This window comes from Desulfatibacillum alkenivorans DSM 16219, assembly GCF_900142135.1.
Classification (GTDB): Bacteria; Desulfobacterota; Desulfobacteria; order Desulfobacterales; family Desulfatibacillaceae; genus Desulfatibacillum; species Desulfatibacillum alkenivorans.
Genome location: NZ_FQZU01000020.1, coordinates 1 through 57,671 on the forward strand (window position 1 = coordinate 1; position 57,671 = coordinate 57,671).

The 57,671-nt window shown below is 55.8% G+C and carries 47 protein-coding genes (1 of these 47 running past the window's edge); 26 read left to right on the forward strand and 21 right to left on the reverse strand.

Translation table 11 applies throughout. The annotated features are described in order from the left end of the window. From BUE18_RS15575 to BUE18_RS15625, 9 genes are all read left to right on the forward strand, one after another. A partial coding sequence (locus BUE18_RS15575) for an ISAs1 family transposase (RefSeq protein ID WP_139264767.1) occupies positions 1-262 on the forward strand: 262 nt, incomplete at its 5' end. Positions 263-551: 289 nt separating this feature from the next. Then, entirely contained in the window at positions 552-3,581 is a 3,030-nt protein-coding gene (locus BUE18_RS15585) for an FAD-dependent oxidoreductase (RefSeq protein WP_170868380.1), read from the forward strand. Positions 3,582-3,642: 61 nt separating this feature from the next. Next, the gene (locus BUE18_RS28320; protein WP_015949771.1) at positions 3,643-4,074 is read left to right on the forward strand and encodes a hydrogenase iron-sulfur subunit; all 432 of its coding nucleotides are present in this window, start codon (positions 3,643-3,645) and stop codon (positions 4,072-4,074) included. 1 nt (position 4,075) lies between these two features. Further along, positions 4,076-5,023 (forward strand): 4Fe-4S dicluster domain-containing protein, encoded by a 948-nt coding sequence (locus BUE18_RS15600; protein ID WP_073477131.1) that lies wholly within the window; start codon positions 4,076-4,078, stop codon positions 5,021-5,023. Between the two features lie 23 nt (positions 5,024-5,046). Then, on the forward strand, positions 5,047-6,102 hold the full coding sequence (locus tag BUE18_RS15605; protein ID WP_073477133.1) for a 4Fe-4S dicluster domain-containing protein: 1,056 nt from the start codon (positions 5,047-5,049) through the stop codon (positions 6,100-6,102). 13 nt (positions 6,103-6,115) lie between these two features. Further along, positions 6,116-6,961, forward strand: coding sequence for an FAD/NAD(P)-binding protein (locus tag BUE18_RS15610; protein WP_073477134.1), 846 nt, complete (start codon positions 6,116-6,118; stop codon positions 6,959-6,961). Between the two features lie 26 nt (positions 6,962-6,987). Further along, the gene (locus BUE18_RS15615; protein WP_073477211.1) at positions 6,988-8,049 is read left to right on the forward strand and encodes an FAD:protein FMN transferase; all 1,062 of its coding nucleotides are present in this window, start codon (positions 6,988-6,990) and stop codon (positions 8,047-8,049) included. A 1,270-nt stretch (positions 8,050-9,319) separates the two neighbouring features. Next, on the forward strand, positions 9,320-10,201 hold the full coding sequence (locus tag BUE18_RS15620; protein WP_073477135.1) for a MaoC family dehydratase: 882 nt from the start codon (positions 9,320-9,322) through the stop codon (positions 10,199-10,201). A gap of 16 nt (positions 10,202-10,217) precedes the next feature. Further along, a complete protein-coding gene (locus BUE18_RS15625) occupies positions 10,218-11,921 on the forward strand; it encodes a class I adenylate-forming enzyme family protein (RefSeq protein ID WP_073477136.1) in 1,704 nt (567 codons plus the stop codon). Between the two features lie 53 nt (positions 11,922-11,974). On the opposite strand, the gene BUE18_RS15630 is transcribed toward BUE18_RS15625, so the two are convergent. Beyond that, entirely contained in the window at positions 11,975-13,963 is a 1,989-nt protein-coding gene (locus BUE18_RS15630; protein ID WP_073477137.1) for a choice-of-anchor Q domain-containing protein, read from the reverse strand. A gap of 289 nt (positions 13,964-14,252) precedes the next feature. Here BUE18_RS15630 and BUE18_RS15635 point away from each other — a divergent pair, with 289 nt between their 5' ends. Together BUE18_RS15635 and BUE18_RS15640 are read left to right on the forward strand one after the other, a co-directional pair. Beyond that, positions 14,253-15,203 (forward strand): MBL fold metallo-hydrolase, encoded by a 951-nt coding sequence (locus BUE18_RS15635; RefSeq protein ID WP_073477138.1) that lies wholly within the window; start codon positions 14,253-14,255, stop codon positions 15,201-15,203. 108 nt (positions 15,204-15,311) lie between these two features. Beyond that, the gene (locus BUE18_RS15640; RefSeq protein WP_073477139.1) at positions 15,312-15,848 is read left to right on the forward strand and encodes a hypothetical protein; all 537 of its coding nucleotides are present in this window, start codon (positions 15,312-15,314) and stop codon (positions 15,846-15,848) included. 82 nt (positions 15,849-15,930) lie between these two features. Here BUE18_RS15640 and BUE18_RS15645 read toward each other — a convergent pair whose 3' ends face one another. Next, on the reverse strand, positions 15,931-18,585 hold the full coding sequence (locus BUE18_RS15645; RefSeq protein ID WP_073477140.1) for a chemotaxis protein CheW: 2,655 nt from the start codon (positions 18,583-18,585) through the stop codon (positions 15,931-15,933). 374 nt (positions 18,586-18,959) lie between these two features. Continuing rightward, positions 18,960-19,754, reverse strand: a complete 795-nt coding sequence (gene murI / locus BUE18_RS15650; RefSeq protein WP_073477141.1) for a glutamate racemase — start codon at positions 19,752-19,754, stop codon at positions 18,960-18,962. Between the two features lie 137 nt (positions 19,755-19,891). On the opposite strand from murI, the gene BUE18_RS15655 reads away from it, so the two are divergent. Both BUE18_RS15655 and BUE18_RS15660 read left to right on the forward strand, forming a co-directional pair. Further along, positions 19,892-20,167, forward strand: a complete 276-nt coding sequence (locus BUE18_RS15655) for a hypothetical protein (protein WP_073477142.1) — start codon at positions 19,892-19,894, stop codon at positions 20,165-20,167. Then, positions 20,158-20,637: a protein-tyrosine phosphatase family protein gene (locus BUE18_RS15660; RefSeq protein WP_073477143.1), complete on the forward strand. Its 480-nt coding sequence runs from the start codon at positions 20,158-20,160 to the stop codon at positions 20,635-20,637. The genes BUE18_RS15655 and BUE18_RS15660 overlap by 10 nt, the downstream gene beginning before the upstream one ends. A gap of 5 nt (positions 20,638-20,642) precedes the next feature. Here BUE18_RS15660 and BUE18_RS15665 read toward each other — a convergent pair whose 3' ends face one another. The 4 genes from BUE18_RS15665 to BUE18_RS15680 all read right to left on the reverse strand — a co-directional run bounded on the left by BUE18_RS15665 (position 20,643) and on the right by BUE18_RS15680 (position 23,551). Beyond that, on the reverse strand, positions 20,643-21,230 hold the full coding sequence (locus BUE18_RS15665) for a TetR/AcrR family transcriptional regulator (RefSeq protein WP_073477144.1): 588 nt from the start codon (positions 21,228-21,230) through the stop codon (positions 20,643-20,645). Between the two features lie 84 nt (positions 21,231-21,314). After that, entirely contained in the window at positions 21,315-22,052 is a 738-nt protein-coding gene (locus tag BUE18_RS15670; RefSeq protein WP_073477145.1) for a hypothetical protein, read from the reverse strand. Between the two features lie 135 nt (positions 22,053-22,187). Beyond that, positions 22,188-22,817 (reverse strand): hypothetical protein, encoded by a 630-nt coding sequence (locus BUE18_RS15675; RefSeq protein WP_073477146.1) that lies wholly within the window; start codon positions 22,815-22,817, stop codon positions 22,188-22,190. A gap of 71 nt (positions 22,818-22,888) precedes the next feature. Continuing rightward, positions 22,889-23,551 (reverse strand): XTP/dITP diphosphatase, encoded by a 663-nt coding sequence (locus BUE18_RS15680; RefSeq protein ID WP_073477147.1) that lies wholly within the window; start codon positions 23,549-23,551, stop codon positions 22,889-22,891. Positions 23,552-23,886: 335 nt separating this feature from the next. On the opposite strand from BUE18_RS15680, the gene iorA reads away from it, so the two are divergent. The 6 genes from iorA to BUE18_RS15710 all read left to right on the forward strand — a co-directional run bounded on the left by iorA (position 23,887) and on the right by BUE18_RS15710 (position 30,379). After that, positions 23,887-25,740 carry an indolepyruvate ferredoxin oxidoreductase subunit alpha gene (gene iorA / locus BUE18_RS15685; RefSeq protein ID WP_073477148.1) on the forward strand — a complete coding sequence of 618 codons (1,854 nt, stop codon included), beginning with the start codon at positions 23,887-23,889 and terminating at the stop codon, positions 25,738-25,740. Positions 25,741-25,799: 59 nt separating this feature from the next. Further along, on the forward strand, positions 25,800-26,387 hold the full coding sequence (locus BUE18_RS15690; protein WP_073477149.1) for an indolepyruvate oxidoreductase subunit beta: 588 nt from the start codon (positions 25,800-25,802) through the stop codon (positions 26,385-26,387). Positions 26,388-26,415: 28 nt separating this feature from the next. Further along, complete coding sequence (locus BUE18_RS15695) at positions 26,416-27,216, forward strand: TatD family hydrolase (RefSeq protein ID WP_073477150.1); 801 nt, start codon at positions 26,416-26,418, stop codon at positions 27,214-27,216. Continuing rightward, complete coding sequence (locus BUE18_RS15700; protein WP_073477151.1) at positions 27,216-27,800, forward strand: HD domain-containing protein; 585 nt, start codon at positions 27,216-27,218, stop codon at positions 27,798-27,800. Before BUE18_RS15695 ends, BUE18_RS15700 begins: the two co-directional genes overlap by 1 nt. A gap of 107 nt (positions 27,801-27,907) precedes the next feature. Then, positions 27,908-28,588, forward strand: coding sequence for a LysM peptidoglycan-binding domain-containing protein (locus tag BUE18_RS15705; protein ID WP_211482817.1), 681 nt, complete (start codon positions 27,908-27,910; stop codon positions 28,586-28,588). A 225-nt stretch (positions 28,589-28,813) separates the two neighbouring features. Next, positions 28,814-30,379 (forward strand): bifunctional GNAT family N-acetyltransferase/carbon-nitrogen hydrolase family protein, encoded by a 1,566-nt coding sequence (locus BUE18_RS15710; protein ID WP_073477153.1) that lies wholly within the window; start codon positions 28,814-28,816, stop codon positions 30,377-30,379. Between the two features lie 25 nt (positions 30,380-30,404). On the opposite strand, the gene BUE18_RS15715 is transcribed toward BUE18_RS15710, so the two are convergent. Continuing rightward, positions 30,405-31,880: a Fic family protein gene (locus tag BUE18_RS15715; protein WP_073477154.1), complete on the reverse strand. Its 1,476-nt coding sequence runs from the start codon at positions 31,878-31,880 to the stop codon at positions 30,405-30,407. Positions 31,881-31,938: 58 nt separating this feature from the next. After that, positions 31,939-32,580, reverse strand: coding sequence for a YkgJ family cysteine cluster protein (locus BUE18_RS15720; protein WP_073477155.1), 642 nt, complete (start codon positions 32,578-32,580; stop codon positions 31,939-31,941). Positions 32,581-33,024: 444 nt separating this feature from the next. Between BUE18_RS15720 and BUE18_RS15725 the strand changes: the two genes are divergently transcribed. The 3 genes from BUE18_RS15725 to BUE18_RS15735 all read left to right on the forward strand — a co-directional run bounded on the left by BUE18_RS15725 (position 33,025) and on the right by BUE18_RS15735 (position 38,260). Beyond that, positions 33,025-33,504, forward strand: coding sequence for a Fur family transcriptional regulator (locus BUE18_RS15725; protein WP_073477156.1), 480 nt, complete (start codon positions 33,025-33,027; stop codon positions 33,502-33,504). After that, entirely contained in the window at positions 33,501-35,711 is a 2,211-nt protein-coding gene (gene katG / locus BUE18_RS15730; protein WP_073477157.1) for a catalase/peroxidase HPI, read from the forward strand. The genes BUE18_RS15725 and katG overlap by 4 nt, the downstream gene beginning before the upstream one ends. A 488-nt stretch (positions 35,712-36,199) precedes the next feature. Then, complete coding sequence (locus BUE18_RS15735; protein WP_073477158.1) at positions 36,200-38,260, forward strand: vWA domain-containing protein; 2,061 nt, start codon at positions 36,200-36,202, stop codon at positions 38,258-38,260. A gap of 77 nt (positions 38,261-38,337) precedes the next feature. On the opposite strand, the gene BUE18_RS15740 is transcribed toward BUE18_RS15735, so the two are convergent. From BUE18_RS15740 to BUE18_RS15760, 5 genes are all read right to left on the reverse strand, one after another. Continuing rightward, on the reverse strand, positions 38,338-39,114 hold the full coding sequence (locus BUE18_RS15740) for a RhlG family 3-oxoacyl-ACP reductase (RefSeq protein WP_073477159.1): 777 nt from the start codon (positions 39,112-39,114) through the stop codon (positions 38,338-38,340). A 333-nt stretch (positions 39,115-39,447) separates the two neighbouring features. Further along, positions 39,448-41,376 carry a SpoIIE family protein phosphatase gene (locus tag BUE18_RS15745; protein ID WP_073477160.1) on the reverse strand — a complete coding sequence of 643 codons (1,929 nt, stop codon included), beginning with the start codon at positions 41,374-41,376 and terminating at the stop codon, positions 39,448-39,450. Then, positions 41,357-42,340, reverse strand: coding sequence for an ABC transporter substrate-binding protein (locus BUE18_RS15750; protein ID WP_073477161.1), 984 nt, complete (start codon positions 42,338-42,340; stop codon positions 41,357-41,359). Before BUE18_RS15750 ends, BUE18_RS15745 begins: the two co-directional genes overlap by 20 nt. Positions 42,341-42,350: 10 nt before the next feature. Next, positions 42,351-43,385 (reverse strand): rubredoxin-like domain-containing protein, encoded by a 1,035-nt coding sequence (locus BUE18_RS28640; protein ID WP_280173703.1) that lies wholly within the window; start codon positions 43,383-43,385, stop codon positions 42,351-42,353. A gap of 40 nt (positions 43,386-43,425) precedes the next feature. After that, complete coding sequence (locus BUE18_RS15760) at positions 43,426-44,376, reverse strand: NAD(P)H-dependent flavin oxidoreductase (RefSeq protein WP_073477162.1); 951 nt, start codon at positions 44,374-44,376, stop codon at positions 43,426-43,428. Between the two features lie 476 nt (positions 44,377-44,852). Here BUE18_RS15760 and BUE18_RS15765 point away from each other — a divergent pair, with 476 nt between their 5' ends. Beyond that, positions 44,853-46,166, forward strand: a complete 1,314-nt coding sequence (locus tag BUE18_RS15765; RefSeq protein ID WP_073477163.1) for an RCC1 domain-containing protein — start codon at positions 44,853-44,855, stop codon at positions 46,164-46,166. Here the strand turns inward: BUE18_RS15765 and BUE18_RS15770 are convergent. Together BUE18_RS15770 and BUE18_RS15775 are read right to left on the reverse strand one after the other, a co-directional pair. Further along, positions 46,163-47,278 carry an aminotransferase class I/II-fold pyridoxal phosphate-dependent enzyme gene (locus tag BUE18_RS15770; RefSeq protein ID WP_073477164.1) on the reverse strand — a complete coding sequence of 372 codons (1,116 nt, stop codon included), beginning with the start codon at positions 47,276-47,278 and terminating at the stop codon, positions 46,163-46,165. The two genes, BUE18_RS15765 and BUE18_RS15770, sit on opposite strands and share 4 nt — an antisense overlap. Positions 47,279-47,300: 22 nt before the next feature. Further along, positions 47,301-48,146 carry a DMT family transporter gene (locus BUE18_RS15775; protein ID WP_073477165.1) on the reverse strand — a complete coding sequence of 282 codons (846 nt, stop codon included), beginning with the start codon at positions 48,144-48,146 and terminating at the stop codon, positions 47,301-47,303. Positions 48,147-48,287: 141 nt separating this feature from the next. Between BUE18_RS15775 and BUE18_RS15780 the strand changes: the two genes are divergently transcribed. Next, positions 48,288-49,184: a LysR family transcriptional regulator ArgP gene (locus tag BUE18_RS15780; RefSeq protein WP_073477166.1), complete on the forward strand. Its 897-nt coding sequence runs from the start codon at positions 48,288-48,290 to the stop codon at positions 49,182-49,184. Between the two features lie 249 nt (positions 49,185-49,433). Here the strand turns inward: BUE18_RS15780 and BUE18_RS15785 are convergent, their stop codons facing one another. Both BUE18_RS15785 and BUE18_RS15790 read right to left on the reverse strand, forming a co-directional pair. Next, positions 49,434-50,267: an SDR family NAD(P)-dependent oxidoreductase gene (locus BUE18_RS15785; RefSeq protein ID WP_073477167.1), complete on the reverse strand. Its 834-nt coding sequence runs from the start codon at positions 50,265-50,267 to the stop codon at positions 49,434-49,436. Between the two features lie 3 nt (positions 50,268-50,270). Beyond that, entirely contained in the window at positions 50,271-51,938 is a 1,668-nt protein-coding gene (locus BUE18_RS15790) for a thiamine pyrophosphate-binding protein (RefSeq protein WP_073477168.1), read from the reverse strand. Between the two features lie 96 nt (positions 51,939-52,034). On the opposite strand from BUE18_RS15790, the gene BUE18_RS27980 reads away from it, so the two are divergent. Further along, positions 52,035-52,178, forward strand: a complete 144-nt coding sequence (locus BUE18_RS27980) for a hypothetical protein (RefSeq protein WP_170868381.1) — start codon at positions 52,035-52,037, stop codon at positions 52,176-52,178. A 92-nt stretch (positions 52,179-52,270) separates the two neighbouring features. Next, complete coding sequence (locus BUE18_RS15795) at positions 52,271-52,879, forward strand: TetR/AcrR family transcriptional regulator (RefSeq protein ID WP_073477169.1); 609 nt, start codon at positions 52,271-52,273, stop codon at positions 52,877-52,879. Here BUE18_RS15795 and BUE18_RS15800 read toward each other — a convergent pair. From BUE18_RS15800 to BUE18_RS15810, 3 genes are all read right to left on the reverse strand, one after another. Then, positions 52,876-55,983: a PAS domain S-box protein gene (locus BUE18_RS15800; RefSeq protein WP_244549333.1), complete on the reverse strand. Its 3,108-nt coding sequence runs from the start codon at positions 55,981-55,983 to the stop codon at positions 52,876-52,878. The two genes, BUE18_RS15795 and BUE18_RS15800, sit on opposite strands and share 4 nt — an antisense overlap. Positions 55,984-56,005: 22 nt before the next feature. Continuing rightward, positions 56,006-57,166, reverse strand: a complete 1,161-nt coding sequence (locus BUE18_RS15805) for an ABC transporter substrate-binding protein (RefSeq protein WP_170868382.1) — start codon at positions 57,164-57,166, stop codon at positions 56,006-56,008. Positions 57,167-57,305: 139 nt separating this feature from the next. After that, a protein-coding gene (locus tag BUE18_RS15810; protein ID WP_073477172.1) for an ABC transporter substrate-binding protein crosses the window boundary here: on the reverse strand, positions 57,306-57,671 show its end. It continues 894 nt past the right edge of the window; only the last 366 of its 1,260 coding nucleotides appear in the window; the start codon falls outside the window, past its right edge; the stop codon is at positions 57,306-57,308.

A 57,671-nucleotide genomic window follows, 5' to 3' on the forward strand; every position in this document is an offset into this window, starting at 1 on the left:
GGGGTGTGACGCCAAGAAATTTGGGGAGGCCGTTCGCAATCATTGGGGCATAGAAAATTCGGTCCATTGGGTCCTGGACATTGCATTCCGGGAGGATGAAAGCCGGATCAGGGCTGGGCACGCCCCTGAAAACTTGGCGGCGCTAAGACATATCGCCCTGAATTTGCTGAAAAAAGACAAATCCTTTAAAGGAAGTATAAAAACCAAGAGGCTGAATGCGGCAATGGACGTTGAGTATTTACAAGAGGTTGTGTTTTCGTAAAATTCACTGAACACGAAACGCCACACGCGGATTCTTTACTTGCGTTGGCCCTGATTTTCGTTGACAATCGTATTGCTAATCTGTAACTTTTCCTACGTTTTGCAAGAAATCCTGGAGACGATTTTTAATCAATGCAAAACATTGAGTGTTTACAAGCGGTTGGCGGCATGAGGGAGGGGCCTGCGAACGATTCGGCGCCCCCGGTTCCGGGCCGGGCGTCAGGCTGCGTGTTTTCCGTCTTCCATATGAACATACCTTTTAATAGATCATCTTTAAGGAGAGAGTATCCATGCCTAAAGACGTCATTGGTTCAGTAATGGTAGTGGGCGGGGGTATAGCCGGCATGCAGTCGGCCCTCGACCTTGCCGAGTCCGGGTATTACGTGTACCTGGTGGAGAAAGGGCCGTCCATCGGCGGTGTGATGGCTCAGTTGGATAAGACCTTTCCCACGAACGATTGCGCGATGTGAATTATCTCGCCCAAACTGGTCGAGGTCGGCCGGCATCTGAACATCGAATTGTTGACAAAAACCGAAATTGAAAGCATTTCCGGCGAGGTTGGAAATTTTTCCGTCAACCTCACCAAGCAGCCGCGGTATGTGGATCAGGATCTTTGCGTGGGTTGCGGCGCATGCGCTGAAAAATGCCCCAAAAAGATTCCTGACGACTACAATACGGGGCTATCCAAACGTAAGGCCATTTACGTGGAATACGCCCAGGCGGTGCCTCTAAAATACGCCATTGACGACAGATACTGCATCAAACTCCAAAAGGATAAATGCGGAAACTGCGAAAAGGTGTGTCCTGCAGGGGCCATTCGTTATGACCAAAAGCCTGAGCAGGTAACCCTGGAAGTTGGTTCCGTGGTTCTGGCCCCCGGCTTCAAGCCCTTTGATCCCCAGGGCCTGGACTCTTACAAGTACTCCGAGTACAAGAATGTGGTCACTTCCCTGGAATTCGAGCGCATTCTTTCGGCCTCCGGCCCCACGCACGGCCATGTGACCAGGCCTTCCGACGGGGAAGAGCCCACCAAAATCGCGTGGCTCCAGTGCATCGGCTCCCGCGACATGAACAAGTGCGACAACCCATACTGCTCCGCCGTGTGCTGCATGTACGCCATCAAGGAGGCGGTCATCGCCAAGGAGCACCAGGGGGACAGCCTGGAAGCCTCGATCTTTTTCATGGACATGAGAACCCATGGAAAGGATTTTGAAACCTTCTACGACAACGCCCGCAACAAGGCGGGAGTCCGTTTTGTGAGAAGCCGGGTTCATACCATCACGGAGGATCCTGAAACCAAGGATCTGGAAATGCGGTATGTGACGGAGGACGGCAAGATCGAAGTGGAAAAATTCCACATGGTCGTCCTTTCCGTGGGCCTGGACATCTCTCCGGAGCTGGTGGAACTGGCCGGCAAGCTGGATGTGACTCTGGGCGCCAACCGGTTCGCCGATACGGACAGCTTCAGCCCGGTGGCCACTTCCCGGGAAGGCATTTACGTCTGCGGCGCCTTTGCAGGCCCCAAGGACATTCCCCAGGCGGTTGTGGACTCCAGCGCGGCGGCTTCCTGCGCCGGTCAGGTGCTGGCTTCCGCCAGGAACACCTGCATCAAGTCCAAGGAAAAAATCGAGGAAAAGGCCATCAAGGGCGAGCCGCCCAGGATCGGCGTGTTCGTCTGCAAGTGCGGCATCAACATCGCCGGCGTCGTGGACGTGCCCTCGGTGGTGGAATACGCCAAGACATTGCCTTTTGTGGAATACGCCTCCGAGAACCTGTACTCCTGCTCCCAGGACACCCAGGACGGCATGGCGGAACTGATCAAGGAAAAAAACCTGAACCGGATCGTGGTGGCGGCCTGTACGCCCAAGACCCACGAACCCCTGTTCCAGGAGACCCTGATCAACGCAGGTTTGAACAAATACCTGTTTGAAATGACCAATATCAGGAATCACGATTCCTGGGTTCATAAAGCAACGCCCGACCTGGCCACGGAAAAAGCCAGGGACCTGGTGCGCATGGCCGTGCAAAAGGCCGCGCTCATCGCCCCCCTGGCCGAGGCCGAGCTTTCGGTCAACCCCAACGGACTGGTCATCGGCGGCGGCGTGGCCGGCATGGCGGCGGCCCTGGGCCTGGCCAAGCAAGGCTATCCCACGCATTTGATTGAAAAGTCCTCCCAACTGGGCGGCAAGGCTCTGGCCCTGCACAAAACCTGGAAGGGCGAGGACATTCAGGAAAATGTGGCCAAGATGATCAAGGAAGTGGAAGATAACGAGAACATCACCGTCTACATGGAAACCGAACTGGCCAGCGTGGACGGCTTTGTGGGCAACTTCACTTCCACCCTCAAGGGCAAGGACAAGGAAACCACCCTGGAATACGGCGTGGCTGTGGTGGCCACCGGCGCGGATGAATCCAAACCCACCGAATACCTGTACGGACAGGACGAGCGGGTCAGGACCAGCCTGGAAATGGACAAGCTGTTCAAGGAGAACGACCCGGCCCTGGACAAAATCCAATCCGCGGCTTTCATCCAGTGCGTCGGCTCCCGCGAGCCCGGGCGTCCGTACTGCAGCCGCGTGTGCTGCACCCACTCCGTGGACAGCGCCATCGCCCTGAAGGAAAGAAACCCGGACGCCAACGTTTACATCCTGTACCGGGACATCCGCACATACGGCGAAAGAGAGCTTTTGTACAAGAAAGCCCGGGAAGCCGGAGTGCTGTTTATCAGATACAGCGTTGACAACAAGCCCATAGTTAGCGTAAACGATGGGAATTTGACGGTTCAGGTCAAGGACCACGTGTTGCAGCAAACCGTGGAAATCCCCTTGGACGCCTTGACGCTGGCAACGGCCATCACGCCTCCTGACAACAGCAAGATGGCTCAATTTTACAAGGTCCCGCTCAATGACTCGGGATATTACGTGGAGCGCCACGCCAAGCTAGGGCCTTCGGAGTTCGCCACGGACGGCGTTTTCCTGTGCGGCCTGGCCCACTATCCCAAGCCCATTGACGAGTCCGTAGCCCAGGCCCAGGCGGCCGCGTCCCGCGCCGTGACCCTGCTGGCCAGGGAGAAAATTTTCACCAGCGGCACCGTGGCCGTCACTTCGCCCGCCAATTGCAGCGAGTGCGGGGTGTGCGTGTCGCTGTGCCCGTATTCCGCGCCTTCCTTCACCACGGAAGGGCCTTTTGCGGGCAAGGCGAGCATCAATCCCGTTCTTTGCAAAGGCTGCGGCCTGTGCGTGGCTTCCTGCAGAAGCGGGGCCATACACTTGAACGGATTTGATAACAATCAAATTCTCGCGATGATTGACGCATTATAGCAACTTATATTATGGTCGGGGCTTAGGCCCCGACTTATACAGACTTAAAAGGAGATAACGCATGGCCGATTGGGAACCCAAAATCGTAGCTTTTTTATGCAACTGGTGCAGCTACGGTGCGGCGGACTTGGCCGGTGTCAGCCGGATGCAATATCCAGCTAACATCCGTGTGGTTCGCATTCCGTGCACTGGTAGAATGAGCCCGAAGTTTGCGCTGGCAGCTTTTAGAAAAGGGGCGGACGCCGTCTGGGTGTCCGGGTGACATCCGGGTGAATGCCATTACCTGGAAGGTAATTTTTATGCACGTCGGAAATTCGCCCTTTTTACAAACCTGCTGGAGCACATGGGGATTGAGCCCGGAAGAATTCATTTTTCCTGGATCTCCTCTGCGGAATCCACAAAATTCGTTGACGTGGTCACCCGCGTCACCGAGGAAGTTCGCGCCCTAGGCCCAGCGAAACATTTCATCAAGGAAAAGGTTGAGGTAGCCTGAGATGTCAGAATATGCTGAGAAAATCAGGGGGATTGCCAAAAAACTCCTTGATGACGGCACGGTGGACATGGTCATTGGGTTCAGGAAAGGAACCATGCCTTTGATCAATGAGCCGTGTTTTGTCAAGGATGCGGCCAAGGTTGACGCTCTTGTCTGGGATTCCAGTTGCGGGGTGAACCTGGCCAACTACTTGCCGAAGCGCAAGGAGAAAATTGGCGTGGTGGCGAAGGGATGCGACTCCCGCAACATCGTCACGCATATTGTGGAAAACCAAATCACCAGGGAGCAGCTGTACATCATAGGCGTTCCCTGCACCGGCATGGTCGACCGCCGCAAGATCCGGCTTGCCGTGGGCAAGGAAATCCTTTCCGTTTCCGAAGCTGACGGTAAAATCACGGTAACCGGCGACGGGTACGAAGAAGTTCTGGACAAGCAGGAAATGCTCCAGGACAACTGCGCCATCTGCATTCACAGGAATCCTGTGATCTCCGATGAAGTGATCGCCGACCCGGTGGAAGAACAGACCGATGTAGACCGTTACGCAGACGTCAAGGCGGTGGAAGCCATGGACCCCGAGGCCCGTTGGAACCACTTCGAGCAGTTGCTTGACGGATGCATCCGTTGCTATGCATGCCGAAATGCATGTCCTTTGTGTTACTGTCCCACCTGCTTTGTGGACGAAAGCCAGCCCCAGTGGGTCGGCAAAAGCGTCGACAAGACGGACACCCGCACATTCCACTTTTTGAGGGCCTACCACTGCGCCGGCCGCTGCACGGACTGCGGCGCCTGCGAGCGGGCCTGCCCGGTGGGCATTCCCGTCCGCCAGTTCACCAAAAAACTGGAAAAGGACTGTAAGGAACTCTTTGACTGGGAAGCCGGCATGAGCCTGGACGTACGTCCTCCGCTGGATACTTACCGTCCAGAGGACCCGGATGAGTTTATCAAATAGATTCGATAATAAGGGGCAAGCATATGCGTGTCATTAAAATTGACAAAAAAGACTGGGAGTCGGGCGTTGAAAAACTCTCCGGAGATTACAGCCTGTACGGACCGGTCAAGCAGGGGGCTTTTCATAATTTCGCGCCCTTGGAAAAGGGCCAGATGCCGGATTTGGACTACGTGAATACGCGTCTGTCTCCCAAATCCGTGGTGTACCCCCAATGCGAGACCATGTTCGAGTACACCCTGGATGAAAACCAGCCCGACCATCATGTGAACAAGGAAATCCCCAAGGATTACAGCCCCCGGGCCATCCTGGGCATCAGGCCTTGCGACGTCAAGGCCATCGACCTTGTAAACATCAACTTCGACAATCCCCAATACCAGGATCCCTGGTGGGTGCAGCGCCGCGCCGCCCTCACCACCGTCGCCCTGGCCTGCAACAACCCGTGCAGCACCTGCTTTTGCACCACCGCAGGAACCGGTCCTTTCGACGATTCCTCCGCGGACGTGCTTCTGGCGGACATGGGCGATTACTACCTGGCCAAAGTGATGACGGAAAAGGGCGAGGCCCTGGTGGGCAAAGCGGGCTTCGACCAGGACGGATCCGCCGAAGCCGGCGCCATTGACGACGCCGCCAAGGCCGCGGAAGCAAAAATCACGTCCAAAATCGAAACCGGCAAGCTGGGCGACAAGGTCACCACGGAACTCTACGACGCGGATTTCTGGGAAGACATAGCCTTTGCGTGCATCAACTGCGGCACCTGTACCTATCTCTGCCCCACATGCTGGTGCTTCGACATCCAGGATGAGGTTCAGGGATCCGACGGCTGCCGGATGCGCAACTGGGACACCTGCATGTCCGCCCTGTTCACCCTGCATGGCACCGGCCACAACCCCAGGCCCAACAAAACGGCCAGGGTGCGCCAGCGCTTTATGCACAAGCTGAAGTACTATGTGGACAAGTACGAGAACGGGATCGCCTGCGTGGGATGCGGAAGATGCGTCCAGCAGTGCCCGGTAAACATAGACATCCGCAGGGTTTGTGATCTGATGAACCGGTTTGAACCCGGCAAAGAATGCGCATAAAGGGGGATTAACGGTGCAAAATCCATATCTGCCAATCCCGGTCCGGATAGACAAAGCCACTATCGAGACTGAGGACAGAAACCTTAAGACATTTAAATTCGTCTACGTGAATCCTGAAGACGAGGCAAAATTCCAGTACAAGGCCGGTCAGTTCGGCGAACTGTCGGTCACCGGAAAAGGCGAAATCCCCATCGGAATCGCCTCCTCTCCCACGGAAAAAGGCTACGTGATGTTCACCGTCAACAAGGTGGGGCTCGTCTCCTCCGCCCTTCATAACATGAAGGAAGGCGACATCATGGGCATCCGCGGCCCCTTGGGCAACTGGTATCCCTGGGAACGCATGGAAGGCAAAAACATCGTCATCATCGGCGGCGGCTTTGCTTTCACCACCCTGCGCTCCAGCATCGTCATGCTTCTGGATCCGGAAAACCGGAAAAAGTTCGGGGACATCCACGTAGTGTACGGCGCCCGGTCGCCCGGCATGCTTCTGTATCGCGACGAACTTGCCGAATGGGAAGCCCGGGACGACATCAACATGCATATCACCGTGGACGGCACGGACGATCCGGACTGGAAGTACAACGTGGGCTTCGTCCCGGCCATCACCGAGGAAAAGGCCCCCAAGGGCGATGACGACACCTTCGCCATCGTGTGCGGACCTCCGATCATGATCAAATTCACCCAGCCCGTGCTGGATAAATTGGGCTATAAGCACGATCATATCATCATGTCCTTGGAAAACAGAATGAAATGCGGTATAGGCATGTGCGGCCGTTGCAATATCGGCAAAGAGTTTGTCTGCAAAGACGGCCCTGTATTCACCCTTGAGGAGCTCAACAGCATCCCCAAGGAGTATTAATGCCAAGGCATTTCAGGGAGGAAGTGATGTTTGAACCTTTTGACAGGAAAGTGGACCGCCGGAATTTCCTGAAGATCTCCGGCATGCTCGGCGTTGGAGTAGCCGCAACCACGGTTATGCCTGTTTCCGAAGCACTGGCCTTTGATAAAGGCCTGCATAAAGTAACGCGCACCAAAAACACCATGGGAACCCTGGTGGCCATCACGGTCATGCATCCGTCCGTCGATCAGGCGGACGCAGCCATTGAAAAGGCCTACGCTGAAATGGAACGGGTGACCAAACTTCTGGACCGCTTTGACTCCGCATCCCCCGTGGCCGCGCTCAACCGCGACGGCAAAATCGACGGAATGCCCGAGGAAATGGCTCAGGTGCTGACGGCTGCAAATTACTACCACAGGATTTCGGGCGGAACCTTTGACGTGACCGTCAAACCCGTGGTGGATCTGTATCAGGAAACCTATCGCAAGACCGGCAAGGTCCCCGCGACCAAGGCTATTGAAGACGCCGTGGCCCTGGTTGACGGCGGCATGCTGCAACTGGACGTCCAGGACGGCAAACTGGTGCAGCGCCGCTCCGCCAGGCTCATGAAGCCCGGCATGGGCGTTACTCTGGACGGCATCGCCAAAGGCTATGTCATCGACGCCGGCGCCAAAGCCCTGGAGCAGGAAAACATCGCCCACGCCCTCATCAACGCGGGCGGCGATATCCGCGCCATCGGCGGGAAAGGCTCTGACCGCGCCTGGACCGTGGCCGTCCGCCACCCGGATAAAGACATCGCCTATGCGGATAAAATCCGCATGCAAAACGGCGCCGTCGCAACCTCCGGCAACTACGAAATCTATTTTGACAAGGAAAGACTGTACCATCACATCGTCAAACCCACCGACGGCATGAGCCCCCATGAGTTGGCCTCCGCTTCGGTCTGGGCCAAAGACGTGACCACAGCCGACGCCTTGTCCACCGCGGTGTTTGTCATGGGCTCCCACAAGGGAACCCGTTTTATTGAATCCCTGCCCGATTGCGAAGCCCTCGTCATCAGCAGGATCAATAAAAAGACCGCCACCAAAGGCTGGGTCAGCGCCGCATAATATACTGCGACGTGTAAAAGGCGATTGACCAGTCATCGCCCCGCCCGCCTGCATAGATGCCAATTAAAAAACCCCTGGATTTTAAAAATCCAGGGGTTTTTGTTTCGATGGATTGATAACGCCCACCCAAGCCAATACGGAATTATCCAAAATATCATTCACCATCGAGGCCAGCCCAGGCATGCAATGCCAAAAGCCGGCAAGCCAATAAGGGGACGCCTGCTTAAAACCTTGTCTCCACGCCACGCATCCGTCCGCAGAAAAGATTGGGAATTCAAGTGGCTTGAAGGGTCGCACCTTGTGTACTGACGCACCCAGGCAGCAAACTGCGCTGCCTGGGCCACCCAAGACGATTGATGCACCTTGGGCTGCATTCTGCCTGGTTGCCTGCCGAACACTCTACTTTGTTTTGAATGCGCATGGCGCATCCCTTTGCAGGCGCGGGGGCCTGCAACTACACATCATGGGCGGAGGCTTCTTTATACAGCCTACACGGCATCAAAATCCAGTGTAGCGGCGCCCCCCCTGTCCCACTATTACACCCATTCAGATGGGCGGCCCAGGCAAGGCAGTTTCTTGCCTGGGGCCGGCAGGCCGAAAGGCGCGGCCGGGACAGACAGAAGGAATTGAGGATGGTCGGCGGGCGGAAGGCATGGGTCAAGACCTCGTTCCCATGCTCCAGCGTGGGAATGCATATGGGAGTTGCTTAAGGTCCATCAGGCTGCCCATACAGAGTTGATATTTTATTCCCAGGCAGCATGAGTTTTTAGAATTCTTCTAAGTCTGCGGGCGAACAGTCTTGCTATACTCCTTGCTTTTTGGGTTTTGACGCATGCCTCCGAAGCCTTCATCTTCAATGGTTGTGGATGCCGCAGTATGCATTCCCACGGGGACCATGGGAACGAGCGCAATGGCACTGCATAGGCTACCCTGGACGGAGAGCCGTTGGGTAGCACTTTGCTCGATTGCCTGCCCGAACGGATTACTTCGCTTGGGATGCGCGTGGCGCATACCAGACAGGCGCGGGGGCCTGCAACTACAAATCTTAAACCAGCGATCTCCATTATTGAAGATGCAGCCGGATATGCATTGTAGATTCGCCCCTTGGGGCGCCTATTTCAAGCGCGCAGGGCGCGCTTTTGCAGGGCAAGCCCTGACGCTACATTGCTCTAAGAAAAAACGAGTTGTTCATGTACTTTCCGCCTTGACATCGAAACAATGTTTCGATATTTTGAAACGAACGAAACATTGTTTTTTATAGCGAGGAGCCATGCAACTTTCATCCAAGTACACGGGAACAAAACTGAAGCCCTATAAAACCGCCATCACTCAGCGTCAGACGACCAACTACGCCGCCGCCCTGGGGGACGCCCTGCCCTGCTATCTGGACGATTCCAGGGAGGGCGGAGTCATCGCCCATCCGGTGTTTCCGGTGGCGGTCACCTGGCCTTTGTGCACCAACATGGGGGGAGACCTGGAAGCCACGGACTTCCCCAAGGAGGCGCTCCTGATGCAAGTGCATCACACCGAGCACATTCGGCTGCACAAGCCTATAACTCCGGGCCTGGATTTGACCATTTACGGCGTGGTGGCCGCCATGCTGCCCCACAGGGCGGGAACCAGGATCATTATGCGCTATGAGGCGGTGGACGCAGAGGGCGAGCCCGTGTTCACGGAGCATATCGGCGGCATGCTGCGGGGCGTGGAATGCGAGGATCAGGGCGCCAGCCTGGAAGGCGTTCCAAAGGATTTTGACGGTCCAAAGGAGCAGGCGCCCCTTCAAACCGGCGAGGTCTTTGCAAGCGAGGTGCTGCCGTATATCTACGACGGGTGCAGCGACATTGTCTTTCCCATTCACACATCGCCTGCATTTGCTGCCAGCGTGGGCCTGCCCGGGATTATCGTCCAGGGGACGGCGACTCTGGCATTGTCCATCAGCAAATTACTGGAGATGGACGGGGAGGCCTGGCCGGAAGAGGTCCTGGAGATCGGCTGCCGATTTTCCGGGATGGTTCTCCCGGGATCTACAATAACCGTGCGGCTCCTGGACAAAAAGGCCGCTGACAATGGAATGAATTATTATTTTGACGTCCTGGGGGAGGCCGGAAAGCCGGCGCTTCGCAACGGGTTGATGGTTTGCAAAAACCAATGACAAAGGGGGATGAGCCATGAGCGAAAATTTTATCCGTTTGCCGCTTCTCAATGACTATGTGGATCACTGGGCCGCAAAAAAGCCCGAAGCCGAGGTGATGATCCAGCACGAGACGGGCCGAAAAGTCACTTACGCCCAATTCAAGGAGCTGTCTGACGCTTTGGCTCTGCAATTGCTGGCCATGGGTGTGAAGGCCGGAGACCGTGTGGCCGCCATGATGCTTCTGAGTCCGGAGCATATGGCCCTGATGTACGCCTGCTCGCGCATCGGCGCCATTTGCGCGCCTTTGGACGTGCGTTTGCAGGATCAGGAAGTGGTGCGGGACCTTGGCAAAATCGATCCCTGCATATTTTTCATCCTGGGCAAGACCCCGTTGCGGGACTTCACCACGGCCGCCAAGGCCGCCCTGGACAATTGCCCTTCCATCAACCATCTGGTGCAGGTCCCGCTCGGCTTTGGGGACGACGAGATTATGGAAGGCGCCAAAACCCTGCCCCAGTTGCTGGATCCCGAAGCCGTCGCGGCCCTGGTGGAGGCGAACAAGCAAACCCTGGCCCTGGAAGAGGCGTGGCAGGCGGTCACTCCGTTGACGCCCACCCTCATCATATTCACCACGGGCACCACGGGAGCGCCCAAGCCGGCCTTGCTCACCCATGAGTGCATCATCGTGCAGAACGAAGTGCTGGCCCGGGGCGTCAATTGTTCTTTGGACGATGACAACCGCATTTTGATCAATCTGCCCCCCAGCCATGTGGCCTGCGTGACGGAATGCTTCATGACCATCCTGGCCTTGGGCGGCTGCGCGGTCTGCCTCATGATTTTCGATCCCAAGACCACCCTGGACGCTGTCCAGGCCCATAAAGTGAATTTCATGGGCATGATTCCCACTCAGTTCCGTATGGTCTGGGCGGTTCCGGGATACGACGATTACGACCTCTCCAGCCTGAAACGGGTGGTGTACGCGGGCGCTGCGGCGGACCTGCCTTTCTTGCAAAGACTGGCGCAAATGGCGCCGGATTTTTACACGGGCATCGGCATGACGGAAAACGCCGGATTCGCCACCATGACGCCCAAGGGCATATCCCCTGAGGAAATGGCGGGACAGGTGGGTCAGGCCTTTCCGGACCTTGCCGAGGTGAGCATTCGCAAGTCCATGAACGAGGACGGAACGGCCGGGGAGGCTCTTCCCGACGGCGAAATGGGTGAAATCTGCTACCATCCGCCCATTGTTTTTGCGGGATACTACAACATGCCGGAAGAAACCGCTAAGACGGTCTCCAGGGAAGGCATTTTGTACACGGGCGACCTGGGATTCTTCCAGGACAAGGGATCATACCGGGCCTTGTGCCTGGCCGGCCGGAAGAAGTTCATCGTCAAGCAAAAGGGATACAACGTATTTCCCGACGAGGTGGAGGACCACATCGCCCGACTGGACAAGGTGGCCGCGGCCCAGGTGGTGGGCGCGCCCCACGAAATGTTTGACGAGGGGTTGCTGGCCTTTGTCCAGCCCAAGCCGGGGACGGATCTTGTTGCGGAAGAGGTCATGGAGCATTGCAAGGGAATCGCTTCGTATAAACGGCCCCAGCACGTGGTCATCTGGCCTGAGGACGAGCCCTTTCCCATCACCCGCACCGCCAAGGTAGATAAAATGGCCTTGAAGGCCAACGCCCTGGAAGTGATCAAAGATCTTCGCGCTCAGGGCGGATGGGACAAGGCCTGATTCTCTCAATTACAGCGGATTGAAGCCCGGCGGAATTTCCGCCGGGCCTTTTTTTATTGCAGGCTTTGCAGCACATAAAGAGCTTCCGTAAGAGAGACGGCGCCGTCTCCGTCTACGTCCGCGTAGCGTTCTTTAGCGGCATACGGCTTATTCACAAGATCCTGGACGGCGAGGACGGCGTCCTCCATGGAAAGCATGCCGTCTGCGTTGACGTCCCCGGATTTTCTGGCTGCGGAGGTTTCCCCCAGATCCATCCTGCCGTTATGGTTGGCGTCCTCGGCGCCGTCGTCCACGCCGTCTCCATCGGAATCCTGAACCAGGGGATTGGTGGCGGTTTCCGGGTCCATGTCCGGCTGAAAAAACGCCAAGTCCGTGGAGGCTTCCACATCGTCCAGGGTGAGCCCCAATTCCGTACCGTCCTGGACGCCGTCATTGTCCGAATCCGGGTTATGGGGGTCTGTCTCGCCCGGATCGATCTCTCCGTCCCTGTCCTTGTCTTCATCTTTGTCAAAAAGGCCGTCATTGTCTGAGTCGGCAAAAACAAAGGTCGCCGTGATGGTTTTCTCCAAGCCAATGGAAGGAATGTAGCAGGACGCTTCGTTTGATCCGTCTCCCGTCAGGACTCCGTTCTGAGCCTGGCCTTTGTCCCAGAATGCGACGCAATACGGGTCGGCTGAAGCCGTTGCGGTGACAACGCCTGAGGGAAACACGCCGGCGGTGGAATTGGAGTCGGGATAGGAAAAGGATATTCCGGCGGGATTGGTGGAAAGGCTTCCCGAGCCCGCACCGGCCGCCTTGACAACAAGCTGGTTTCCGAACTCATAGGCGCCCATGTCCGCACCGCTCCCCAGGGTGCGGGCGTACCCCTGGCCGCGCTGGTCCCAGGCCAGGGACAGCTCATTGAAACCCGCGTCAATGGCCGGGCTGGAGGAAAGCAGGGCGTGCGTCATAGTGGGGCCGCCGTTTTCGGCCAGGGCGGCCAGTTCCGGTGCATGGCCCACAATATTTCCGTTCACGCCGTCCGTGACCGTGTAGGTGTCCACGCTTTCCACCAGAGAATGGGAAAGCGTAACCGGATAGGTCTGGATATCGCCTGTCACCCAATGGATGTCAACGCCCTCGTTGTCGGCGATAATCGTGCTGGTGATTGCGCAGGAGGAACTGAGGTTGGATATGGCGCCTACGCCCTGGCCTCCCGCAGTTATGGTCGAGTTGTAAATTTGGATTTCGCTGAAATGGTTTCGCAGTGCGCTGGCAAAAACGTTATTGGAATTGCTGTTGCCCGATAGTGTGGAATTGATGATTTTGGTTGTGGAGGCGTAGCTTCTCACCGCCCCGCCTCCGCCGCCGCTTTGATTGCCCTGCAACAGGGAATTGGTCAATATCAGGTTGGAACTGCCCGCGTATATCCCCCCGCCTCCGTTCGCCGTATTTCCGGTGAATGTGCATTGGTTGACGGTATAGGTGCATTGGTTGGACAAAGCCATGCCCCCGCCGTTGGAGGAGCCCAGGGCGTGATTATTGGAAAACAGGGAGTTGGAGACGGCGCCAACGCCGTAGTAGACATGCAGTCCGCCGCCGTCCAGGGAGGACTGGTTTCCGGAAAAGGTGCAGTCCTCCACCGTAAGGCGCTCCATACAATACACCCCGGCGCCGTAATCGGCGCTGCCGTTGATGATCTGCAAGCCCTTCAGGCTGACGCTGACAAAATGGGTTTCCGTGCTGTAGGAGATGTAAAGCACCCTGGAGGCGTTGTTCCCGTCCAGGGTCACTCGCCCGTCTCCGTCAATGGTCAAGGCTTTGTCAATGGACAGCTGGCCGCTGCTTAAAAGAATAACGCCGGTTTGAGCGTCCGGAAAGGCGGCGGCGTCAAAGGTGATCACATCGCCGGAGGCGGCGTCGGCAATGGCCTGCCGCAAGGACCCCGCCCCGGAGTCGTTGGCGTTAGTTACCGTGATTGTGGCGGCATAACCATTTACGGCGCAAAGAAAAAGGATGCCTGGCAGCAACATGATGAGAAAAAGTCGTCCGAACCGTTTCATGTAATCTCCTGTCCTGGGGTGATAATGAAGTTTATAAAACAGCATGCGAATTTTAGGCCAAAATGCTTTGTTAATCTTGGATTGCGGCCTGACCTGTCCTCTATCCGGTTTTGAGGCTGGAATCCGGCCCCGGGTAAAAAACACATCTCAGTAAGGTGGACACCATCCCAAAATCATGGTAGCTCATTCTTATACAGTTCCCCATCTTTTCGGACCGTCCGGTCCGAGTCGGGACATGCCGCAGACAGCCCTTTTGGATAGCCGGGAGACAAAACCAAGGAGGCGGAACATGGCGGTTCAGTTAAATGAAGTGGATAAAGTCGTTATAACCACCCTGGAAGACAACTTTGTGGATCTGTTGTCCATGGACAACAGCGAAGTCGTCAGCAGAGCCATGCCCATCAAGGGGACGGTTTTTTCCAATTCCGTGCTGGCGGAACACGGATTTGCATCCGTGGTGAACACGTTCCGGGGGGAGGAAAAGAGCTCCGTGCTCTTTGACTTTGGACTGAGCGAAGACGTGGCGGCCAGAAACGCCCAGGCCGTCAATTGCGACCTCTCTGGTATACAGGTCGCTTGTCTCTCCCACGGGCATATGGACCATTTCGGCGGCATGAGAGCCATGGCCGGGCTGATCGGCGACAAAGGCCTGGACCTGGTGCTTCATCCCGAGGCCTTTCAGACCAGCCGGTTTGTCATGCCCATGCCGGAACTCAAGATCACCTTGCCGGTGCTCACCAGGGACTATGTAAAGGACTCCGGGTTCAATGCGGTGGAAAGCGCCGGCCCCATGTCTTTGGTTTCCGGCGACGTGCTTTTTCTGGGCCAGGTTCCCAGGGTGACGGATTTTGAAAAAGGCTCCCCCATGTATTACGAAAAAAATGGGGAGGACCTGCTGGATCCTCTGGAAGACGATACGGCCCTGGTCATGAACCTCAAAGGCAAAGGCCTGGTGGTTCTGACCGGTTGCGCCCACTCCGGGGTGATCAACACGGTCAAACACGCCATAGACGTAACCGGCGTGAGCAAGGTGCATTGCGTCATGGGCGGATTTCATCTTTCCGGCCCGGCCGGAGCGCCGTTGATCGATCCCACCATCCAGGCCATGAAGGAGTTCAGCCCGGATTACGTGATCCCGACCCATTGCACGGGCAGGAACGCGGCCATGGCTTTTGAAAAGGAAATGCCCCAGGCATATATTACCAACATGGCAGGCACCGTGCTGACTTTTTCGGCGTAACGCAATGGGGTCAAGTCTACGTTTGACGTTTGAGCGCTTATTCGAAGTCTCAAACGTCAAACGTAGACTTGACCCCCTACCTAACGGAAGGAATGAATATACTAAACAATGAGCGGCCCGACCCAGATTAACGTCCGATACGATCCCGCGGAAGACCGGTTGTTGCTCCGCATGAATGCATCCACGCCCGAAGGGGCGGCGGAATACCGCCTGTGGCTTACCCGCCGTTTTGTCCAGCTAATGTGGCAAGGGCTGGAAAAAGCCATGAAGGCGGATCAGGAGTTCGACCCGGCGGTACAGCCTTCCCAACAGGAGGCTGTACGCCAGTTCAAAGAGGAAGCGGCGCTGTCATCTGCGGATTTCTCCACGCCGTACCGGAACGAGGAAAAAACGGTCATGCCTTTGGGCGAAAACCCGGTCCTGATAACCAAAATGCAGATCAAGAGGGCTGAGGACGGGAAAAAGGTCCTGATTATGCAAGGCGAGGAAGGCCCGGCGGTCACTTTGGCTTTGGCGGAGAACATGCTTCATTCAGTGCGCAAGCTCATCGCCGACGCGGCGGACCGGGCTGGCTGGGGCTTGTCCCTCAAGCTGCTCTCCCAGGCGGACGTCACGCCCCCCGCAGAACCGCGCATGATGAATTAGACGCATTGAAGAGGGGAAAGGCTTTGGGCCTTCCCCTCTATAGCCGTTAAGACGCACAACGTCTTCCAACCCGCCAGCTTGTTTAAGCCTGAAATTGCGCGTTAAGCTGCTTGAATTCAGCGGCCAGTTCATCCTGAATATCGTCCGTGAGGCAATCGATCAAACGCTCCAGGTTGAGTTCAACGAACATCTCGGAGCATTCCGAGCCAGGGTCCGGCTTGACCACGCTCCTGGCCAGCCCTTTGCGATCAAACAAGGAGGGGGATTCCACAATCCGGCTTTTGTCTATTTCGGGGATTTCGCCGAGGGAATCCACAACAATGCCGATAAGCTGCTTTTTGTCATTTTCATCCGTGTATTGCACAACTATAACGCTTGAGCGTGATTCATCAGCGGGTTTGGCGGCCCTGAGTTCGGAATGGATAAGGAGCACGGGAATTACATGATTATTGTACAACATTTTACCTCGAACAATCGGATGGGCGCCGGGAATGGCTGAGACGCCTTTAAAATTGACGGCTTCCACAACGCACTGGGCGTTGACTCCCAGCCATTTGGCGCCAATATAAAAAGTGGCCATTTCAACGCAGTCCAGTCCTCCTGTGCGCGCGCGGCCGATGTCCATCCCAAACTCTCTCCTCAACCCGATTGGGGCTTTTTGCTCCTGAACCTTAGCCAAGGGCGCAAAAACCAAGCCGATGATGTCGTTCCGGTAGCTGTCGCTGACTTTGTACTCGCGATATCCGAAACTAGTGCAGGCGCCGACCGCATAGTACTGCCCCCGGTATTCTATGATGCGGGAGGTTTTTTCGCCGTTAGGCAGGGAGAAGAATTCCGCTCCGATGTTCAGCTTTTCTCCGACTGGGTGGGCCGGGTCCGTGGAGCTGATAATGGTTTGATTGCGATCGGCGAAGATGCCGAAACAGCCTTCGCTGACCTCATCCTTATTGTTTCTGGGCAGGGAATCCTTGAGCATGGCTTCAAACTGCGGCTCGCTGTCAAAAACAATGCCGATTCCGCCTAGCACGCGGGAAGAGTCCCTGACATCCGTGATGGACGCTCCGTAAATATAGGTGTGGCGCCCGTTGTAGAGGTTTGATTTTTCAAAAGGGGACACGCTGTATCGCTGGCTGTCCCGCAACGCCAGGGTTTGCGAAACCCATCTTTCATTGATTATCGCGCCGACGATTTCCTCCTCCGCCGGATTGGAGACGGCGAGGATTTCGCCTTTGGCGTTATAAACGAAAAGGTTGGTGTAGACGGTGTACAATCCATTGATGTATTGCAGGATATCCGTGATTTTCCTTCTATCCCCGGCGGAAACCGTTTCTTGAGCAAGCAAGCGGCGAAAGGCGGAGGTCAGCGCCCACCACCTGCAATCGTTGGCCCGCTCGTAGAGGTTGCGGTCCATGATGTCGACGCCCAGGGCCGCCTGGAACTCCACGTCCCCGAGAATGGCCGAAACCACGGTTTCATGCAGGTTGCCGATGGACTCTTCAAACACCGCTTTTGTGCGGGAGCCGGCGCGTGAGATGTTCCAGAGAAGCACTTTTGAAGAGGCGTCGCTTTCGCACACATTGCCGTTCCACACGGTCCGCTCCAGCTCCGACTGAATCTGGTCAGCCTGGATGGGAATGCCGCGGAGCTCCTGGGAAAACAGCTGGGGGTCGCTCATTACGGCCTCAAGAATGGTTTCTTCCACGCGCTGTTTCAAGTCCGAATCGCCGGACTGGTCAAAAGCGTGGTCAAGGGGAAGCATGACATGCCCCAGCCAGCCAAGCCCAAAGAATCCCTCATATCCGGTTGTTTTGCAGGTTTTCGCCAGATACTCCCTGCCGGCGAAGCGGACCACGCGATATTCGGCGTCCAGGGCCAGCTCCATCTTAGCGCCGATGGGGACGTGATATTCATCGGAACTGGCTATGACCTCGCCGTCTTTATTCAGAAGCGTCATAACCGCCCAGTCATCCTCGCTTTTCAGGTTTCTGAAAACGCCGTCCATTTCGTTTTGAAATCGAAAGCAGAGCGCCAGCACGCCGAGGGGGCGCGACGACGGGTCATTGTTTTGCGTAACCCGGTACGCATAAACAAGGGAGTCCCCGGCGTTGGGAAGCAGGTCCGTTTCACGGAAAATCTCCACGTACTCCCCCCGGGTGGCAAGCGCCTCCCGAATGAGGGGATCCTTTGATTGTTCCAGAGGCTGCTTATCATCCAGACGGGCGGCCACATGGCCTTCCGGATCCATCAAAACAATATCAAAATAAACGGAGTACTTGGCGACGTACTCCCGAAAACGTTTTACCATTGCGGCGGTGAGCCTCCGCCGGTCATGGCCGGCGCCCTCGTCCTCTGCTTTATACATCTTGATTTCGTTTAGAAAATCCCGAATATCATCGTCCGTTGCCAGAAAGCCGATGTCCGCCGTTCTTTCAAATAAGTTGCGGATGACGATATCCACCACAACCTGCGCTTTAGCGCTGATGTCCTGAACCGTCTTTTTAAGCGACTCCAGGCCGAGCTGGCTAAGCAATTCGGCGGTGAGGCCCTGAAATCCCATGCGAGTGCCGGTCATGTCAGTGCGGGTTCCGCCCATCTGCCCCAAAATAGTCAGCAAATCCCACTGACTTCCCAACTTGCCCAGTTCTTCGCGGCAGCTTTCAACGTCAGCCATGCAATTGATGACGCCCTGCAGTCTTTTCGGAAGAATAACATCTTTGTAAACAAAAGTTTCCGTCATCTTTTTCTCCTCACCTGTCATTCGTCGCCAAAATTTCAATTCAAGTTTCGTAGCAAAACTTCAACGGACACCGCTCTCCGCCCTAACCTCGCCGAAAGGGATGACTTAACTGCAAGACTACATGAGAGGTTTCGTGTGTATTAACACGGGATCATTGGGGACCTTGCTTAGGCGATGCCGGGCGGAGCGCCTCCCTGACTTCCGCGGAGAAAAGATGCAATATGCGCGCCACAATTGAGTACAAAAATGTAGAAAGTTAAAATTAATTATTCAAAAATGCAATTATTCACAGGAAGCAAGACTATCGCGAAGAAAAATAACACTCCCCCAAAATACTTATAAATTTCCATAACTTCTATGGATTACCCAGCCGATCAGCATTCCAAAGGCGTGGCGTGCTGCAAATCCACCCGCCTGTTGAGGATGAGCTGGGCCGTCTTGGCGAACTGAGCGGTGACGTCGGAAACGTGAAATATGGACTCGCCTCCTTTTGACAAGCCTTGCATCACCTGGGGGTTGTCGTCCAGGTAGCGCTTCAGGCTGATGCTCACGGCCTCGGAGGAGTCCACAATCTTCACCCGTTTGCCGATCTTGCGGGCGATGAGCTGCTTAAGGATAGGGTAGTGGGTGCAGCCCAGGATCAGGGACTGGATTTGCTGCGCCTTGAGGGGGTGGAGATACTTTTTGACGATCATGCGGGTTTCGGGTTTTTTCATCCACCCTTCCTCCACCAGGGATACCAGCAAGGGGCAGGGTTCGCTGAAAACCTTGCGCTCAGGATCGCGCTCCTTGATCAGCCTTTCGTAAATGCCGCTGTTGATGGTTCCCCGGGTGCCGATCACGCCGATGCGTTTGGCTTTGGCAAGGGAAAGGGCCATATCCACGGCCGGAGAAATCACCTCAAAAATCGGAACGTCGAATCGCTCCCGCAGCGTGGGTACGGCCACGGCGGAGGCCGTGTTGCAGGCTACCACGATGATCTTGGCCCCTTGATCCAACAGGAAGCCGGTGTTTTCCACGGCGTAGCGGGTCACCGTATCCTTGCTTTTGGTTCCATAAGGGGTGCGCGCCGTATCCCCGAAATAACAGATGTTAAGATGGGGAAAGAGCTCCATGACGGCCCTGGCCACGGTCAGGCCGCCGATTCCTGAGTCGAATATGCCGATCAATCAAAGGCTCCTTTCAGGAGTTTATTAAAAAAAATCATGACATAAGCCGAAAAATGTATAATAGTTGCCAGGAAGCAAGTCAAGAACCGTCATTGAACCATCATTCTCTTTTTTGGATGCATTGCAGGAGGTTTTATATGGATTCCGGAAACAGTTCCCGCACCATGGACCAGCGGATTTTTTCCCTGGATTTGCCGGTGGAGGCTGTCTCCCTGTATTTGTTGTGCTGCGGCCTGGTGGATGGAGGCGCCACCGTTTCCGCAAAAAACATACTCGGAATGTGGAACGGAACGCCCGACGAATTGGCCAACGCGCACAAGATTCTGGAAGCAAAAAACATCGTAATAAAAATCCTGTCCGACGGCGAAGGGCATGACATGTACCGGGTCATGGAAGCGGATGAATGGGAATGATTCGCCAGCCCCATCCATTGCTGGATCAAATTCTGTTCGGTTTTTTGGAGCCTTATCCCATAGCCGGCATGGGCGAGCCCTGGAAATCCAAAATTCAGGACACATTGGCCGCCTTGAGGGAAAAAGGCGTCGGCGCCATACTCACGCTCACCGAAGAAGACTATCTGGGCCTGGAATACACTGCGGCCGAATTTCTCCATCTGCACGCGCCCATTGACGATTACGAAGCCCCAGGCAGGAAAACCCTGGAACTGGCCGTGGACTTCATGGACCACTGCCTGGATCAGGGCGTGGGCGTCGCCGCCCATTGCCTGGAAGGCCGCGGCCGCACAGGAACGGTCCTGGCCGCCTGGCTGGCCCGCAAGGAAAACCTGGACGGCGAGGCCGCCATCCGGCGGGTTCGGTCCCTCCGGCCCATCACCGCCCTGTCCCCCGCGCAAAAACAATTCCTGTTGGACTATTTGGGATAAACCAGCTAATCGCCGGAAACGGCTCTCCAGAACAAATCGAAAAAACGGGGAATGGCGTCCACCAGCTTCCACTTACGGCCGTGAAAATACCATTTGTGGATCTGGCGGTAACAGAACATGTAATACAGGTCCAGGGCCTGGGAGGCCGTGACGTCGGGCAGGATTTCGCCCCGGGCTTTTCCGTGTTCGATAATTTGCGTGATGATGTCCTTGGTGGATTCGCTGCGGTACCCCGGGGTCTGCATCCAGGTGCGCATGGGCACGGTGATGAAGGCCGTGACGGCCACGCCGGGATTGTTATCATAAAAGTCAAAGGTGATCCAAAAGCTCTTACGGATCATCTCCCGGGCGCTTTCCAGCCCCTTGATATGCTCCTGCACGCCGTCGCTGATCAAGGAGATCTTGTCTTCCAGAATGGCGAAGACCATGGCCTCCTTGGACCGGTAGTAGCGGTACAGGGTGCTGGAGCTCAGCCCGGTGCGGCGGCTGATTTCCCGCATGTTCACCTGGTGGAAGTCCTGGGAGGAAAACAGGTCCAGAACCACGGGATAAAGCCGTTCTTTTATTTTCTCAGGAACCTGGGTTTCTGGCATATGGACGTCTCTAACAGGCGCATGAACCATTTTCAACGCCTGACAATGAACGGCGATTGAGGCCGGGCGCATGCCGGCCTTGCATTAATACTCTTCAAAGCCTTTGGGATTCAGATTAATTTTAGGCAAAACTCTCCCTATTTTATACTCGCCGGCTCCGCATGGGATGACCGCCCGCCACTGTTTTCCAACCAGGACTTCCTCAGGCGCCTCATCGTCTCCCATACCTTGCGTCCAAACCCTTCGAGCTTTGGCCTCTAACTCTTCCAACGTATAACAATCGGTGAGATTAAGAAGCGAGCCGGGAGGAAGCGAATCTTCAGCCCCTGCATCCTGAGGATCCTGCCGATTAAAGGGAAAATCCCGTAAAGCATCGCCTCCATCTTGCTGCTCATGAGCGGCATGAGGCTTTTCTTCCGCTTTTTTAACGGAGGGAAAATCTATGTCGGAATAGCTGCGGACCTTCTTTTTTTCGTTCAAATCAAGCCCGGCAAGGGTCTGTTCCATTTTGACTACTGCAGCTTCATCGTCTGCGCCCTGCTGCGCATCCTGGTCCGCGTCCTCCGCTTGCTTTGCCGCTTTTTCGGCGGCCCATTTTTCGCAGCGGGCGCGGGCCATGGCCTTTTCACGCTCCAGCCTGGCGGCCTCGGCCTCCTCCCGGCTCACCCTCCGCTGTTCCCTGATGATTCGGACTATGTCGTAATAGTCCTTTTCCGAAACCTGATTTCCGTAAGGATCAAAATAAAAACCTTGTCCGGCGTTCGCAACAAAAACCAAACATATGCCCAGGATAAACATAAGGGCGAAAATTCTAACCTTCATGGCGCTCCTTTCTGAACAGCTGCAACAGAATCCACGTGAAATGCGGATCGCCTATGCCGGATGGGCTGCAACAGGCAGCCCAATCCATCTATATATTTGATAATAAAACAGATCGATATTCAATAACGTCTCGGGCTAATCGCCCTTATGGCCGCCGGTTTTTTTGTCGGGATTAAGTTTGTTGTGGCTCCATTGAATGTCTTTGAGATTGGGAAGGCGCTGGCCCACCCTAAAGCCTCCGTCTCCGCACGGCTCCACATTGCGCCAGACGCCGTTCATAAGGACTTTTTGAATCACGGATCTCCCGGAAATAAATTCCACATACATGTCTTCCGCCTGGGCGTACATTTCGCTGTATGTATAGCAGTCGAAGGTATTCAAAGCGGATTGGCCGGGCGCGGAAACGCCCGCCCCGGTGTTCTGGCGTGAAATAATCTGATCCAGGGAGGAGGCAGCGGCGCCGGAATTGGCTTTGGCCCCCTGTTTTTCAGCCTGGGCGGCCTGTTGGGCCTTCTTTTTCGCCTCCTTGGCGGCCCATTTTTCCTGGCGTTTGCGCGCCTTGGCCTTTTCACGCTCCATCTGGTCCCTGCGGACTTCTTCCAGATGCGCCGCCTGCCTGGCCCGGTTGGACTCCTGTTGCTTTTTATATTCCCGTTCGGTTATGGGATTTCCGTTGGCGTCAAAAAACATGCTTTGGCCGGCGTAGGCGGAAAAGCAAAACGCCAGAGTTGCGAGCAGCGTTAAAACAAAGAACCTTGTTTTCATAATGCACCTCCCGAACAAGAACATTTTTCCGTGTAAAAACAAAGCCGGGAATCAACTCCCGGCTCTGTAGCTTACTCACCGCTAAGGCACTGCCCCCCTTGGCCGGGGGTGTTTCGCAACTGCTGATCAATCCAAATCAGAACCTTGTCAAACTCGGCGGCCATTTCGCTTAGGGCCTTGCCGCGGTGGCTGACCTGATTTTTTTCCTCGGAGGTCGATTGGGCGAATGTCTTGCCAAAGGGTTCATAATAGAAAACCGGATCGTAGCCAAACCCGTTGTCGCCGGCTTTGTTTTCCGTGATGACCCCTTCCACCCTGCCCTCGTAGGTCAGAGCGGCGCCCGTGGGCACGGCCAGGGATATGACGCACTCAAAGGCTGCGGAGCGGTCTTCCTTGCCTTCCAACTCCTTTAAAATCAAATCGCAACGGCCTGCGTCGTCCAGGTCCTCTCCGCCGTAGCGGGCGCTGTAAACGCCGGGAGCGCCGTTCAAGGCGTTCACCACCAGGCCGGAGTCGTCGGCCAGGGCGGGGAATCCCAGCATCCGCGCGGTGATGCTGGCCTTTTTGTATGCGTTGTCGTCAAAGGTTTCGCCGTCTTCCTCCACTTCCGGAATGGGGCCGAAATCGTCCAGATTCTTAATGGTTACCGGGTATCCTTTCAGGATTTCCATGATTTCCCGGGTTTTTCCTTTATTGCGCGTGGCAAGAACCAAAGTCGTCTTGGGGGTGGTCATGTGCTGCCTCCTTACAATGAATCTTAAAATATCCTTTTGAGTTACACCATTTGGAGCTTTTAGGCAATATTTGGCCGCAATCGAAGTCCCTCAGGCCTTATAGCCGCGAGTTTTTTAACGCCCGGCGTTTTTTTTGCGGCTCGCCCCGCCGGAGCCTGCTCATGGAAAAGCCTTTACAGGCTGTATATCCTCGTATATGAAAATAAGGTTTAAATCAACGCGCACCATGCTCTGGCGCGTGAGGATTTTCCGTAAATATGCCTGGGGTTAAGGTCCGGGCGTCAAATATCGTCTTATGAAATGAAAAACCAACAAACCTTAAAAAGGAATCTGCCATGCACAAGCTGTTGTTAGACCAACCAGGAAAGGAAATGCTTGTTCTGGGAAACGAGGCCATCGCCAGAGGCGCGGTGGAGGCCGGTGTGGCCTGCGCCACAACCTATCCGGGCACGCCTTCTTCGGAACTTTCCCTGGCCTTTTTTCAGATGTCCAAGGAAAGCGACCTGTATTTTGAATACTCCACCAACGAAAAGGTGGCTCTGGAAGTAGCGGCCGCAGCCGCAAACGCGGGCATCCGCAGCATGTGCGTAATGAAGCACGTTGGGGTGAATGTGGCGGCCGACGCTCTCATGACCCTGGCGTACATCGGCGTCAAAGCCGGCATGGTGCTCTTGACGGCGGACGATCCTTTTATGTTTTCCAGCCAGAACGAGCAGGACAACCGGTATTACGGCAAGATGGCCGGATTGTGCGTATTGGAGCCCTCTTCCCTGCCCGAAGCCAAAGCAATGGCCACCTACGCCTTTGAGCTTTCCGAAAAGCTGGGCGAGCCCGTGATTCTGCGCACCACCACGCGCATCAATCACTCCACGGGCGCCATCACCCTGGGCGAGCTTGTCAAGCCCAACATCAAGGGCTCCTTTACCAAGGATCCTTTTAACCTGGTGGCCATCCCGGCGGTTTCCCGCAGGCTTCACACCCGTTTGCTCCAACGGCTGACGGAAGCGGAAAAGATCACGGACCAGTCCGATTACAACTATGTTCAGGGCGGCGGCGCCTGGGGCATTGTGTGCAACGGCGTGAGTTACAATTACGTGTGCGACGCTTTGAACGATCTGGGCGTCACGGACAAAGTCAGCATTTTGAGGATCGGCTTTTCCAATCCCATGCCGGTTGCAAAGGTAACCGAATTTTTGAAGGGCAAGGAAAAGATCCTGGTTGCGGAAGAAGGCGAACCTTTTATGGAAGAAGCCGTCCGCTCCATGGCCCAGGAAGTTGGCTGCACCATTCCGATCAAGGGCAAAGGCCCCGAGCTTTTCTCCCGGGAAGGGGAATTCGACCCCGCGGGCGTGAGAAAGGCCATCGCCGGGTTCTTTGGCGTGGATCTGGCGCCGGCTGCGGTCTTGGATCTTTCGGACGTTCCGGAAATTCCGGCCAGGCCGCCCAACCTGTGCGCCGGCTGCACCCACCGCGCCGTGTTCTACGAAGTCAAAAAGGCCGCTGAAAACATGGAAATCATGCATCCCACAGACATCGGATGCTACACTCTGGGGGTTTTGCCTCCCCTTTCCTCGGCGGACTTCCTGATCTGCATGGGCTCCTCCATCAGCACGGGCTGCGGATTCTCCAAGTTCATCGACCAGAAGGTGGTCACCTACATCGGCGACTCCACGTTCTTCCATTCCGGCGTCCCCGGCCTGATCAACGCGGTGCATAACAACCACAACGTGACCATGGTCATCCTGGACAACGGAACAACGGCCATGACCGGGCATCAACCCAATCCCGGCGTGGACCGCGACGCCATGGGCCAGGAAGGCTACAACCGGATTTCCATTGAAAACGTGGTGAAAGGCCTGGGCGTGGAAAGCGTGACGGTGATCAAGCCGTACAAGGTGCAAAAAAGCGTGGACGCCATCAAGGAAGCCCTGGCCTACCAGGGCGTTTCCGTCATCATCGCCCAGGAGCTTTGCCCCCTGTACGCCAAGGCGCTCAAGCGGCCGGTCAAGAAGCCTTTCCGCATCGATATGGAAAAATGCAAGGACCACAGGCTGTGCGTGGACGCCCTTGGCTGTCCGGCCATGTACGTGGAAAACAACAAGGTGGCCATCAATGCGGAGCAATGCATCGGCTGCGCGGTTTGCGCCCAGGTTTGCCCGGAACACGCAATCGTTCCCATCAGGGATTAATGAATTATAAGGGAGCGCCTTTTGCGGGGCGCTTTCCCTCATAAGAAAGGATATAAGACATGGACCCTGTAAGACTGATCATAGTGGCCGTGGGAGGACAAGGCAACCTGCTTACCGCTCGCGTCCTGGGCGAGGCGGCCCTGGCATCGGGCATCCCCGTTCATATGAGCGAGATCCACGGCATGGCCCAGAGGGGCGGTGTGGTGGAGTCTTCCATTGTATTCGGCGACGCCCAAAGCTCCATCATTTCCGACTCCGAGGCGGACGTCCTTTTGGGATTTGAGCCCGCCGAAACGCTTCGCGCCTTGAACCGGTGCAACAAGAATACGGCGGTGATCACCAACACCAGCCCCCTGCCCCCGTTCACTGCGGCCATCGGCAAGGGCGTGTATCCGCCCTTGAATCAGATGCTGGACCTGATTTCCGCCAAAACCGCCAGCCTCAAGGCTTTTGACGCGCTCAAGCTGGCCCACGAAGCCAACAACCCCCTGGGATTGAACATGGTGCTGCTGGGCGCCCTGATCCGCTCGGGGATCATTCCCATTTCGGCGGACACGGCCAAGCAGGCCATCAAGGACAACACCAAACAAGCGTTTTTGGAATCCAACCTCAAGGCCTTTGATTTGGGCTTCGAAGCCGCTGCTTAGAGAAAGGCTTGGGTAGAGCAACTTTGTAATGCGTATTTTTGACAGCCACTGTCACATTGACGACAAGTCCTACGACGACGATTTCCAGGAAACCCTGGATCGCGCCAAAGATAACAGGGTGATCGCCTGCATGATTGTGGGCATCACTCTGAAAACCTGCCGCAAGGCCGTGCCCTTGTGCGAGGCCTCGGCAAACTGCTTTACTTCGGTGGGGGTGCATCCTCACGACGCCAAGTCGTGCAGCGAAAAGGTCCTGGAAAAACTGAGGGAGCTGGCCAAAAGCCCCAAGGTCAAGGCCTGGGGGGAGACCGGACTGGACTTCAACCGCATGTTTTCACCCCAGGACGTCCAGGAAAAATGGTTCATCCGCCAGATTCAAATGGCCCGTGAAACCGGCCTGCCCCTGATCATCCATGAGCGGGACACCAACGGCAGGCTGTTGGAAATCCTTCGGGCTGAATTGCAGCCGGGCCAGGGCGGGGTGGTGCATTGCTTCTCCGGAACCAGGGACGAAATGCACGTCTATCTGGACATGGGATTCCATATTGGCATCACCGGAGTAATCACCCATAAGGCCCGGGGCAAGGAATTGCGGGCCATGGCGCCGGAAATCCCGGACGACCGGATTCTTGTGGAGACCGACGCGCCTTATTTGACGCCTTCGCCGGAAAGAAACAAATTCCGTCGCAACGAGCCGGCCTTTGTCAGGCGAGTGCTGGAAAAAACCGCGGAAGTCCGGTCCCAGGACGTGGACGCCCTGGCGGATCTGGTCTTCAACAATACTTGCCGGCTATACGGCATCAGCCCGGACGAGTTGGAGCTAAGCTAATGGATAAGGGCCGCGCTCAAAAAATCGCCCGATTCCTGTACGAAGCAGGACAGTTGAGGAGAGTGGACCGCTCAGGCTGGTGGGTGGCGGGCGTGGATGCTCCGGAAAGCGTGGCCGAGCACAGCTTTCGCACCGCCGTTCTGGCGGGCATGCTGGCTAAAATCATTGGCGCCAACCGGGAAAAGGTCCTGACCATGGCCTTGTACCACGACATCCCCGAGGCCCGCATCAACGACCTCCACAAAGTCGCCCAGCGTTACTTTGACTGCCCCACGGCCAATGTCAGGGCCGCCGAAGACCAGGCGGACAGCCTTCCTTCGGAATTGGGAAAGGAAATGGCTGATCTGGCCAGGGAGCTTTACGACGAATCCAGCCTGGAGGCTAAAATTGTCGCGGACGCCGATCATCTGGAATGCCTGCTGACGGCAAAAGAATACTTGCAGCGTGGGTTTCCGGTCCAGGATTGGATAGAAAACAACCTGGCCGGGCTTCACACGGAGGCGGCCCGCGAAATCGCACAGGCTGCGATGGACGCCGCCCCTTCCGACTGGTGGAAGGGCCTGAAAATATCCCATAAACAGTAAAGCCGGATCCTGGACATTTGACAACCGTTGAAGGGGACAGTAAGATGGGGGACTCCAAAAGGCGGAGGCAATCCACGAACAGAGTGGCCAAAAACAAGGGGGAACACATGTCCGAACAGGAGCAGCAGCACATGGACGATCAATTCAAAGCAAAGTCGCCTGAAGAGCAATTCATGGAAGCGGAGCCCGTGGAAAGCGGCTTCTCCAACCCGGGTTTTACCGAAGAAGCCAAAACCGAGGACGAATGGGAGGAGGATGAATCCTTTCTGGAAGACAGCACAGGCCGCCAAATGCTTTACTGGATCGGCGGAGCTGTGGGGGTTCTGGTGATTATCGCCGTCCTGTTCTTTTTCCTGGGCGGCGGCTCCGAGCCCACGGGCGACTACTCCGGAGTTTCCAAGCAGGTGAAGGACATAGAAAGCCGCCTGACCAAATTGGAATCCAATTTAGCCGCCTGGAACATTAAGCTGGACCGCATCGATCAAAACGCGCAGACCGCCGTGGAAGAAAGCATGAAACTTTCGGCCAAGATTGAGGAGATTAGAAGACAGGCAAGCTCCCGGCCCGCACCAGCCGTATCGCGTCCGGCCCCGGCGCCTGCGCCGGCGCCAACCCGGACTGCGGCCCCCGCAAAGAGCGCTGACCGAAAATACCACGTGGTTCAGGCCGGCGACACCTTGTACAGCATCCACAAAAGATACGGGGTTTCCCTGGACACCCTGCGCAAGCTGAACAACCTGAAAGAGCATGAACCCATCTACTCCGGAGACAAGATCTACGTGGAGTAGCTTGCCTTGCACATTTGCAGGATCTAAAACAATTTCGAATAATTAAAAAGGCGGCCCGTTCTCTGGCCGCCTTTTTTGCGTTTTTGTATCTTGTGACGCCGTAAATTTTGTTGATTAATTTTGTTGAGGGCTGTACAGGGCGATTTTTACAGCCGGAAACGCCATGGCCAGCCGGGCTGCGTTCTTCGGCGCCCATTTCTTTTTAGGCAAAAAAGGACGCCTGCAATGAAAGAAAAACGCCTGAAAATAACCACCCGCCGTTGGCGCGAGTCGGACATTCCCCAGATCATCGAATGCAGCCGGGCCATCTACAGCGACTATCCGCCTGAATTCATCTACAGCCAGCGGCAATACGAAATGCAGTTCAAGGCCTTTCCGGACGGCCAGTTCGTAGCCGTCCACAAAGACCGCATTGTGGGATATTGCACGGCCATCATCGTCAACATCGACGACGACTTCTGGTACGACGTGGACGAAATCACGGGCGCGGGGACCTTCAGCACCCATAATCAGGACGGAGACACGCTCTACGGCGCGGACATCGGGGTGCATCCCGACTATCGCAGAAAAGGCGTGGCCATGCTTTTGTATCAACGCAGGAGGGCCTTGCTTAAGCGCTATAATCTGCGCCGCATGATCGCCTACGGCCGCATTCCCGGATACCAGGAGCACGCGGGCAAAATGAGCGCCGAGCAATACGTGCAAAAAGTGGTGAAGGGAGACCTGCGGGATCAGGCCCTGAACGCCCATCTTAAGGCCGGCTATCAGGTTAAAAAGGTTCAGCTGGACATCACCATCGACAAGGCCAGCCTCAATTACAGCACCTATCTGGAAATGCCCAACCCGGATTTCAACGAGGCGAAAAAGCGCATAGCCTCCTCCTTCTCGGTCAAGCATCCGGCGCGGCGCATCCGCGTGTGCGCGGCTCAATACGCCATGAAGCCCGTGGCGTCCTGGGAGGAGATTGAGAGGAACGTGGGCTTTTTCGCCGACTTCAGCAGCTCCTATCATTGCCATTTTCTGGTCTTTCCCGAGTATTTCACCTTTCAGATGTTCAGTTGCATGAAGGAAACGACTTACGGAGACATGGTGCGCAAGCTCACCGAGTATACGGACAGGTACGTGGAAATGTTCCAAGGGCTGGCCAGGAAATACAACCTCTATATCGTAGGCGGCTCCCAACCCGTCCGGGACGGCGACTCCATATACAACACAGCCCATTTGTTCACGCCCACGGGCCATGTTTACACCCAGGAGAAGCTGCACATCACCCCGGCGGAAAGGGAGGAGGCCAACATCCAGCCGGGCCGGGCCATCCGTCTTTTTCAAACGCCGTACGCCAGGGTGGCCATCCAGATTTGCTACGACATCGAGTTTCCCGAGACCTCCAGGCTGCTGACATTGGCAGGCGCCGAAGTCTTTTTCGTGCCCTATTATACGGAGGAGAAAAAGGCGTATTTTCGCGTGCGTTTATGCTCCCAGGCCAGGGCTGTGGAGAATTTCGCCTACGTGGTCATGACCGGCAACGTGGGGAATATGCAGACCCGGGCGGGATCGTTCCTGAACTACAGCCAGTCCGCCATCTTAACGCCCAGCGATTTTTCCTTTCCGGAAAAAGGCGTGGAAGGCGAGGCCGATCCCAACGTGGAGGCGGCGGTGGTTTCGGAACTGACTCTGTCCGCCCTGGCCCAGCAAAGGCATGTGGCCACGGTCCGGCCCCTGCACGACCGCCGGCCGGACCTCTACAACCTGAACGCCGTCTCCAAGGTGGAAATCATCAGGACGGAGTAAAAAAAAAGGGGGGGGGGGGGGGGCGCTAAAGGCTGCGTTTCCATTGGGCAAGGCCGTAAAGAAGGGCCTGATCGAGCCATTTCTCAAAGGAAGAGATGATTTGTGACAATTCCTGATTATACGAAAACTGAAAAGGGTCTGGGCAAATAATGACAGGCCCTTGTACATCAATCTCTCCGTTTTCTCCAAATTCCCGTTGATCCAAAAATGCAGCACAAGCCAGCACGCCGGCAAACTCTGAGCCCAAAGAATGGAAGGATAAAACAAACCGGGTCTCCGGCTTGTCATCAATCAGCAACCGCACCCAGGCGTGATAACTTAAAGTATCGGCGGTATACTCAAGTTCTTCCGCCGCCTTAGCAACCTGATTTCTAAAAATGTTGTTGACGCTGGGCTTGCTGGGAAGCACGGAAACAGGGACATCCTTTGCCGAATCGGCCAATATTGCGGATAGTCTGTCCCGCAATTCCACAAACTTCTCATTAGCAATCGACTCCAATTTTTTGGAATACTCAAAAACTATCAACTTTTCGTTTTCTTCCATGGAAGGGGCCTGTGAGCGCTCTTGCAATTTATCGGATATGGACTGAAGCATGGCGTCCATGGTCGTTTTTTCCGTCAACACGTCCTCGGAAACGCCTAAGGCCTTGATGAAGGCTTTCCTTTGTATTCGGGCGAACATATTCACAAGCGGGGAAAGATCTCCTGCATCCGCCTGTTCCAGGGCTTCAATATACTCTGTCCTATGCTCTTCGCTGATAAGAACTAACGGGAACCACCCCGCCCTGATAAAGACCAGAGAAGCCAAAGCCCGGGCGACTCGCCCGTTGCCATCCTGAAAGGGATGAATCTGCGTGAAGCGATGGTGCAGCCAGGCTGCTTCAATTTCGGGCGGCACATTCAATACGCTATGCTGATGGTGCAAAGAAACAAGCCGGTCCATTTCCGCCGCTGTGTGCTCCGGCGGGCAGTATTGGTGAAGGCTGCCGTTAGGCCTTGACGGATTATTTTCCAGGGTTTTCCATTCGCCTTTAAGAAGTTTCATGCGGATGGGAGAGCCGAGAGAATCCATTCCGTCCACGTAGTCTTGGTGAACAGTTAGGGCTTGATGTATCTGCTTGATATATGAAGTTGACAAGCGGCGTTTTTGGGAGACGAAATCAAAAAGCCCCTCCACAACGTTTTCCTGATCCTTGATTAAAGGCACTACCTCTGAAACGGGCTTATTCATGCTGCCATGAGGAATCAAGCTAGCCTTGATGCCCTTTTCGATCAGCACCTGGGTGACGCCTCTATCAATGGTATAAAGGCCTTCTATAATCCCTGTTTCTATGGCCCATTGACGAATTAATTTCTTGTTAAATAGGTCGAACGTCTTGGAGTCCGCCAATCTAACCTTTCGTTCCGCCCATATAGGGGAAAAGGCAGCAAGTTCATGCGAAGCGAGTTCCTGCCAGTTGTCCTGCAAGTCCTCAATAGGCTTCCACTTGTGGTTGCTCATGGCCTTCTCCTCTTAATTTTTTCTTTTGATGCGGATACCAGATCTTCTTTTACCCCGGTTATTGCTGCGCGTCAAACTCCATCATCTTGCGGGCGAGGCTGGCCCAATTGAGATTTTGCATGTCCTTGGCCATGTTGTGCATGAGGCCGTTTTCCACCACATGGCGCTTTTGAGCCCGGTCCGTCACCCCGTAAAACGGCATCATAACGGAAAACGCCTTGTTGGTGTATTTTTTGATGGGGTTCATCACGTCCTTGCGGCGGGTGTAATAGGCGTCCTCGTCCTTTTCGCAAGGCTTGTTGAATACGTTGAACTGCCGGCACGCCATGGGCCGCAACGGGTGGATGGAGCAAACCCCGTCGATCAGAAAAGCGCAGGCGTCGCCGTGCTTGTGCTCCATAAGCTGGGCCAGCAAGGGAGTGCGGAAAGGCTCCTCCAGCTTTTCCGTGCAATACCAGGTGATGCCGATCAGCTCCAGAGGATAGGCGGGAATGGACCTGTGCGTGGCGCAGCAGTGCGAGCACCCCTTGGCGCAGGCCAGTTTCGCGCCCTGCTTTTCCATGAGTTCAATGCCTTTGGCCACACCCTGGTCCGTTATGAAGTAGCCTTCCAGCAGAAGGGAAAGCCAGTCGTGTTTTTGTTCGTCTTGGGGAAATACCAGTCGGGAGGTTGGTCCGGGGGATTTCTTCTTTTTCGGCATTTAAAACTCTCTTGTCTATTCCTTTCAAAAAAGGCGTTAAAAGTGCGCAGGTCCATGCTGCATCCTAAGTCATGCCGAAAAAATTTCCGATCTGCAAGGACTTATTGGAAAAACTTCCTCCAATGCCCGTAGTTTGCCAAAATTCAAGGCCGAAATAAGGCCTCCCGGACATATTGAAAAGCTAAAAAAACACTTTATCTCCGCCCTCCGAAAAAGAGAAACTGATGGGTAAATCAGTCAAAAAAGAATGGATGCGGCCAGCAGGCGCCCCCATGGAAGCGATTACAGGTTACGGGCGCATTTGGCCTTAACTCAATATTTTATCAGTTAAAATTAAATTTAAAATGATTTTTATGAAAAAATCTTGAAATTCATCTTGACATCATTATAATCAGGAATATATTCTTAAATAAGAACGATTGTCAATAACATAAGGATTTCAATATGGAGATATCGTTCAAGGAAACCAATAAACGCATGGCCCGCTTTGAAAAAGCGATTCGCCAAGCGGGCGTAAAAGTCACCATCCAGCGGTTGGAGATTTTCCGGGTGATTGCTTCGTCCATAGACCACCCGGATGTAGAAACGGTTTATGAGCGAGTGCGCGAGCGTCTTCCGACGGTGTCGCTGGATACGGTGTACAGGACCATGTGGATGCTTCTTGATTTGGGTTTGATCTCCACCCTTGGAGCATCCCGGGACAGGACCCGTTTTGACGCCAACATGGAAAACCACCATCATTTTGTTTGTTCCCGTTGCGGTTTGACGCGGGATTTTTACAGCGAGGAGTTGGATGGGATAAAGATCCCGGAATCCGTGAAAGACTTTGGTTCCATAGAAAAAGCCCATTTGGAAGTCGTGGGAGTATGCAAGCAATGCGCAGCCAAGCCTAACCCTAAAGCCCAAGAGGAGGACACGTCATGAGTGAAAACGGCAAGTGCCCTGTAACAGGCAAAACCAGCAAACCCGTCGCCGGCGGCGGAACGACCAATCAAGACTGGTGGCCCAACCAGTTGAACCTTAATATTCTTCATCAACAATCGTCCAAAAGCAACCCCATGGGCGGCGATTTCAACTACGCCGAGGAATTCAAAAAGCTCGACTTAAAAGCGGTCAAGGAAGATCTGTATAAACTGATGACCGACTCTCAGGAATGGTGGCCGGCGGATTACGGCCATTACGGCCCTCTTTTTATCCGCATGGCCTGGCACAGCGCAGGCACCTACCGCATGGGCGACGGCCGGGGAGGCGCGGAATCCGGCAGCCAGCGTCTGGCCCCCTTGAACAGTTGGCCGGACAACGTGAATCTGGACAAGGCCAGGCGTCTGCTTTGGCCCATCAAGCAAAAATACGGCAAGAAAATTTCCTGGGCCGACCTCATGGTTCTGGCCGGCAATTGCGCCATTGAGTCCATGGGCCTGCCCACCTTCGGCTTCGCCGGGGGGCGTGAGGACGTTTGGGAGCCGGAGCAGGACGTTTACTGGGGCTCGGAAGAAGAGTGGCTGGCTACCAGCGACAAGCCCAAAAGCCGCTATTCCGGAGAGCGGGACCTGGAAAATCCCCTGGCCGCCGTGCAGATGGGCCTGATTTACGTCAATCCTGAAGGTCCTGACGGCAACCCGGACCCCATCGCCTCGGGCAAAGACGTGCGCGAAACCTTCGCACGCATGGCCATGAACGACGAAGAAACGGTGGCGCTTGTGGCTGGCGGCCATACGTTCGGCAAGTGCCACGGCGCAGGCGATGCGGCATTAGTGGGGCCTGAGCCGGAAGCCGCTCCTTTGGAGGAAATGGGCCTGGGCTGGAAAAGCAGCCACGGCAGCGGCAAAGGCGGCGACACCATTAGCAGCGGCATCGAAGGCGCCTGGAAGCCTCGTCCCACAACCTGGGACATGGGCTATTTGAAGGTGTTGTTCAAATACGACTGGGAGCTGGTCAAAAGCCCGGCCGGCGCCAATCAATGGCTGGCCAAGGACGTGGACGACGAGGATATGGTGGTTGACGCCCATGATCCCAACAAAAAACACCGCCCCATGATGACCACGGCAGACCTGTCCCTTAAGTTCGACCCCATTTACGAGCCCATTGCAAGGCGCTACCTGGAAAACCCCGAAGAGTTTGCGGACGCCTTCGCCCGGGCGTGGTTCAAGCTGACCCATCGCGACATGGGCCCCCGCGCTCGCTACCTCGGCCCCGAAGTCCCGGAAGAAGAACTGATCTGGCAGGATCCCATTCCCGCCGTGGATCATGAACTGATCGACGATAAAGACGTTGCGGACCTCAAGGCGAAAATTTTGGCCTCCGGCCTGTCCGTTTCCCAATTGGTTGCCGCCGCCTGGGCCTCGGCCTCCACATTCAGGGGTTCGGACAATCGGGGCGGCGCCAACGGCGCACGCATTCGCTTTGCCCCTCAAAAGGATTGGGAGGTCAACCAGCCGGCGGAGCTTCAAAAAGTGTTGCAAGCCTTGGAAGGAATTCAAAAGGATTTCAACGCCGGACAGTCGGGCGGCAAAAAGGTTTCCCTGGCCGACCTGATCGTCCTTGGCGGATGTGCAGGCGTGGAAAAGGCGGCCAAAAATGCAGGCGCCGACGTGATAGTCCCCTTTGCGCCGGGCCGCATGGACGCCCTGGAAGAGCAGACCGACGGAGATTCCTTTTCCGTGCTTGAACCCAAGGCGGACGGCTTCCGCAATTATCAAAAGGCAAAGTTCGCGGTCAAGGCGGAAGAGCTGCTGGTGGATAAAGCCCAACTCCTGACCCTGACCGCGCCGGAAATGACGGTCCTTGTCGGCGGCCTTCGCATGCTCGGCGCCAACTACGGAAATTCCAAGCACGGCGTTTTCACCGACAAACAGGAAACTCTTTCCAACGACTTTTTCGTGAACCTGCTGGACATGAGTACGGTTTGGAAGCCGAGCGCCGATGACGACGATGTCTTTGAAGGCTCCGACCGCAAGACCGGCGCGCTCAAATGGACCGGAACCCGGGTGGACCTTGTTTTCGGCTCCAACTCCCAGCTTCGGGCCATTTCCGAGGTATACGGATGCCAGGACGGCCAGGAGAAATTCGTACAGGATTTTGTTGCGGCCTGGGACAAGGTCATGAATCTGGACCGGTTTGACCTGGCCTGATAATCGGCTGGATGTTTTTTTTTCGGCTTTCCCCATAGAAACAGATAGAAAAAGCCAGCCTCAGAAATAATCGAGCGGCGTTTCCTTAACCGGAAGCGCCGCTCGTTGCGTTTTGCAAGGTCTCTCATATCACAAAAAAGGGCTTGCCTTTGTTTAAAATATCTGAATTAATTCCCGATCATTGAGTAAAAGACACCGATTAAAAATTCATCTTCGGCTTACATCATCAGGCCGTTTTAACTGCCATTTGTCGGCAGGCTTGATTTGAGGGGATCGGGATTTCCTGGCTAGCGTTCAGGCTTGATTAGCGCAATGGGCGGGCTTTATGCTGCGTGTTGCTTGGGACAAGAATTTTTACTGTCGGAAAGGTTCTCATGCGTATGAAAAATTCCTTAAAGAGCTTAATTTTATTGGTTTTATTACTAATTGCGGTTTCTTCTACAGGGTTATGTTCGGCGAACGCCGCAGCTCCGGGAAGCAATCTCGTATTGATTTTTGACGCTTCGGGCAGCATGTGGGGGCAAATTGACGGCGAGGCGAAAATCACCATCGCCAAAGAAGTCATGGAAGGCATAATCAAGGATTTGCCGGATGATATTAATGTAGGGCTTACGGTCTACGGCCACCGCCGCAAGGGGGACTGCGATGACCTGGAGACCATCATCCCGCTTGGCCCCATAAACAAACAGGCCTTTATTGAAAAGATCAAGGCCATCAATCCCAAGGGCAAAACGCCCATGCTGCGGTCCATCCGCCTGACCGCGGAATCCATCAAGCATCTGGAAGACGAGACGACCATCCTGCTTGTTTCCGACGGCAAGGAAACCTGCGATCCCGAACCCTGCGCCTTTGTGGCGGAACTGAAAGCCTTGGGCATTAACTTTGTCATGCATGTGGTGGGCTTTGACGTGGGAGGCGAAACCGAGGAGGAGCTGAAGTGCATGGCCGATGCAGGGGAAGGGGAGTATTTTCCGGCTTCCAATGCTGACAAGCTCAAAGAGGCCCTGACCACGGTCATTGAAAAGACCGTGGAAAAAAACCTCAAAGTTTCCGCCTTGCTCAACGGAAAGCCGCTGGCTGTGCAAGTGGTGATTCTCAATCCGCAGAATGGCGAGGAAGTTAAGATAGGCCAGTCCACGGAAAAGCGCCCGGCGAGTTTTGGGCTGCCGCCCGGAATGTACGACGTCAAAGTCATTGATGCATGGGTTCAGGACTCCCACCCACACAAGATGTTCAAGGCCGTGGAGGTCACGAAAAATGACGTCACGGAAATCACGGCGAAATTCGGCGCCGGCAGGCTGGAGATTTCCCCCATCAAGGAGGGCAAGCTGTTTAGCGCCGCCGTGGAGGTTAAAAATTCCAACGGCCGGGAATTCCGCGATAACAGCACGGAGACAAGAACGGCCTCTTTCGACCTGGAAGAAGGCGCCTACACGGTCACGGTAAGGGACGCATGGGGAAGCGACGCCGTTATTGACCTGGGCGAAGTCGCGATCCTCCCGGGCCAGACGGTCAAAAAGGAAGCGGTCTTCCAGTCCGGCTTCCTGCAAGTTTTCCCAATGAAGCAGGGCAAACTGTTTAGCGCGGCTGTGGTCATCAAGACTCCGCAAGGGGAAGAAAAAAGCGACAACAGCACGGAAAGCAGGCCCGCCAAGTTTGAACAACTTCCCGGAAAATATTCCGTCAAAGTGCGGGACGCATGGGGATCCGACGCCGTTATTGACCTGGGCGAGATCGAAATTCTCGACGGCCGGACAACCAAAAAAGAGGTTTCCTTTGAATCCGGCATTCTTGAAGTCTCCCCCATTAGAAACGGCAAGCTCTTTTACGCCGCCGTGGAGTTGACAAAGCCTGACGGAGAAGTCGTCCGGGATGACAGTACGGAAAACGCGCCGTCCCAGTTTGAAGTCATGCCGGGATTCTATTCCGTGGAAATACGGGACGATTGGGGCGACAAATCCAAAAGAACCTTCAAGGTGGAAATCAAGGCCGATGAAACCATACGCAAGACCGTGGATTTTGACGCGCCCCAGGCCCAGAGCATGGCGCAACCGCAGGCGGCGGCGGATCAATTGAAGCAATCCGGCGTTGTTCCCCAGGAATCGCCCGCCCAGGCCGTGGACCAGCCAAACACAACCTTTACCGGGGCTGGAGTCCCGCCTGACGTAAAGACGGGCGTGCAGTCCGGAACGCAGGTGGGCGCCCGGATCGACGAAGACATGATCGGCGCTCACGTCGCGGGCGAGGATGAGGAAGATCCCCCTCTTGCGAAGATGCCTTACAATCGGGATGAATGGACCCTGGGCCGCGTCTACCCCCTGCAGGCCAGGCGCAACTCCGACACCCTGAATCGCCGCCTCAATTCTTGCGAAGAGCAGGCCGGAAAGCAAAATCGCCCGGACCTCCTGCCCCGAATCCAGGCGGCGCGGAGCCAGGTGGAGGCCCTGAACAAACTGCTGAAAAAAAAGGCGTCCAAGGAAGCCATCCAGGAGGCCCTTTATAACCTGGCTGAGGAAGTCATGGATATCCACAATGCCCTGGCCATCTAAGAACCTGTAATAATTTTAATCCCCGGGCGGCCATGCCGTCCGGGGATTCTTATGCAGCAATAAAAACGTATCTATCCTCACAGAGAGCTGCCGCCGTCAATGGGGACGATCTGGCCGGTCATATAGGCCCCGGCCCTGCTGCAAAGCATGACGGCTACCCCGGCGATGTCCTCGGCGCTTCCCCAGCGGTGGAGCGGAATTTCCTTGCACTCGGCCGCGTAGGCCGCTTGGTCCTTGCTGACGTATTCGGTCATTTTGGAGAAAAACCGGCCCGGCGCAATGGCGTTGACCCGGATGTGGTCGTCCGCCAGATCCTTGGCCAGGTTCCGCGTCAATTGGTGGATGGCGGCCTTACTCGGCCCGTAGCTGTAGCTGGAAAGGCTGGCGCCCACAATCCCGGCGATGGAGCCGATATTGACGACGCTGGCGGTGTTTTCCGGGCTTTTTCCCTTTCTGAGCATGTTCAAAAAAGCCTGGGTCATGAAAAAAGGCGATTTGACGTTCAGGTCCATCACCTTGTCCCACCCTTTTTCCGGAAAGGCGTCAATGGGAGCGCCCCAGGCCGCGCCGGCATTATTGACCAGCACGTCCAGGCTGTCTTCTTTTTCGGATATCCGGGCGGCCAGAGCCTGGATGCCTTCCAGCCCGCCCACGTCTCCGGGGATGGCGATGCACTCGCCGAATTTGGAGAGTTCCTCCGCCGCCTCCAGGCAGGCAGGCGCTTTTCTGGCCGTAATATACACGCGGGCGGCCCCGGCTTCCAAAAATCCCTGAGCCATGTAATAGCCGAGCCCCCTGGACCCGCCGGTGACCAGACAGACCTTGCCTTTCATGGAAAACAACGTATCAATCATTTTTTCCCTCCTATTTTTTTAACCGCAGAAGAACCGGGCTGCATTGTCCTATTCCTCCAATCGTCGCCCCAAGACTCGCCCTCTTTACACGATCGTAAAAATTAATTCTGTCCTGTTTGAATATCCCTGTCAAGGGCAAGTTCGAATAAACATGGGGTCAAATCTACGTTTGACGTTTGAGGATTTGCTAAACAATACAGGTCAGGGCTTGCTCTGCGTTTTTTTTGAGGAGGGGCGGCGCCGGCGCGGCGTCAGTATGAGTTGCCATGGAATTACCACTCCAGGTCGGCCCCAGCATGCAATGCCGAGGGCCGATAGGCCGATAAGGCCTCCCTACTCCGGCGTGTATCGGAGGGCCAGCATGGTGATGTCGTCGGCCTGGGGGGCGGTGTCCGCGAATGAATGCACCTCTTGCATGATATGCTTGACAAGATCGCCCACCTTCATGCGGCCGTGCTCTTTGAGAACGGCTTCCAAACGCTCTTCGGAGAACAGGTCGTTCTGGGGGTCCATGGCTTCGGTGACGCCGTCGGTGTACAGGAAAAGCATGTCTCCCCGGCTGAGCGTAACCTTGGCCGCGGAGTACTGGGCCTCCTCCCGGATGCCCAGGGCCATGCCTTTGGTGGACGGCATCATTTCCAGGTCGCCGTTGGCGCGGACGATGTAGGGCGGATTGTGTCCTGCAATGACGTAATCCAGGTCTCCGGTCTTCACGTTGAAAATTCCGAAGAACATGGTCACGAACATGAAGGAGGGGTTTTCCTGGGCCAGGTCGTGGTTCACCCAGGCAATCACTTCGCCGGCGGTAAGATTTTGGGTGGCCCGGGTTTTGATGAGGGTCTGGGTGATGGTCATGAAGAGCGCTGCGGGCACGCCCTTGCCGGACACGTCTCCCAGGGTGACGCACAGGCGCTCCTCGTCGATGAAAAAGAAATCGTACAAGTCGCCGCCCACTTCCTTGGCGGGCTCCACATCGGCGTAGAGGGCGAAGTCGTCCCGCTCCGGGAAGGGCGGAAAGACCTTGGGCAGGATGCCCATTTGGATATCCCTTGCGATCTGAAGTTCGCTTTCGATTCTTTCCTTGGCGGCGGTAAGGTCCGTGAGGTCCCGGATGTAATCCTTGAGGGAGGTTTTCATGTTATCCAGGGAGTGGGCCAGACTGGCCACCTCGTCCCGGGATTTGACTTCGGGCATTTCCGCGTCCAGGTTTCCGGTGGCCACGTCCTCGGCCACTCTGGTCAAGGCCCTGAGGGGGCGCGTAATGGTTCCTGAAATGGCGGCGATGATAAACATGACCAGAATGAAGCCTGCCGCGCCCAGGCCTATGACGATTTTATTCAGGCGGAACACGTCGGCCATGAGCTCTTCTTTGGGAAACATGACCCCCAGGGACCATTCATTGGAAGACAAGGGATTGTATACCATCCAGCAGGGTTGGCCTGAAAATTCGCAGTCCAGGGACACGAACCCGGTCTCGCCTGCAATCATGCGCCGGCCGATCTCGCGCAGCCGCGCATCGTCTTTGGCCTCGGCCAGGCTGAATATGGTTTCGTTCATGATCAGGCGAGAGTTCGGATGCGTGACAAAGGTTCCGTTTTTAGTGATGAGAAAGCCGTATCCGGTCTCTCCGATTTGAATTGCCTGGACGATTTCCTGGAGCCAGGCCAGGGAGATGTCCGCCGTGGTAATGCCCCATAATTTCTTTTCAGGGGCGTTCAGGTCGTAAAAGGGAACCGAGTAGGTGGACATGAGGATATTTCCGGCCCCCTCATCAAAGTAGGGCTCGCTCCACACCGGCTCGTCCAGTTCTTTGGGAATCTGGTACCAATCTTCATAGATGTAGTCATAGGGGATGTATGTGAACTCGACTTTGTCGTCCCTGCCCTTGAAGTAATAAGGGGCGAAGTACCGAATGTTCGTACTGTACTCCCAGGGTTCGAAAGCCACGGTAGCGCCGTAGATTTCCGGGCTGCGCTTGATGGTTTCCTGAATCAGGCCCGTAAAAGCTCCGCTTTGGGGACGAAACTGCTCCATGGCGACGGCTATGTTTTCCGGGGTTTTTTCCACGGAAAGCAAAACGGCGTCAATATCCTCGGAGGTGGCACGGGCCAAATCAAAAGCGCTTTGCTCGATTTTCGCGATGAGCATGTCCCGCGTGAACAAATACGTGTAGGTGAATATGACCGCGAAAATCAGGGTCACACTCGTCAGAATCCACAAATTGAGTTTAAAGGCAATGCCCCTATTGGTGACTTTCATCATAACACTTCCGGTAAAAGGCATTATACTCCGGGATGGAGTTTATCAGGCCGAAATCCTTTAAGGAATACGCCACCCTGGCAAAGTCGTCGTATTTCAGGGCGCCGGATATGCCCCCCCCGCTTAGGGGATGCATGAGGTCCTTCATCCGATCCAGCATCCACCTTTGATGGACCCGGGTGGCGGGAATGTGCTCATCCTCCAGGTTGGCCATGACCAAGTCTATGGTTTCCTCGGGATGGGCGAAGGCGTATTCCCAGCCTTCAATGGAGGCGGCCACGAACGCCTTGCACAGGTCCGGATCCTGGTTAAAGGTGTCTTCCAGGACGTAAATGCCGTCTTCGGGAAAATTCAGGCCGTGGTCGTAAAAAAAGAAGGTGACCAGTTCGTCGGGATTCAGGCCGGCGTTCAAGATGGTATGGTATTCGTTATACCACATGGCCGAGGCCACATCCACGCCCCCCCTCAAGAACAGATTGACGGAATAGGACTGGCGAATCGTTGTCACGTCCAGGCCGTATTTTTCGATAAAGGCCGAAGGCTGAATCTGAAAAACCGGCTCCCAAAGCCCGATCTTTTTTCCGTTCATGTCCTGGGGGGAAATGATGCCGCTGCTCTTTTTGGCCACCAGCATGAGCGCGCTGCGGCGAACCATCTGGGCGATGTTCACCACGGGCACGGCGTGGTCCCGCATTTGTATTCCCGAGGCCAGCCACAAGGTGGCGAATTCCGCCTGTCCCGAAGCCAGATACTCGGAAGACTGCCTTAACGGCCCCCCGGCGATAATCGTCAGGTCAATGCCCCTTTTTTTATAAGAGCCCTTTTTCAGGCCCATATAATATCCGGCGAATTGAGCCTGCGGAACCCACTGGGGAATGAGCCGAACCTCTTTGGCGAGCACGGCGGGAGCCGCAAAGGCTCCCGCACACGCCATAATAGCCAAAGCCAGGATCACAAACCCCGGCATTCTTAATCGCCTATTTGTTGAAAACCAGCTTGCCGCCCTGGAATCCGGCATATCCTGCAGCCCCCACCATTATGAAATTAAGAAGCGCAAAGAAAAAACGGCCGGAGGCGCCAGGCATGAGAATGTCAGGCTGGAACAGTCTCCAGACCACTACAATGAAAGCGATGGCCGCTACGATCAGGCCGCACACTATTTTCGAATTAAACACCGACGTGCTGGCCCCGTTGTACACCCTCTGCCAATCCACATACCCGGTGAAAAGCACCCAGGGCATGGCCAGAAGCACGGCGACCATGTTGTAAAAATAGGCCTGACCCAGGGATTGGGAGTGGAACAGCATGGACAGCACCATGAAAATTACGGCGATGGGAACCAGACCGTTGGGAATATGCACGGCAATGGGGTGAGCGTGGTGCCGGGTCAGCAGGGACAGCCATGCATCGTATTTTTCAATAAAGGACAAAGGCTCGGGCTCCGGAGTCGAGGCGCCGCCCGCGGGCTCCTCCACCTTATAGGTTTCCTTAGCCTCTTCCGCCGGCTTGTCTTCCGCTGCGGGAGCGGCTTTTTTCTTCCTGGAAGGGATTTCGTCTCCGTCCTTGAATTCCACGAACTTGCTCTTGTCCGCGCCGCAAACCGGGCAGATTTCAGGCGGCTCAGGGCCTTCATGGATATAATTGCAAACCGTGCAGCGCCATTTTTTAACCGGCGCCTCTTCCGCAGGAGCCTCCAGGGCGGCTTCCTCCGCCTTGGGAGCTTCCTCCTCCGGGGCGGGTTCTATAGAGGCCTCTTCTTCCTTAGCCTCTTCGACGGCCGCTTCTTCAGCCGCAGGTTCTTCCACCATAGCTTCTTCAGGTTCAGCTTCTTCATCGGGTTCAGCCTCAGCAGGCGCTTCCTCTGCTTCTTGAACGGGAGCTTCTTCAGCCGGGGCATCCTCTTCGATCACTTCCTCAAATTGGCTGGCGTCTGCGCCGCAAACCGGGCATTTCTCAGGCGGTTCATCGCCTTCATGGATGTATCCGCAAACCAGGCATTTCCACTTTTTCATTCAGGTCCTCCACGGGTTGTTAACGTATTTTTTTGTTTAATTACCTATTTGAAAGAGCTTGCTTGGCGGCTTCAAACTCCGCAACAAGCCTCTTGACCAATTCCGCCACGGGAACCACGTCCTTGACCATCCCCGAAGACTGACCGGCCTGAAACGCGCCTTCGGCCAAATCCCCGTCCACGGCTGCGGCCCGGTTTCTGTTAAATTCGTTTCCGATAACCTTAAGCAGGCCCTCCTTGTCGGCGCCCTGCTTTTCCGCGTCTTCGATCCGTTGGGCGAAATCATTGCGGATCACCCGCAAAAGCGAGAGCTTGCGCCCGATAATGCATGTGCCGGTGTCAGGCGTGTCCACGATGAGATCTTTATATTTGGCGTGGGCGTTGCACTCGGCGGTGGCGATGAAGCGGGTGCCCAGTTGGGCGCCGTCCGCGCCCAATGCCATGACCGCGGCGATTCCCCTGCCGTCGGCTATGCCGCCCGCGGCGACCACGGGTATGTTGACGGCGTCGGCCACCTGGGGAGTGAGGGCCAGGGTGGTGGTTTCGTAAGGGCTGTTATGGCCTCCCGCCTCGTAGCCTTCGCATACGATGGCGTCCACCCCCGTCTCCTGGGCCTTGACGGCGCCGCGCACCGAAGGAACCACATGAATGAGCAAGGTGTCGTCCCGCTTCAGGACGGGTACGATCTTTGCCGGGTTGCCGGCCGAGGTGATGAGAATTTTCACGCCCATGTCCAGGGCGATTTGACCGATTTCCACGGCGTCGGGCCGCAGCATGGGAATGTTCACGGCAAAGGGCTTATCCGTGTTTTCCTGCATTTGGGTTATGTTTTCCTTAACCTCATCCAAAGACATGGACCCGCTGCCCAAAGTCCCAAGGATGCCCGCGTTGGAACAGGCCGCCGCCAATTGCCAGTGGGAAACCCAAACCATGCCGCCCTGAATTATTGGATATTCAATTCCCAGGAGTTCGCCAAGACGTCCCCGTTGCATTGCATTCTCCTTTTGTCATGCGTAAGTGATAGAGCGGATCGGCTGCTCCAAAATTGATGAAGCGCCGCCGAACAAGCCGGTATGTATATATCATGCGGAATCATTATACAGAGGACGGGGGGACATGTCCACCTCAGCGAAAAAACAGGGCAAAGTCTTGGGGATGACCAGCTTTCCCCTGAAAAAGCGAGAACGCCTCTAAATGGCCGCGGATCGGGGCTTTCAGAGGCCTTTCGGATGTCGCCTATACCTTATGAAACTGAAATATCCTTATGGTTGATCGGGTAGTCTCGAATCTTTATTTGCGGCAAATACTGGATTTATGCTATTTTTTATCAGTATTTGCCTGACTGGCGTTAATTATTGCTTTCGGCCCCGGCCCGGATTCCCATGCCGTCATGGTAAAGTCGCCGCTCGAGCAGAGCCTGCGCATTAGTTCACAAGCAAACCGCCCTACAAAGAAGGAAAGTCACACAATGCTTAGATCCATGGTCCCCTCCGAACGCTCCCTGAAGCCCGCCCTTTTTGCGGCGATAGTCATGACTGTCCTGCTTATGAGTTGTCTGGCGTGCACTTCCAGTCTGCCGCGTCTCGCCAAGGAAACCCGAACCAGCGCCCCGCACCGAAACACGCCTTCCCCTGTTTGGGGCATTGCAGCGGGGGGAGGATATCACTCCCTGGTTGCTAAAAGCGACGGAACCGTATGGGCCTGGGGCGCCAATCCCTCGGGCCAGCTTGGGATCGGAACGAACAAGGCCTCTCACTCACCCGTCCAGGTGATGCATAAATCCGGCGCTCCTTTAAACGGCGTTGTAAAGGTTGCGGCGGGAGAGCGTCACTCATTGGCCCTGACATCCCAAGGAGAGGTATGGACCTGGGGCGACAACTCCAGGGGCCAACTGGGGGACGGTTTTTTTTACGAACGCCGGTCCCCCGTCAAGGTAAGGCATATAAGGACCAATCCGCTCATCAATGTCCTGGATGCAGCATGCGGAGGAAAGCATTCCCTGGCGGTTACTTCCGATGGAACTGTTTGGGCTTGGGGCGCCAATAATGACGGCCAGATTGGAGACGGAACCCTGAAAAACAGGCAAAACCCAAGACAAGTGATGAGATTCGGAAAGCCCTTGGACGGCGTTAAGGCCGTTGCAGCGGGTTTCGCCCACTCCCTGGCCTTGGGCGTGGACGGAACCGTGTGGGCGTGGGGAGACAACGAATTCGGCCAGTTGGGGGACTGCAGCGATTATGATCGCAAGGCCCCCGTGCAGGTAATGCAATCCGTTGACAAGCCCCTGGATAATGTCGTCGCCATTGCAGCCGGGCGCGCCTTTTCTCTGGCTCTGACCAGGGATGGAGAAGTGTGGGCGTGGGGAAATAATGACGTGGGGCAACTGGGCATGGGGCCGAACAATAGTTTTATACGAGATCCATTGCCGGTCAGGGCGGCCAACGGCGTCCCGTTAAAAGGAGTCAGGGCCGTTACGGCAAACGGCCGCCACTCCCTGGCCCTTATGAACGACGGCTCCGTCCTCGCCTGGGGAGCCGGCGATCGCGGACAACTTGGACAAGGCGCCCAAAATCATGAAGACCATCCGGCCCTGGCATCCCTCCACAGCGTGATCTGCCTGGCTGCGGGGCGTTGCCACTCCCTGGCGGTGACCGAAAACGGCGCGGTCCTGGCCTGGGGCGACAACCAAGAGGGCCAATTGGGCATTGGGAAGGCCGATAAGAATCTTCACGCACTCCCGGAAAAAACCTTGCTCTCGGGGAGCCCGTTTATCAGCCGCTAACCTACGGCTGCAAGGTATGACGAAAAGACCTCAAGAACTTTGGGAAAATCCCTGCGGCCTATCCCCATGCGTACGTGATGGTCGCCGAATCGGAACATGGTTGACGGAACCAGCATGACGCCGGTGTCCCTGACCAGGTTCTCGCAAAAAGCCTGGGCGCTGTCCGTAAAAGTCAGCCGGGGAAAGCACATGGAGCCTCCCTTGGGAGGAACGCACCGGATGCGGGCTTCATGCTCCTTCAAGAACATCTCCAGGATTTCCAGGTTTTCCCGGATCAGCCTTGTTTGCCGGTCAAGGATGGCCTCCCTGTTCTCCAGGGCGATGATTCCCAGAATCTCGCTGGGCGCGCTGTGGCAGATGGTGGTGTAATCCTTGAGCCGGCTCATCCCTTCCAGCAAATCCATGTCTTGCGTCGCCAGCCAGCCTAAACGCAGCCCTGGCAGGCCGAATGCTTTGGAAAGCCCGCCAAGGGTAACGGCCCGGGGATAATCCCCGCACGCCGGGTTGGGGGGATGGGCCTGGTCATGATATAAAAACCGGTACATCTCGTCCGAAAGCAAATAGGTTCCCCGGGCATCCAACAGGGCGTACAGGGCATCCAGAAAATCCCGGCTGGCCGCGGCGCCCGTGGGGTTGTGGGGAAAGTTGATCACCACCAGCCGGGTTTCCGGCCGGAGCAATTTTTCCAAATCCGCCAAATCCGGCGCCCAGTCTTTTTGTTCGTCCAGAACCCAATCCGAAACCTCGCAGCCAATGGCTCGGGCCACCTCATGCAGGGACTGATAAGCCGGGCTGATGCACACCACATGGTCGCCCGCCTCAAGCAGGGTGTTCATGAACAAAAAGACGCCCTCCTCCGGCGCGGCGACCAGAGTGTTATCAGCCGCCAGGCCCGGGTAAAGGTCGGCAATAGCCCGCCTTAAAGCAGGATGCCCCATGGTTTCGGTATACCCAAGCTCCAGCCCGTCCCAAAGAGGCCGGGCGGCCTCCGAGGCCATGGCGGCCAGTTCGTGCATGGGCATGGTCTGGCAGTCGGAACAGGATAAAAGGTATTTTGTTGAAAACTCGTACTGGGCGAAATAGCGTTCCAGGGCAAAAACCGGGATCTTCATGACAGTCCTTTCCGGGGTATTCCTATCCCATGGAAATCAAGGCCAAGGCGGCCAAAGTCGTAGCCATGCCCACCCATTGGCCGCCGGACATGCGTTCCTTTAATATGCGCCAGGCCAATAACACCGTGGACGCAGGATACAAGGACGCCAGGACGGAGGCAAGGTCCAGCCTGCCGGTCTGGGACGCCAGGATGAACAAGCCGTTGCCTGCCACATCCAATATGCCCGCCCACAAAATCCACCTCCAGGGCGTATGTCCCAGGGGCTGTCCTCGGAGCTTAAAGCCCAATACCAGGGATAAAACGGTGAGCCCCACAATTTTGGCGGACAGCAAGGGCCAGGCGAACCCGCTGTATCCGGCGTAATGAATCCCCACAAAAAAGCCGCCGAAGCCCATCCCGGCCAGGACAGGCAATAGCATGTCCTCCTGTCTTATCTGCACGGATTGCCTTGTCCAGGAAACCAGGCAGATGGAAACCAAAGCCAGGATGAATCCGGCGATCTGCAACGCTGGGGGAAGCCCGTGCAGGATGATTGCAACCAACACCGGCAGCAAAGCCGTCACCACCGCGGAGACGGGCGCCACCACGGCCATGGGGCTTCTTGCCAGCCCCTTATACAAACAGATGAGGCCCAACGCCCCGGAAAGGCCGGCCAACCCGCCGTATATCAAAGTTGAAAGGCCCGGATATTCCTCGCCGGTGGCGCCCAATAAAGCCAATATGAAAAACAGGCCCACAAACTGGGAAAACAATACCACGGCATAGACGTTTCCCCGTTTGGAAGCCATGCCTCCGCTGAAATCCGCCGCCCCCCAGGTGAGGGCCGAACCCACCCCGTAGGCTATGGCCAATACTTCCGATCCCATGATGCTCCTCCAAAATCGTTCTGAGTATTTCAACCGGTTGCGGGGCTAAAATAGAGCCGGACGTTGCAAAAGTAAAATTAATTGTTTTTAATGATCATAAATTCTGCTAATAATCGGGAGACATAAAGCAGGAGCGTAAAAATGCTGGATTATAAATTGCTGGAGGCTTTGGCCGCGGTGGTTCAGGAAGGCGGTTTTGAAAAAGCGGCGGCCAGGCTGCACATCACCCAGTCTGCGGTATCGCAGCGGGTTAAGCTGCTGGAGGATCAAGCAGGTCAGGTGCTGATGGTGCGGACGACTCCGCCCCGGGCCACGCCCGCGGGGCGGCAGATGATCAAGCATTATCTGCAAGTGAACCGGTTGGAAGAGGATTTGAAGGAGTCGCTGGATCTTTCCGGCCAGGATATATTTACGACTTTAGCTTTGGGCATCAACGGAGACAGCCTGTCCACCTGGTTTTTGCCGGCGGTGCGCGACTTTTTGATCACGGAGCGCCTGCTTCTGGATCTTCGGGGGGACGATCAGGACGAAACTCACAAGATGCTGCGGGACGGCGAGGTTATCGGGTGCATCAGCGTGCAGGATCGCCCCATGCAAGGATGCCTGATGGAGTATCTGGGCCGGATGGATTATAGGCTGATCGCCTCGCCGGAGTACGCCGCCAAATGGTTTCCTGAAGGAATGAACCTGGAGTCGGCTTCCAAGGCGCCGTTTTTCATATTCAACAGAAAGGATCACCTGCACTATAAGATGTTCCCCCTGGCCTTGGGGGAAGTGCCTAACCCCCTGCCCGCCCATTACCTGCCGTCCTCCGAGCAGTTTGTCTCGTTCATAGAAGCGGGCTTGGGATACGGAATGCTGCCGGACCAGCAAAGCAAGGAGCTTTTGGCAGCCGGCCTGCTGGTTGACCTGGCGCCTTCCCACATTGTGCCGGTGCATTTGTATTGGCATTGCTGGAACTTGTCCTCAGCCCTGCTGGAGCGATTCACCCGGCACCTGGTGCGGGAGGCCAGGAAGATTTTGCAGCAGGAGGAATAGAAACGGATTTTGTTAGGAGATCCAGGGAATCAGGCGGGAAAACGCTGGGTCCCCGCTTGCGGACGATCCTGAAAAACAGATCGCCCTTGCGGGGATGACGGTCCGTAATGGCTGGCGGTAGTTCAAGGGGCGATGGTTGAGCTTCCGGCCGGATCAGAAGAATTCTTTTAAGGCAGGGAGACACGACGCTTATCCAAATGACCCTATATAAAAGTCATGCCCCCCTGTAATCAATTTCCAACACTGTGATTACCGCCCAAAGGGCAAGCCCCGCTTCCAGCCTTGTTTAAAGGCCCAAACGTAAAACGAGGGCGACAGCCTGTGTAATAAATATTGGGGCCAGGCGTGAAGCGGCGTGGGCATGATGCTGATTTTCCGGCGCAAGGCCCGCAGCCCGTCCCGGGCGACGATGTCGGGCGAAACCCCTTTGGTCGCATAAAACTTCACGGCTTCCTCCGCCTTGCTGGCGCCTTTGCCGTCCCGCAGGTCGATTTTTCCGTCCCTGACGATGTTTGTGTTGATATACCCCGGGCATATGGCGCTAACAGTGATGTTATGGGCCGCCAGTTCGGACGAAAGGGATTCCGTCAGCCCCACCAGGGCGAACTTGCTGGTGCAATAGGGCGCCATGCCGGGTATGGGCGTGATTCCGGCCAGGCTGGAGGTGATCAGGATTTTTCCGCTTTGGCGTTTGATCATTTCCGGCGTGAAAAAGTGCAGCATGTAAATGACGCCCCACAGGTTGACGCCCAAAACCCACTCCCAGTCCTCCAGGGTTATGCGCTCCAAAGGCGCGCTGTGCCCCACCCCGGCGTTCAGGCACATGACGTCCGGGCAACCGTGCTCTTTAATGAAGCGGTCGGCGAACTTTTTAACCGCTTCCTTGTCGCTGTGATCCACGGCAATGCCCCAGGCGTCCTTGCCCATGCCCCGAATCTCGCCGGCCACCTCATTGGCTCTTTGCTCGTTAACATCCGTGACTGCCACGCTGGCGCCTTGTTTCGCCAGGGCCAGGGCGAGGGAGCGGCCTATGCCGGAGCCCCCGCCCGTTACAATAGCCAAATTCTTATCAAATGCTTTCATTTCCTATTCCATCTTTAAAGATTCCGAGAAAAGCAAGGTGGCCGGACTGGTCACGCACGGATCGGTCAGGGCGTTGATGCAGGCGGGCTTGCCCGACTCCAGGGCGCGCTGGACGGCCGGGATGATCTGGTCGTCCTTGTCCACAAACTCGCCGTATCCGCCCAGGGCCATGGCCACCTGCTCGTAATGGACCACGCCCAGCTCGGAGCCGATAATGCGTTCTCCGCCGTAGCAGATTTCCTGTCCGTGCTTGATCATGCCCCATGCCTGATCGTTGTTTACCACGCACAAAACGGGCAGGTCGTGGCGTTTGAAGGTGTCGAACTCCATGGCGTTGAAGCCGAAAGAGCCGTCGCCGTTAAAAACCACCACCTTTTTGTGAGGAAGCGCGGCCTTGGCGCCCATGGCGAAAGGCAGGCCCGTGCCCAGGCATCCCAGCAATCCGCCGGAAGCGGCCAATACATGGGCGCGTTGGGTCGCCTTAAACGAGGTCAGGCCGAAATAGGCCGTGTCGCCGCCGTCCATGATGTATATGGCGTCGTCCCCGACCGCCTGGCGCACCTGATAAGCCAGGCGTGCGGGGTGGATGGGATCGGACGCCGTGGTTCTGGCGGCTTCTTCCGCTGCGTCCAGGGGCAGATAGGAATCTTTCAACTCGCCAAGCCACTGGGAGCGGTCCTTGTTTTCCACCAGGGGCAAAAGGGCTTTCAGGGTCATTTCCATATCCCCGGCCAGCCCTACGTCGCAGGCGCGGTTTCTACTCAATTCCGAGCTGTCGATATCCGCCCGAATGACGCAAGCCTGGGGGAATCCCTCGCCGAATAAAAGCAGCCAGTTGAATCGGATGCCCAGGGCGATGACCAGATCCGCCTGGGGCATGACGGCCATCAAGCCCATCTGGCCGCCGTCCCACAAGGAAAGAGGATTCAAGTCGCTCACCGCCCCTCTTCCGTTGTTGGTGAGGCCGCAGGGAATGCCCGCCTTTTCCACCAGTTCGGTCAGGAGCTCGGCCGCCTGATCCGTGGCGATTCCCGAGCCTGCCAGGAGCATGGGCTTTTTCGCCTGATTGATCATTTCCGCCGCCTTGGCCACGGCCGCGGGATCGGGGCCGGATTTGTAAACAGCCGCTCCGCTGCCCGCCGGGACGATTTCGTTTTCCGGGGCGCTGACGTTCAAAACGTCCGGCGGCAGTTCCAAAAAGACCGGCCCGGGACGCCCTGAGACGGCATGCCGAATGGCGGCGGAGATATACTCGGGCACGCGCTTCACATCATGGCAGGTTGCCGCCCATTTGACAAAGGGCCTGACCATGGCGGTCTGCTCCATTTCCTGAAGTGCCCCCTTTTGCCAGTCGCGAATCGCCGTAGCGCCGGAAATAAGCACCAACGGCGCGTTTTCCAAGGCTGCGTTCACCAGGCCCGTGAGCGTATTGGTAAAGCCAGGGCCGGCCGTTGCGATGCATATCCCGGGTTTGCCCGTGAAGATGGACCACGCGTGGGCGGCCATGGCTGCGGCCTGCTCATGGCGCACGTCTATCAGCCTGACGCCGTACTCCAAAAATCCATCGTAAATCCGGTCGATATGTCCCCCGGACAATGAAAAAACCGTGTCAATCCCCTCAGTCTCCCTTAGGTGCCTTGCGACCAGATGCCCGCCGTAGATGCCTTGCATGACTGCCTCCTTATTTGGTTCCGGTTTTGGGATGAATCCTCCTGACGAAGGTTCTATGGATGCGTCGGCCCGCATGCTTTATGCAGGCTGCTTTTTATGGCTGATGCAGAAATTCAAGGGGCCGGGAATCGCCCCGCACAGCGGAAAAAAATCAAGGCCGTTTTCCCGTTGCGTTTTGATATTGGGAAAAGCCGGGCGCGTTTGGCGAGTGTTGCGGCCAGCGTTTTTTTGATTGAATAATCATTCAATAAATGCAATGTAAAGGGATCGGATAGGCTTGTCAAGGCATTTAAACGGGAAACGGCGAAAATTGCACAAGGATATTTTTAAAGGTGGGCCGAGACAGAAAAAGCAATGAAGAAAGAAGAAAGGCCACGCGCCAGAAGATTGTCCAGGCGACCCTGGACCTGTGCGCAGAGCGGGGGTATCACATGGTTTCCCCAAAGGATATATCCCAGGAAGCCGGGGTTTCCGTAGGCATCCTGTACCATTATTTCAAGAACAAGAAGGAGATCGCCGTTCATCTTATAGAGACCCTGGGCGCCGCTTTGGTGGAGGAAGTGGAAAAAGGCTTTTACCACGCTCCCACCTACAAGGAGAGCGTAAAGCAGGGTTACGGCATGTTGTTTGATTACGTGGAGCAAAACAAAGCCGGCTTCACGGCCATGATTCGGGAAATCGGCAACGAGGAGTTGAAGGAGCATATAGACGGGCTGATCGACAGGTTGGTTCTGGATTCGGCCCGGAGAATCGGCGAGCAGCAGGATCTGGGGATTTTGCGTAAGGACGTGCATGGGGAAATTGCCGCGGCTTTGATTCAGGACATGGCCTTTTCGGCGGTCAGGATGTATTTGGAGGGCCGCTTTTCCTGCAAGGACATTCTGGATGTATTAATCAAGATTCAGGTGCAGGGTTTGGAGGATCGGCAGGCGCTTGGCTAATTGACTCCGGAAGAGCTCAAGGCGTGCGCCGAGGGAGGCTTCAGGGGAAGTCGAATGATGAACCGGGCGCCCTGGCCGGGTTTTGAGTCCACGGACATGGCGCCGCCGTGGTCTTCCGTAATGATGAAGTAGGAGACGGACAGGCCGAGGCCGGTGCCTGCGCCCACGTTTTTTGTGGTGAAGAAGGGTTCAAAAACCCTTTTTCTTGTTTTTTCATTCATGCCGGGGCCGTTGTCCTCCACTTCAATGCGGACCATGCGGCTTTGCTGGGCCGTCCTCAGCGTGATCGCGGGGGCGGCGTTGCTTGGGTCTTCAGCCATGGCGTAGGCGGCGTTGCGCAACAGGTTTAGAACAACCTGCTGAATTTTGCTGGCCTGGCACCAGGCTTCGGGATTGGACGAATCGTACTCCCTGACAATTTTAATCCGCTTGAAGTCGAATTTCTTTTTCAGGTCGTAATCGCTGGAAGCCAGTTCCACGGTCTTTTCCAGGATTTCGTTAATGGGCTGCACGGCCCCGTCCGCTTCGCTTTTTCTGCTGAAGCTAAGCATGTTGGCCACAATCTGGCCCGCCCTCACCCCGGAGCTATGGATGGAATCGATCATCCGCACCAGATTGCGTTTTTCCATATAACTGCGGATAACGTCCATGGTGACGCCGCATTCTTCCGCCGCCTGCTGGTTTTTCGGCGTTAGTTCAATGGTTCTGTTTTTCAGGACCTGGGCGTTTTGAATAATGCCGGCTAAAGGGTTGTTGATTTCATGCGCCATGCCGGCGGCAAGGCCTCCCACGGAAAGCATTTTTTCGGACTGAATCATCATCTCTTCGATGCGGACGCGATCGGTTACATCGTCTACGCGGATGACCGCGCCCTGGATTCCGTTTGCTACAAGCGGAAAAACCGTCACATCGGAATAGCGCACCTCGCCCTCCACCTGGCCGGTGGGTATACGGGCTTCCGTTTTAGGGGCTCTTTGGGCTATGGCCTGCCGAACCTTGCCCATTTCACGGGCCAATTGGGGGAACACATCCATGAGAAGCCGGTTTTGGGCCTGCTCTGCGCTGATGCCGGTGACCCTTTCGGCCTCCATGTTCCATTGGGTGACCTTTCCCTCCAGATCCACTCCAACAAGCACGGAAGGCATGGAGTTTACAATATTGGCCAGGAGGTTCCGCAAACGCCTGACTTCTTCCTGCGCTTTCTCCTGCTCCCGCATGTCGCTCAGCATCAGCAGCAAATGGGGCTTTTCCTCCATGACAAAGGGAACCAACTGGGCGTCCATTATAAACTTTTTTCCGAAAGTGGAGACGCCGATCATGGTGTGGCGCATAGGAATTCTATCCTTCACCACTTTTAAAGCCACCTGGTACAGGCCGGTCTCTTTCCAGGACGCGATTTTGTGGTAATTCAAAGACAGCACTTGCTCCAGAGAGGCGCCCACCAGATCGGCCGCGGCCTGATTGGCGGTAATGCACTGTCCGCCGGGGTCGTACAAAAGGATTCCAACAGGAGATTCATAGACAATTTTCTCATTAAAAGCCAAGGCGTTGGCCAGCTTCCTTTCATTAGCCTTTTGCTCGGTCAAATCAATGATAATGCCGCGAAACCCGGCGGGAGCCCCGTTTTTGATGACACGGGAGGAATGGATCATGATAGGCGCCCGGTCCCCGTTTTTCTTTATGGCCGCGTACTCCTGCCCGCCGATATACTCCCCGGACAAAACTCTTTGTATATTTGCTGCGGCCCGCTCTCTGTCTTCCGGCGCCAAAAAGTTCAAGGCTTGAACTCCGGAATTGGCCTCCTCCTGGGCGTACCCCAAAACCTGGCTGACATTTTTATTGATGAAGGTCAGTGTGCCGTCCAAGTCAGCCTCAAAAACAATTTGCGGCAGGGAGTCGGCAAGGTCGCGGAATCGCTCCTCACTGGAGCGCAAAGCCCGCTCCGTTTTCCGTTGTTGTTCAATCTGCTGCTGCAGGTTTCTGATCAAGGCCCTCAACTGACTGGTCATGCTGTTGAACGCGTTGGCCAGAACGCTGATTTCATCATCGCCCTCAATGGCGACGACAGAGTCCAGGTCGCCATTGGAAATGGCATTGGCGTTGGCGCTCAACTTGTTGATGGCCCGTATGGGGCGCTTCATGGCCAAAAATATCAGGACGATGTTCGCCAGGACGCCCACAAGAATCAATCCGGCCAGATAGTATTCCATGAGCCGAAGTGGAGCAAAAGCCTCTTTGGCGGGCAGTTCCACGACAACCGCCCATTTCGTCCCCGGAATGGACGTGTATTCCCCGACCACTCTCTCTCCGTCCAGTCCGTGGTAAACGGGCTCCGGGCCTTGCGTATATTGGAGGAGTCCCAAATAGTTGGCCACGGGAGGAAAAGAACTGAGGTCCCGTCCGTGCTGCTCCAGTATTCGAGCCGGGTTCTGGTGAGCCACCAGGCGCCCCTTGGAGTTTACAATATAGGCGTATCCTGTCCCGCCAATCTCAACCTGGGAAATCTCCTGCCAAAGCCGGGCGGCGTTCAAATCCCCCAGCAAAATGTTCTTCACTTTCCCATTGATGGATTTAAGGGGGATGGCTATGGGAATGGACAAACGGCCGCTGCCTTTGGATTCGTGAAAGGAACCGATATACGCATCTCCGGTTTTCACCGCCCCGAACATCTCCGTTCTGGAAAGATCGCCCAGTTCATCATGCAAGTAGGTGTAGGTCTTGGAGACCTTGACGATTTCCAGCCCCTCGCTGTCCAGGAGCGTCAGCTCGTTAAAGGCCCCGGGCCGGTTTATCAGGATGTATTCCAGGGCGCGTTTTTGCTGTTGACGATCTATTTCACGGAGGGAAACCAGATCCGCATAAAAAAACAAATTGGAGACGGCATCCTCCACGTGCTCGGAAATCAGCCTGGCAACCTCTTTGGCATTGCGCATCTGCAATTCCCGGATAAGGCGCTTCTGGTTGTCCTGGGCTATATAAACCAGCCCCGCTCCCATGGCTACCATGGTTATCGCCATGGCCAGAGAGAGCGCCCATCCCAGTTTGGTCCCGAGCCGTTTATGCCAGGGGATGGTCCGGGATGTTGTTTGGCTTTGGAATGTCACCAAGAGGCTCCCCTTCTCCTTTTCAATTAGCGCCTTCTTTGGGGCGCCCGCCCCCGTCCGCCCCTGAAAAAGCCGTCCAGTCTATCACCTCGGCCTGGGCAAAATTCTCCGGCCATACAGGAATGCGCCGCCCCTGGATTATTTGCAGGATAAGCAAATTGTAGTAGATGTTTTGACCGGTCGAATCAAAGGATAGGCGAGGGGCCGGAAGGATCATGTTTTCGCCGAAGGGCATGTCCGTTTCGGATAGGGCCTTTCTTAAGCGTTTTTTATTAAGGGACCCGGCCCGTTCCAAGGCGTCTTGGAGAACAAAAATGCACTGATAAGCCAAAATGCCGTCTCCCGTCAGGTCCCTGTGATAACGTTCGGAAAAGGCCTCATAAATGTTTCGGCCTTCAGGCAGAAACTCGGAGTGCTCCGTCAATGTGAAAAAGCCGTTCGCGTCCGGTCCAAGAGCTTTTATGAATTGATTGGAAACCATGCCGCCCGCAGCGCCTATCACTGGAATGTCCGCCCCTGCCTGCCTTAGGGCTTTAGCGATAAGAATACTGTCGTCAATGTAGGCTGCCGTCAAAATCGCATCCGGTTTCGCCGCAAGAACCTTTGCAACAATGGGGGTCATGTCCTTGACTGAATCATAACGATAGCTTTCCTCCGCCGCCAGAATCACGCCGGCGTTTTGCAAGGCCCGCTTTTGGGCCAGAGCCGACGAGGTGCCGTAGGCGGAATTTTCATGAATTAAAGCCGCCCTACGAACAGAATAGCCAATGAGCCTGTTCAGGTCCAGCAGAAAACGGACCTGATCCCTTCCGTAGTATCGGGCTTTGGGGCTTATGCGGAAAGTATACAAAAACCCCCTTTCGGTCAGGCTGTCGGCAATGCCCGAACTCAGCAATACAGGCGTTTCCAATCTTTCGGCCGCCTCCGTAACCCTCTGGCCCACATTGCTGTGGTACACTCCGATGACGGCGCACACGCCCTCCTGGGTTATGAGCCTCTCCGCCTCCCTGGCGCCGATCCGGGGGTCGCTCCGGGTGTCTCCGTACACCAGTTCCAGAGTGCATCCTCCCAAGGATTGCACGCCTCCGGCTGCATTTATCTTTTCCGCCGCATAGGCGGCCGCATCGCGGCATACGATCCCTGTCTCGGCGGAGGGGCCGGTAAGGGGAAAAAGAACTCCCACCCGCGCCCTTGCAGGAAGCGGGGATTGGAGGTCACGAAAAAGCAATGCCGACATACATGCCGCGAAAACCCCGACAACCAGAATCCATGCTAAATGCCATTTCGCCTTTTGCCTGAATTGCATAATAATCAAAACTCCTTTAGTGAACGCCGCCCGGCGTCTCCTCGCTGCTTGTAAAAAAGAGGCTCCTTCCCTTCCACCGTACTCCCAGCAGGGTATATTCCGGCGGCCAGACAGGCGCCGTCTCGCCATCCTGCACCTGTACGACAAAGGAGCCCGAGTGGGCGGCCTGCCCGCTGGGTTCAAAAAAGAGCGCCGGGGCTGATAGGATCATGTCAGGTCCGGGGAGCATATAAGTCGCGGCCAGGGCGTCCCGAATTTGCTTCTTGTCGGCTGTTCCGATTCGCTCCAGGGCGTCCTTGATAACCCAAACGCTTTGATAGGCCAATGCGCATTCTCCGGGCAATTCCTTGTGGAATCGGGCCTTAAACTCCTGATTGATCTC

Excerpts from the sequence above, each read along its gene's own strand:
- BUE18_RS15600 (WP_073477131.1), top strand. The coding sequence starts at position 4,076 with ATGTCAGAATATGCTGAGAAAATCAGGGGGATTGCCAAAAAACTCCTT.
- BUE18_RS15605 (WP_073477133.1), top strand. The coding sequence starts at position 5,047 with ATGCGTGTCATTAAAATTGACAAAAAAGACTGGGAGTCGGGCGTTGAA.
- BUE18_RS15615 (WP_073477211.1), top strand. The coding sequence starts at position 6,988 with ATGTTTGAACCTTTTGACAGGAAAGTGGACCGCCGGAATTTCCTGAAG.
- BUE18_RS15620 (WP_073477135.1), top strand. The coding sequence starts at position 9,320 with ATGCAACTTTCATCCAAGTACACGGGAACAAAACTGAAGCCCTATAAA.
- BUE18_RS15625 (WP_073477136.1), top strand. The coding sequence starts at position 10,218 with ATGAGCGAAAATTTTATCCGTTTGCCGCTTCTCAATGACTATGTGGAT.
- BUE18_RS15630 (WP_073477137.1), bottom strand. The coding sequence starts at position 13,963 with ATGAAACGGTTCGGACGACTTTTTCTCATCATGTTGCTGCCAGGCATC.
- BUE18_RS15635 (WP_073477138.1), top strand. The coding sequence starts at position 14,253 with ATGGCGGTTCAGTTAAATGAAGTGGATAAAGTCGTTATAACCACCCTG.
- BUE18_RS15640 (WP_073477139.1), top strand. The coding sequence starts at position 15,312 with ATGAGCGGCCCGACCCAGATTAACGTCCGATACGATCCCGCGGAAGAC.
- BUE18_RS15645 (WP_073477140.1), bottom strand. The coding sequence starts at position 18,585 with ATGACGGAAACTTTTGTTTACAAAGATGTTATTCTTCCGAAAAGACTG.
- BUE18_RS15655 (WP_073477142.1), top strand. The coding sequence starts at position 19,892 with ATGGATTCCGGAAACAGTTCCCGCACCATGGACCAGCGGATTTTTTCC.
- BUE18_RS15660 (WP_073477143.1), top strand. The coding sequence starts at position 20,158 with ATGGGAATGATTCGCCAGCCCCATCCATTGCTGGATCAAATTCTGTTC.
- BUE18_RS15665 (WP_073477144.1), bottom strand. The coding sequence starts at position 21,230 with ATGCCAGAAACCCAGGTTCCTGAGAAAATAAAAGAACGGCTTTATCCC.
- BUE18_RS15670 (WP_073477145.1), bottom strand. The coding sequence starts at position 22,052 with ATGAAGGTTAGAATTTTCGCCCTTATGTTTATCCTGGGCATATGTTTG.
- BUE18_RS15675 (WP_073477146.1), bottom strand. The coding sequence starts at position 22,817 with ATGAAAACAAGGTTCTTTGTTTTAACGCTGCTCGCAACTCTGGCGTTT.
- BUE18_RS15680 (WP_073477147.1), bottom strand. The coding sequence starts at position 23,551 with ATGACCACCCCCAAGACGACTTTGGTTCTTGCCACGCGCAATAAAGGA.
- iorA (WP_073477148.1), top strand. The coding sequence starts at position 23,887 with ATGCACAAGCTGTTGTTAGACCAACCAGGAAAGGAAATGCTTGTTCTG.
- BUE18_RS15690 (WP_073477149.1), top strand. The coding sequence starts at position 25,800 with ATGGACCCTGTAAGACTGATCATAGTGGCCGTGGGAGGACAAGGCAAC.
- BUE18_RS15695 (WP_073477150.1), top strand. The coding sequence starts at position 26,416 with ATGCGTATTTTTGACAGCCACTGTCACATTGACGACAAGTCCTACGAC.
- BUE18_RS15700 (WP_073477151.1), top strand. The coding sequence starts at position 27,216 with ATGGATAAGGGCCGCGCTCAAAAAATCGCCCGATTCCTGTACGAAGCA.
- BUE18_RS15705 (WP_211482817.1), top strand. The coding sequence starts at position 27,908 with ATGTCCGAACAGGAGCAGCAGCACATGGACGATCAATTCAAAGCAAAG.
- BUE18_RS15710 (WP_073477153.1), top strand. The coding sequence starts at position 28,814 with ATGAAAGAAAAACGCCTGAAAATAACCACCCGCCGTTGGCGCGAGTCG.
- BUE18_RS15715 (WP_073477154.1), bottom strand. The coding sequence starts at position 31,880 with ATGAGCAACCACAAGTGGAAGCCTATTGAGGACTTGCAGGACAACTGG.
- BUE18_RS15720 (WP_073477155.1), bottom strand. The coding sequence starts at position 32,580 with ATGCCGAAAAAGAAGAAATCCCCCGGACCAACCTCCCGACTGGTATTT.
- BUE18_RS15725 (WP_073477156.1), top strand. The coding sequence starts at position 33,025 with ATGGAGATATCGTTCAAGGAAACCAATAAACGCATGGCCCGCTTTGAA.
- katG (WP_073477157.1), top strand. The coding sequence starts at position 33,501 with ATGAGTGAAAACGGCAAGTGCCCTGTAACAGGCAAAACCAGCAAACCC.
- BUE18_RS15740 (WP_073477159.1), bottom strand. The coding sequence starts at position 39,114 with ATGATTGATACGTTGTTTTCCATGAAAGGCAAGGTCTGTCTGGTCACC.
- BUE18_RS15745 (WP_073477160.1), bottom strand. The coding sequence starts at position 41,376 with ATGATGAAAGTCACCAATAGGGGCATTGCCTTTAAACTCAATTTGTGG.
- BUE18_RS15750 (WP_073477161.1), bottom strand. The coding sequence starts at position 42,340 with ATGCCGGGGTTTGTGATCCTGGCTTTGGCTATTATGGCGTGTGCGGGA.
- BUE18_RS28640 (WP_280173703.1), bottom strand. The coding sequence starts at position 43,385 with ATGAAAAAGTGGAAATGCCTGGTTTGCGGATACATCCATGAAGGCGAT.
- BUE18_RS15760 (WP_073477162.1), bottom strand. The coding sequence starts at position 44,376 with ATGCAACGGGGACGTCTTGGCGAACTCCTGGGAATTGAATATCCAATA.
- BUE18_RS15765 (WP_073477163.1), top strand. The coding sequence starts at position 44,853 with ATGCTTAGATCCATGGTCCCCTCCGAACGCTCCCTGAAGCCCGCCCTT.
- BUE18_RS15770 (WP_073477164.1), bottom strand. The coding sequence starts at position 47,278 with ATGAAGATCCCGGTTTTTGCCCTGGAACGCTATTTCGCCCAGTACGAG.
- BUE18_RS15775 (WP_073477165.1), bottom strand. The coding sequence starts at position 48,146 with ATGGGATCGGAAGTATTGGCCATAGCCTACGGGGTGGGTTCGGCCCTC.
- BUE18_RS15780 (WP_073477166.1), top strand. The coding sequence starts at position 48,288 with ATGCTGGATTATAAATTGCTGGAGGCTTTGGCCGCGGTGGTTCAGGAA.
- BUE18_RS15785 (WP_073477167.1), bottom strand. The coding sequence starts at position 50,267 with ATGAAAGCATTTGATAAGAATTTGGCTATTGTAACGGGCGGGGGCTCC.
- BUE18_RS15790 (WP_073477168.1), bottom strand. The coding sequence starts at position 51,938 with ATGCAAGGCATCTACGGCGGGCATCTGGTCGCAAGGCACCTAAGGGAG.
- BUE18_RS27980 (WP_170868381.1), top strand. The coding sequence starts at position 52,035 with ATGGCTGATGCAGAAATTCAAGGGGCCGGGAATCGCCCCGCACAGCGG.